Source organism: Shewanella sp. (assembly GCF_048265805.1).
Taxonomy (GTDB): domain Bacteria; phylum Pseudomonadota; class Gammaproteobacteria; order Enterobacterales; family Shewanellaceae; genus Shewanella.
The window spans coordinates 173014-214091 of sequence record NZ_JBLXAT010000006.1; the positions used below are offsets into that span (position 1 = coordinate 173014).

The window sequence follows — 41078 nt, forward strand, 5'->3', positions numbered from 1 at the left end:
CAGTTTCAATGTTTTACAGCTGAAGATGCCGATCGCTTAGGGCGAGAGTTGTCACTAGAGCGGCTAATCTTCGCGCGGCAGATGTTTGTTAGCAGTGACTTGCTCACCGACTTACCCGTAGAAGACCGTATTTCGCCCATTATTGAAGCGTTGGCTGGTGCCCCAAAAGCGGGTGAGCTACGCGTCGAAACGCCAGATACCAATGAAGCGAAAGAGTTACTGACCTTTTGTCGCAAGTTTACGGTGCCGCTACGCCAAGTGCTGAAACAGCAAGGTAAGTTGCTCGCTAAGGAAAACTACAATCGACCCATTATCCATGTGTGCTTTCTAGGTTCGGATAAGGCGTTTGTGGGCTACTCCTATAGCTTCAATAGCTCGCCGTATTTTATGGGCATCCCGCGGTTGAAATTCCCTCCTGCCGCGCCTAGTCGTTCAACGTTGAAATTGGATGAGGCTTTCATTCACTTCATTCCAGAAGATGAAGCGGAACAGCGCTTATCTGGTGGTCTGCAAGCGGTCGATTTGGGCGCGTGCCCCGGCGGTTGGACGTATCAGCTGGTCCGACGTGGCATGTTTGTTTCGGCCATTGATAACGGGCCGATGCAAGACGAATTGATGAAATCTGGTCAAGTGACCCATTTTCGTGAAGATGGCTTTCGCTACGAGCCTAAACGTAAAAACGTGTACTGGCTGGTATGTGACATGGTTGAGAAACCTTCACGTGTGGCGGAGTTGGTGGAACAATGGGCCATTAAAGGTTGGTTCCAAGAGGCGATGTTTAACCTCAAGCTGCCGATGAAAAGCCGCTATAAAGAAGTCAGTACCATTTTAGGCCGCATGGATACCATCCTTAAAGAGAACGGTCTGCATCATTTCACGCTGCGCTGTAAGCATCTGTACCATGACCGCGATGAAGTGACCGTTCACTTAAGCTTGTTAAAGTCGTAACGTCTCGCGCATGAGTTATAGAAAAGGATGGCTGTAGCCATCCTTTTCTATATCGTCTGCCTGACCTAAGATGCCTTGCAGCCATAAAGCGGGCTGCGTGCTGACGAAACTCACGCACATTAAGCATAAACGCAGCTGTCTTGGTGCTGAAATTGCTAGGTTTGCAACGTTTGATGCACAACCCATTCAAGTGACGACTACGATCAACGACCGCCATCCACTCAATCCTAGACGTCAGAAACATTCCATCAGCAACAGACAAGAGATTAGCGGCCGCTGCGGCCAAGGTAGCCCTTAGGTTTGGGCAAGTCGATACGTTCTACCACCTCTGCAGGTAAGCTAAACTCCTGCACAATCCAATCAAGGTTGGCGTGTTGAAAGCCGAGATATTCCCGTGTCATCATCAATGCCAGCGTGGCATCGGTTAACTGTTGAATGTGCTGTGGTTGGCTTAACTGGGTAAATTGCTGTTGTTCATCAGCGTAAAACGCTGCCAGTAATCGCCGCAGTTCACGACCCGCACGGCCGAGGGCGGAGCACTGCTCTTTGGCCACTTCGTACTCAATCAATTTATGTTTGCCAATACGGATATGGCTGACGGGATTATCACTCATGCTGGCGGACATTTGAGGTAACTAGGCGGTTAATGCTGCAACGCTTATCGGTTAATTGCAATGTTGGCGGTAAATAAAAAAGGATGGCAAATGCCATCCTTTATCTCAACTGCAGCGACTGCTTACAGACGATCCAACACCGCTTGGGTGAAGTCGGTAGTACCGTGAGTACCGCCTAAATCGGCAGTTGTACGGTCACCTTCAGCAATCACGTCAGACACCGCTTTACGGATTTGCGCCGCTTTGTCCGCCATACCTAAGTATTCCAGCATCTGAATAGACGCCAAAATTACTGAGGTTGGATTCGCCAAGTTTTTACCGGCGATATCTGGGGCGCTACCGTGTACCGCTTCAAAAATGGCCGCATCTTTACCGATGTTAGCACCCGGTGCCATACCTAAACCGCCAACCAGACCAGCACACAGATCTGACAGAATGTCACCAAACAGGTTGGTGGTGACAATCACGTCAAAGTTTTCAGGGTTCATCACCAGCTTCATGCAGGTTGCGTCAACAATCATCTCTTCAGTGATGATATCTGGATAACGCTGACTCACTTCACGGGCTGTTTTGAGGAACAGGCCAGAAGTCGATTTCATGATGTTAGCTTTATGGACGATAGTGACTTTTTTACGGCCTTCTTTACGTGCCAGTTCATAAGCAAATGTAGTGATCTGCTCAGCGCCTTGCTTAGTGATCACGCTCATTGCTTCTGCGGTGTTGCCATCTTCAGAGATTTTCTGACCAATACCTGAATACATACCTTCCGTGTTTTCACGCACAGTGATGATATCGATATTGTCGTAACGCGCTTTAGTACCTGCAAATGACAGCACTGGACGTACGTTGGCGTACAGGCTGAATTTCTTACGCAGGGAAACGTTGATAGAGGTAAAACCTTCGCCGACAGGGGTAGTCAGTGGACCTTTTAGGGTGATTTTATTCTTTTCAATTAAGTCGAGCGTACGCTGCGGCAACAGTTCGCCATGCTTTTCTAACGCAGCTAAACCTGCATCAGCATATTCGTATTCAAAGTCACAGCCAGCTTTATCAAGAATTTTCAGGGCAGCATCAATAATGCTCGGACCGATCCCATCGCCAGGGATTACGGTTATCGTTCTTTTTGACATGGAGAATCCTTCCACGGTTGAACATTAAGCGAGAATTCGCAAGCAGTTGGGGGACAGCCTGCGAGTTGAATTGTGTGATTTAGATCTCTTTTATTTTAAACACTTTTAAACACTTTTCACAGGAATTCAAAGGCAAAGTGCAGGGTTTTTATGTAGTCTAAAAGTCGTAGAACCCGCGATTTGGAATACTTTTTATTCATTTAGTATGGATTTTAGACATTGAAGCCGAACATAAATCAAACAGGAAGGTCTTTTTTTAAGACATCAATACTGGCAGCGCTACTGACGCTACCCCAGTTTGGGTACGCAGCGACGGCAAAATCTACTCTGACGTTGCAAGACATTATGCACTTTGAGCAGATCACTGAGCAGGCGTTAGACCCTGCTGGCAAAGTATTAGCTTACAGTGCCGCGCCAGACCGTGGTGATAGCCGTGGTGTGGTCAAGCTATTGAGCAGTGGTAAAACTTATAACGTGGCCGGGGGGAGTAAGCCAACACTTTCTGCCGACGGCGCTTACGCCGCTTTTATTGTTAAACCATCTCTATTAGCCAGCGAGCAGGCCAGCGCCTCTGAGCGCAAAAAGCTGACTGATAGCTTAGTGTTGGTGAACACTGCTACTGGTGAACAACAGCAATTCGGTCGTGTTAAATCCTTCGCCTTTAGTGAAGATGGCAAGCAATTGCTGGTATGGCATAAAGCTGAAGATGCCGACAAAGCCAAGGATGATGATAAGTCTAACGCTGATACCGCCAAGGATAGCAAAGCCAAAGTGTCGCCCGCTGATCGTGGCAGCGAACTGACGCTGATAGAGTTAGCCAGTGGCAAGCAGTATAGCTTTAATGATATCAGCGCGTGGAGCAGTGCTTTCGATAACCGCTATGTGGCGCTGGCGCAAAACAATACCGAGCAGCAACTGCACAAGTTGCTGTTAGTGCGTTTGGATGGATTTAACGTCGCCGAATTGGTTAATAGTAAAACGCAGCAGATTGGTACGGTAGCTCTGAGCCGCGATAGCCAATACTTGGCCTATACCTCGGGCGATGCGGCTACCGATATCGACCAAAGGCTGTATCAACTGTCGCTGTATACCCTCGGCGAAGGTAAATTCCAACAGGTGCAAACCGCAGCGGCCGATGCCGATGGTTGGCGTATTAATCGTTATGTAAGTCTCAGTTTTTCTGCGGATGGGCAACGGTTGTTCTTTGGCCGAGTTCCAGAGTTAAGCCAGCAACTCACTGTGCCGAAAGTGACTAAACAGGCAGACCTTTACGATGAAAGCGTTATTCGTGGTCAACGTGGTTTGAATGTATGGCATGGCGATGACTCGCTGATTAAACCCAACGAGATCAAGCATTATGCAGACGAACTGAAACGGACCTATTTGGCCGTATTGCATGTGAAGTCCGGCAGTGTAGTACAACTTGCCGATCGCCAAGTGCCCGACATTGAACTAACGCAGCAACGTCGATTTGCCTTAGCCAGCTCTGATGTGCCATACCGTAAAATGATCACATGGGCAGGATTTTATCAAGACTGGTATCTGGTGGATTTAAACACGGGTAAGCGCGAGCTGGTATTGGCGCAACAACCGTCGGCCAGCGAGCCAATTTTGTCGCCGCAAGGCAAATATATTGCTTACTATCAGCATGGCAACATCTACCTGTATGACATCGCTGAAGCGCATAAAGTGCAGCTCAACTCTGCCATTAAAACGCCATTTTCGGATGAAGACCATGACTATCCTTCAGCCGCGCCTGGTTACGGTTTTGGCCCATGGCTAACTGATGATGAAGGGTTATTGGTCTACGACAAATACGATATTTGGCAGTTTGATACTCGCTCGCATCAAGGTTTTATGCTGACGGGCGGAGTAGGGCGCAAACAGCAAGTCAGCTATCGCGTTGAAGCATTGGCGCAGCCAGACTCAGCGTTTGAGCCAACGGTGGCTGATAAGCAAACGCTGTTGCTGCAGGGCTACAACAACCACACTAAAGCTGACGGCTTTTATAGTGCGTCGGTGGGCACTGCGGGGGTTACGCCGCTACTCAACAAAGATGAAAAGCTGACAGTATTAGCGCGAGCCACTAAAGGAAATACCTTGCTGTTTAGCCAGCAGCGTTATGATCTGTTCCCTGATCTGTATAGCGCCACGGTGACTCAGCCTGCGTCAGCGACCAAGCAAACGGATTTAGACAAGCAACGTCGCGCATTACCATGGGGTAAAGCGGAGCTGTTGCGTTGGCGTGATGGTGATGGCCGCGATATGGATGGCGTAGTTATCAAACCCGCTAACTATCAATCTGGCAAAAAATATCCCGTGATGGTGTATTACTACCGCTTTATGAGCGACCGTTTACATGCGTTCCCGGATATGAAAGTCAATCATCGTCCTAACTTTGCTTGGTATGCGGCTGATGACTATGTGATTTTCCTGCCGGATATTCGCTTTGAAGTCGGTTATCCCGGTATCAGCTCTGTCAAGGCGCTGACCAGCGCAGTGAATAAGCTGATTGATAGTGGCATTGCCGATCCTAAACGTATCGGCTTGCAAGGGCATTCATGGAGTGGCTATCAAACCGCGTTTGCGGTGACTCAAACCAATATGTTTGCTGCAGCGGTTGCGGGTGCACCTGTCAGCAACATGACCAGTGCTTACAGTGGCATTCGTCTGAGTTCAGGCTTGGCACGTCAATTCCAATATGAAACTGGCCAAAGCCGTATTGGGCAAAGTTTGATGGCCGCGCCGCAGAAATACATTGAGAACTCACCCGTGTTTTATGTCGACCGCATTCAGACGCCGTTGCTGATCATGTTTGGTGACCGCGATGACGCGGTGCCATATGAGCAGGGGATTGAGATGTACATGGCGATGCGCCGAGCGGGTAAAAACGTCATCATGCTGCAGTATGAAGATGAGCCGCATCATCTGAAAAAGTATCCTAACAAGTTGGATTACACCATCAGAATGAAGCAGTATTTCGACCATTATTTAAAAGGTCAAGCGGCTGCCCCTTGGATTACCGAAGGCGAAGCGTACCGTGAGCCAAAGGCTGAGTAAGTCTTACCAATAGTAAAAACGCAGCCAGTTGGCTAATGCCACTCGCTTAAGAGCGAGTGGCATTTTTATCTCTAGAGCGTGATGGATATTTCTGTTTAGCAAACGCATTGAGGCGATATTTCTGGCAAAAACTCGGCGTTAATCTTTAACTCTGTAGAGAATTTGTATAAAAAATCGGCCTCAACAATGTTGAGACCGATTATGACGTCTGCTCAGGATCGTTCAATGACTTAAAGCGATCTGCATTAGTCAGTTGGCTGCTTTTTTGTTAGATGATCAATCAATTGGTTGTACTCGTTGGTGTTGGTTGCAGATACTGCTGATAGGTATCTTCACCCCAAGCTATGAGTTGATCATTTACAAATAGCAGCGGTGTGCATTCATCGCGGGTCAGTTGTCCATCAGCCACTTTACGTTGGGTTTGATAGAACAACACGCGTAGCTGCTTATCGCCACTGACTTTCGCCTCAGAGAAATCAGGGTGTCCCATATGGAGCTGAATTTCACTCAGCGGCTCGCCAATCTGTAATTCGCTAATTTTACCGCGGTTAAATGCTTGCCTATCTTCCCAATCCATATCGTCGGGGGATGGTTCATAGACCATCAAAATCACGCCGACAAAGGTTAAGTAGGCGAGAAATATTCCACCAATCAGCACCGGAATTTTGCTTTTCATTACCGTCCCTTAATTCAATCTTCTGCCCGTATCATCTACTGAATTGCCAGTGATATTCAACCGGCAATTGTAAGATAATTTGGCGTGATATGAATAAAAGGTTAATTTCGCAGGCGGTAGTCACTTAACCGGACATGTAGCGATAGGTCGGTTTTTAGCTTGGCTAACTTGTAGCTGAGCCGCGCTATATCTCGGCCTTCCGCCAGTTTTTGTGCTTGCTTCGGCCCCAGTTTATCAATCGCATTGTAGATATTGGCCAGTGAGCGGTAGGTACGTAATAGCTCGGCCGCTGACTTCGGGCCGATCCCGCTAATGCCGGGGATCTTATTGCCACTGTCACCGCTCAAAGCGGCAAAATCTAATAGCTGATGACGTGAGATCCCAAGTTTGTGTTCCAGTGCGGCGATATCCAGCCACTGATTGGCGAAGTAATCCCACTGATTAACTGATTTCAGGTTAAGCTGCGCAAAACCTTTATCGGTAGACACAATAATCGCTTCACCGCCTGATTGGCTGAGTTTATAGGCGAGGGTAGCGATGACATCATCGGCTTCAGAGTCCGCCATCAAGGAGTTAAAGCCTTGACTGGCAAAATGTTCAATAAGCGTGGGTAAACCTTGTGCCAGTGATTCTGGCATTGGCTTACGCCCTTTCTTGTAGTCGGGGTAGAGTTGTTTGCGCCACGACATTTCAGTGCCGTCCCACACCATCACCACGTGGCTTGGTTGGTGATGCTGGCACAGTTTACGGCAAGCCGCGAGTGTGCGCTGCTCAAGGGCTTGCATGTCTTGCTGATCGGGTTGCGCCGCTAAAATACGGCGCACCAGATTCATTCCATCGATAATTAAAAGTCGGTTCATTTGCTAATTTGGTAACAGGGCGTATAAGCGTTGCCCGGTAATTTCATCCGTTGTTGGTCAACAAAGGCGGACAATAACTTGTCCATCAGTGCCATCAGCGCCGCGTCGCCGCGCAACTGAAATGGGCCATGTTCTTCCACTTGCTGCATCGTTTCCGCTTTGACATTACCCGCCACAATTCCCGAAAACGCTTTGCGCAAGTTGGCAGCCAGCTGCGCTTTTTCTTGGCCGAAGTGTAAGTCTAATGATTCCATTGCCTCGTGGGTTGGCTCAAACGGCAACTGGAAGTCTGGAGCAATGGTCAGTCCCCATTGGTACTGATAAGAGTCACCGGTATGTTTGCGGTGCTGTTTGACTTGCTCCATCGCATGGCGCATCTGTCGCGCAACCTCTTCAGGGTTATCAATAATAATCTGATATTTGCTTTGTGCTTCTTGGCCCAATGTAGCCCCGATAAACGCATCTAGCTCTTCAAAATAGGCCGCGCTTTCGTTCGGTCCCGTCAGGATCAATGGAAACGGGATCTCACGGTTTTTCTCATGCAGCAGAATACCAAGCATATACAAGAGTTCTTCCGCAGTACCGGGGCCGCCGGGGAAGATGACAATGCCATGGCCCATACGTACAAAGGCTTCAAGGCGTTTTTCAATATCTGGCATGATCACCAGTTCGTTCACGATCTGGTTAGGTGGCTCTGCGGCAATAATGCTTGGTTCGGTCAGGCCAATGTAGCGTGGATTATGAATACGCTGTTTTGCATGGCCGATAGCGGCGCCCTTCATTGGGCCTTTCATGGCGCCGGGGCCACAGCCGGTACAGATATCGAGTTTTCTTAAGCCAAGTTGATAGCCCACTTCTTTGGTGTATTTGTACTCAACTTGGTTGATGCTATGGCCGCCCCAACACACCACTACATTAGGATCTTGTATCGGCGATATAGCGCGCGCATTACGCAAAATATCAAACACCATGTTAGTGATGTGGGTTGGGTCGGTTAAGTCGATATGTTTGAGGTTATTGAATTTGTGGCGCACGTAGATTATGTCGCGCAGTACCGCAAACAGGTGTTCTTGAATACCTATGATGATCTGTTCGTCTACAAACGCACTGACGGGTGGATTGACCAACTCCAGTTTAATACCGCGTTCTCGACGTAAGATATTGATGGCAAAATTGTTATACATGGCAAACAACGATTTGGCATCATCTGTTTGGGCGCCAGAGGAGAGTACGGCCAGTGAGCAGTTGCGATATAGCTGATATAGCTCGCTGCTGGCGCCTTGTTTGAGGCTGTCTACTTCTAGTTGAGACAGTTGGTCCATACTACCGCGTGGACTGATTTTGACGATCATTCTAACTCCTTTTTATCAGGTACAGGAGTTGTTCCATCAATCAATAATAACCCTGTCCCTGCTTTCGTGTTTGGCTTTATAGAGCGCAGCATCGGCTCGTTCAAAAGTTTCGAGGATATGCTCACCGTCGATAATTTTGGCAGCGCCGACAGATAATGTAACTGTAATACGCTGATTTTTAAATTTAAATGGAATATTTTTAATTTTTTCACGCACGCGGTTGAGCAGGCGTCCTATATCGGTGTGAGAAACGTCAGGCAGCAGCATGACAAACTCTTCGCCGCCGTAGCGGGCGACAAACTCGGTATCGCGCAGTGAGTTCTTGAGCGCCATGGCGATCACTTGCAACGTTTTATCACCCGTGGTGTGGCCAAAGTTGTCGTTGATCGATTTGAAGTGGTCAATATCCGCTACAGCGACCCATAACGGATTGCGGTGACGTTGGTAATGACGATATTCCTGTTCCATCCGTTCATCAAGTGCGGCGCGGTTAGGTAACTGCGTTAGACTATCGAGCAGATTGAGTTTTTGCTGTTCAAATAGTTTCTCTTTGTACGATGAGGTTTCGGCGGTGAGTTCGCCAATCTCTTGCCGCAAAGCATCTACTGATTTTTTCAGCAGTGCCACTTCGCGTAACTCTAACGTTTCTTTACGTGACAAACTGGTGCGCAGCACCGCTAATTGTTCAATCACGTGCTGCTTCATCTGTGCGGTTTCTGAAAAGTTGTCTAGACCAGCCTCAACATTATCGACTTGACCATTAATATCGCGGTTAAGCTGTTGCTTGAGCTGCTGGCTGCGCTGGGTTTGCACAAAAGATTCGTTAATTGAATCGCGTACCGAGACTAGCGCTTCATTCAAGGCAAACAGAAACTCATGCGATGCGCTTTTCTCTGCCGCAATGTTGTTGAGCAACATGCTCATAATGGTTTGATATGCTTCCAGCAAGGCATCGATATCAATCTCGTCTGCCAGCTGCTCTTTGATGACCAATACCTGATCGCGTTGCGCTTTAGAAAAATCGATCTCAGAAATTATCTGCGCTAATTCATGGGCGAGTTGGCGATACTTAGGCAGATAGTTAACCGCGGTATTTTCGTCAAAACACAGGGCTAAAGTCTGTTCGTAAAAGGCTACCAGCCGTTCCACTTTGGGAATATAGTCCCATACTGTGTGGAAGGGTTTAGCGAGATCTTGTTTGAAGTAGCCCAGCTCTTTACGCAGTTTATCGGGCACATCTTCCACGCGTTGCAGCTGCCGACTAAAGCGGGACAAGCCATCACGGCCCTGTTCCAATTTGGTCATTACATGGTGGTAGTGGTGTTTTAATAAACGTTCAATATCGACCAGTTCAGGTAGAACATCATCAATTTTATCAAGGTCGTTAATGGTGACGCGCAGCTTTGCCAGTTTATTGTCGAGTTCTAAATTCTGGCCTTTACAGGCAAGGCTTAGATGACCAATGAAACTCGATAAAGCCCGGAGTTTGGCGTCTCTATCTTCTGTCAATTCAGCTAGTGAGGACTGAGCTGCCGCTAGTCTTTCTTTGTACAGCGCGCTCTGTGACAGGCTTGCACTCGCTTCTTTCATTCTAGTGTCATTCCTTCGGCGTTCGATAGCGTTGGGAGGTGGGCTCTATTTGAGCATCGCCTTCAATGCACTTAGCTTTTCAATAAATGGTATAGCAAATCCCTGCCACTGCAAACGATTCCATCCAATTGCCATTGGCTAGATCAAACAATATTAGCGACTGTTGACCTTAGTCGCGCATTTTTGCTGCAGCCGTCATGTGAGAGGTTCATTAAACCGCCTAGAGTGTGTTGATCTTTGTTGATTTATTAGTCGCAATACATCGGTAGCCACATCATTACACACGCCAGAGTAACCATACTTTGGTAATTCCTTGCTAGTTTGTCATAGCGAGTGGCTACCGCTCGGTACTTCTTCATCTTCATGAAAGCGTTCTCAACCAGGTGTCGGTATCCATATAAGCACCAGTCCATATCGTGGTTTCCTTCAGTGCTATTTTGCTTCCGCGGGATCTGAGATTGGCTACCTCTATCTTCAATAAAGCCTCGAAGTGGATTACTGTCATAGCCCTTGTCGGCAATGACCTGTTGCGCTGTCGGCGCATGACTAACTAAGCTCGTGGCATGGACAATATCGTTAACCTGACCACCTGATAATTCGAAATAAACTGGCAAACCGCCACTATCTACCACTAAATGAATTTTAGTTGAGTTTCCACCTCGGCTTTTACCTATAGCTTCTTCATCTTTGCGTCCACTTCGCGCACTATCCTGATGTGCTTTGACAATACTGCCATCGATGAACAACCATTCTGTATCACTGTCTTGTGCTAAGCAGTGAAGTAGTTTGTCTATAACACCTTTTTTTGACCATAAGTTAAATCGTGTTCCAGAGACCAAACTCTGGCGGTAAATCTCGCCACTGGATACCAGTTCGCATTCGATAGAGAATACCTTCTAGGGTATTTCTGTGTTCGTACTTGTTGTAAACGCGCCCACTTTCGGTGAGTACATGTTTTAACTTTTTCCATGCGTTATCTGTTAACATTGTTCGCGGCATAGCATCATCCTAGGTGTAAAGATTTTTAGCGAAACCATTATACCTTGATGCTATGCCGTTCATTTCTTACACAAAGATCAACACTGCCTAGAGAAAGCAATAGGTTACAATTTACCAACATCTCTGCAATCAACCCCTATCTATTCACGGTATGCTAATCCCGAAAGCACAATATTGGATTACTACCGTTTGGGGTAATCAACATAACGATAAATAGGGAAAGCATAATGAAAACACCTTTATTGCTGGTCGCCATGTTCGCGGCACCAGTATTGGCAGACCCGTTCTCACCACTTGATGTATTCGATCTGGAGTATGCCACCAGCCCACAAATCTCCCCAAACGGTAAACAGATTGTCTATGTGCGTACCGCAATGGATATCAAAACCGACCATAGCTACGGCAATCTGTGGTTGGTAAATAGCAACGGCAGCCAACATCGTCCGATAACATCCGGCCCCAATAATGCGTCATCGCCAGTGTGGTCACCCGATGGCAAACAACTGCTCTATGTCAGCGATAAAGATGGCAGCAACCAGTTATATCTGCGTTGGTTAGACAGTGGTGACACCGCTCGCCTGACTAATGTAACCGGCTATCCCACCAATATAAGCTTCTCACCCGACGGCAAATGGATTGCCTTCACCCTACCCGTTGCCGCTCCGAGTAACAGCTTTGCCACTATGCCAACCAAGCCTAAAGGTGCGCAGTGGGAAGCCGATGCGACCGTTATTGATGACATGTTCTATCGCGCCGATGGCGCGGGATACCTCAATGATGATATTCGTCAGCTATTTATCATGTCAGCCAGTGGTGGTACACCACACCAGTTAACCCACAGTGCTTATAATCATGGTGGCGCCTACAGCTGGGACGCCGACAGTAAATCAATTGTCTACAGCGCCAACGAACATGACGACTGGGAATACCAAGCATCAAACAGCGAACTGTATCGCGTCACCATTAACGGTAAAACCACGCAATTAACTGATCGCAACGGCCCAGATAATTCCCCTAACGTGTCGCCCAACGGCAAATATATCGCCTATCTCGGGTTTGATGACCAAAAGCTGGGCTATCAAAACGTCAGCTTGTACCTGATGAATAAAGATGGCTCAGGGGCCAAGTTAATCAGTAGCAAGCTCGATCGCTCCATCAATGACATTGCCTGGGATGAACACAGTGACGGCTTATATCTGAGCTACGACGATCAAGGCCATACCAAACTGGCCTATACCACGCTAAGTGGCAAATTGAACGATATTACCGACGATGTTGGTGGCGAAGATATCGGCCGACCATACGCCAGTGGCAGCTTTTCTGTGGCGGATGGCCAACTGGCCTATACCCAAACCAGCACCAACCATCCAGCCGATATCGCCATTGTCAGAAAGGGCGATAAACCAAAGCGCCTTACGCGTCTAAATGATGATCTGTTTACCTTTAAAAGCCTTGGCAAAGTACAAGAGTTTTGGGTGAAATCCAGCGCTGACGGGCTGCCAATTCAGGGCTGGCGCGTATTACCGCCAAATTTTGATCCTAAAAAACGTTATCCGTTATTGCTAGAAATCCACGGTGGCCCATTTGCCAACTATGGTGAGCGCTTTGCTGCTGAAATGCAGCTGTACGCTAATGCGGGCTACGTGGTGGTGTACATCAACCCTCGCGGTTCAACCAGCTACGGCGCCGACTTTGCCAATAAAATCCACCATAACTACCCAAGCCAAGATTATGATGACCTCATGAGCGCGGTGGATGACACTATCGCCCAAGGTTATATCGATCAAGATAACTTGTTCGTCACGGGGGGCTCTGGTGGCGGCGTGTTAACTGCATGGATTGTTGGCACAACTGACCGCTTCCGCGCTGCGGTAGTCGCAAAACCCGTGATTAACTGGGCGAGCTTTGTGCTCACTGCCGATTTTAGCCCTTACTTTACTGAATACTGGTTCGATAAAATGCCATGGGAAGACCCAATGGGTTATTGGCAGCGCTCACCATTATCTCGCGTTGGCAACGTCACTACGCCGACCATGCTGATGACTGGCGAACAAGACTATCGCACGCCGATTTCCGAAACTGAGCAATTCTATCAAGCGCTTAAGCTGCGCAAGGTCGATACTGCTATGGTGCGAATCGCGGGCTCTGGCCACCACATTACCGCCAGACCATCCAACCTGATGCGTAAAGTGGTATATGTATTGGCCTGGTTTGATAAACATAAAACAGCGGATTAACCTCGGGAGCTGTTAGCCTTGCATGTTGGATGTTTGGTTCAATTCAAACCCGTTGTGTCCCTGTGACGCTTAATAAGCCGGACGCTACCAAGGTCAGCACCCACAAGCCAGATGCAAAAAGCAGAGCCTAGGCTCTGCTTTTTTTGACCGCAATTAACCGATTATCCATTCAGTGCTTGCTGATGCTGCGTAATTAAGCGCTTTAACCGCTCGGCACCTTTCACCTCAGCAACAGCATAGGTGTCGTCAGCCATCGGCTGCACCACCTGATAATAGCACTTAAGTTTAGGTTCCGTCCCCGACGGCCGCACGACCACACGTGACTGATCTTGCAGATGATAAATCAGTACATCACTGCTTGGTAAGGTAAGTGGGTGTTCACCTGCACTATCTATACGCACACCACGTTTAATATCTTCCACCGCAACCACCGAAATCCCAGCAATCTGCTGCGGCGGCTCGGCACGTAAACGGCTACCGATATCTGCACTATCTGCGTTCAACGCAATGCTAACTTGACGGTTTAAGTACATACCATGGGCACGATAGATCTCATCCAAATATTGCCAGAGAGTCTTATCTAGCTGCTGTAATTCTGCCATCAATTGCGCAAACGCCAGCAATGCCGTCAGTCCATCTTTATCTCGTACTAAACTACCAATGGTGTAACCCAGCGCCTCTTCATAGGCGAACAGGAACTGATGCTGTTCATCTTCCTGCTGCATGGCCACATTGGTTAGCCACTTAAAGCCGGTTAAGGTTGTATAGCTTTGACCGCCAGCGGCAGCGGCAATCGCCGCTAAGATAGAGGATGACACTATGGTCGTGCCCACAAGGCGCTGCTCTGCGGGTGCCTTACTCAACAGATAATGCCCCAACAACAAGCCGACTTGGTCGCCACTTAGCAGTTGGTAATCACTACCACGCTTTACCGCAACGGCTAAACGGTCTGCGTCAGGATCATTAGCACAAGCGATTAACGCATCGTGTTTACGCGCTTCATCAATCACCAAATCCATGGCGCCCGGTTCTTCCGGATTAGGGAATTTTACCGTGGGGAATGTACCATCCGGCTCTTGCTGCGCCGCCACTGAGTACACTTGATTGAAGCCTGCTTGCTTGAGCAGTCGCTTCGCCATTTTGGCACCCACACCGTGCATGGCGGTGTAGGCAATAGCAAAGTCGGTTGGAGCCTGCGATTGCAGTAATGCTGAGGCCGCCACCGCTTTAGCATAATCACTAAAAAAGGCTTCACTCAACCAGTGCAATAACTGTTGTTTTTCCGCTTGAGCCAACGGCAAGGTACGCACTTCCGTCGTGGCGGCCTGTTCAATGCGTGCAGCAATTCCTGCATCGTGCGGTGGAATAATCTGCGCACCATTTTCCCAATAAACTTTAAAGCCGTTGTATTCTGGTGGATTATGGCTGGCCGTGACAACCACTCCTGCGGCCGCGTTGAGGTGCTTCACGCCATAGGCGACTAGCGGCGTTGGACACACTTGATTGGTAAGATGTACTTCGATGCCGAGTGAGGTAAGCACCTCAGCGGTGTTATGTGCAAAACGTTGCGAATCTGGGCGGCCATCGTAACCAATAACCACTCCGCGCTTAGCAGCATCTGCCACTTGATCTAACAAGTAATGCCCCAAACCCGCCGCCGTTTGGCGGATCACCAGTAGATTCATGCGCGTTGGTCCTGCGCCTACAACACCACGTAATCCCGCGGTGCCAAAGGCTAAGCGGCCGTGAAAACGCTGTTGTAGCTCAGCCTCATCGCCTGCGTTGATTAATTTAGCCAGCTCATGTTGGGTGGCTGGATCTGGGTCAAGCGCTAGCCAGTTCTTTAACACTAACGCCAATTGGCTATCCATAGAATTACCTTCCAAAAACTTACTAGGGAATAAGGGTATGCAACTTATTGTTATGCCTCAAGGAAAACCTGACATTTCAGAAAACAGGTATAAAAAAAGCTGCCGCAGCAGCTTTTTTCAACAAATTACATATTATTGTTCAGCTTTCACATCACTCAGCGATTCTGCAGCAGAGTTAGTATGTGAATGGTGAGTGTTGGTCAAGCGACGCATCAGTGGCAATACCGCCAACGCAATGATGGTACAAATGACCGCCGCATAACCCAACTTATTAAACAGGCTGGTGTAGATGTCCAGCGTTTCCAGCGGGTCAGTCAGACCTTTGGGTACGCTAGCAAAGTTAGCTACCACGCCACCAAGGTATTGTGAAATACCTGAAGCAACGAAGTAAGCGCCCATCATAAAGCCACCCATACGTTCTGGTACGTAGCGAGCAATCATCGCCAGACCCAGACCCGATACCAGCAACTCACCTAATGAGTAAGCACCGTAGCCCCAGATCATCACCCATGAAGAAGTTTTACCGTCTACTGCGAACTGCCCTGCAAAGCCGTAGATGAAGAAGCCGATGGCCACAACGGCAAAACCAAGGGCAAACTTAGCGGCAATCGAAATATCTTTATTGTTACGGCCAGCCGTAGCGTACAGATAGGCTAACAGTGGACTCAACAGCATGATCCAGATGGGGTTCAATGCTTGGAACTGCGCTGGAGACCAAGTCCACAGGTGCATACCAAATACAGTGAAATCCCAATCGACGTTACGCAACGCAAACAGCGCCAGCGACGTGGACATCTGTTGATAGAAGACGAAGAAGAATACGGTTTGTACGGTCAATACTAATGCCGCAATCAAACCCGCACGTTCACTTGGCTCACTGGTACGAATCAAGTGAATAAAGATAGCCAATACCGCGATACCAGCAATGTACACGAAGATACGTGCCAGTGTTTGGTATTCAAGAATGATGGCAGACAGCGCTACTGACGCTAAAGCAAGGATCAATACTGCACCCAATTTCTTCTTATTCGCTGGATGATTGTCTGGCTCTGAACCGTACATTTTCAGAGTCTTGGCCATCAGTGCATAGTTACCTAAGCCAACTAACAGACCCACACAACACACGGCAAACGCGGCATGCCAACCATAGTGAGTGCCTTCATAGGTTGCATTCACATAGTCTTTAATCCACGGAGTCAACAACATGGAGATGGTAGAGCCAACGTTTACCGCCATGTAGTAGATGGTGAAAGCACTATCGATTTTAGAATCGTCGCCTTCATAGATTTTGCGAACTAAGTTACCAGCGTTGGGTTTAAACAAACCGTTACCGACAACAATTACGCCTAACGCAGAGAACAGGAACCAAGTGTTTTCGGTTGGAACCGTCATCAGGGCATAACCCAATGACAGGATTGCTGCACCAAGCAGCATGGTACGTTTTGTGCCGAGGACTTTATCGCCTACCCAACCACCAATAGCGGGTGACACATAAATCAAGGCGGCGCACGCACTCCACACCAAGTTAGCACGGTCATCGTCGAAGCCTAAACGTTGCACCATAAAGTACACGATCAGAGCTTGCATGCCGTAATAGCCGAAACGTTCCCACAATTCGATGAGTGACACCGTCATAAACGAATGTGTCTTACTCACCTTAGCCGAGCCAAGAGTCATATCGCTTGCTTCCATCATTGTTGTAATATAAACGCACAAAGTATATTTGCTGGATATGCTCTAGCCAATGGCGGAGTTCAACAAATATAGACTTTGTTACAAATAATCTGTCTACTTTTTGCTCAGCCATCAACAAAGTTTGATGTGAAGTGGCTTCGTGCCAAGAAAAAATGAAGAAGATTTATTAATTATTTATTTTTTATCAGATCGTTATATTGGTATTTGTTATTTTTTAGCCAACATATCTTTTAAACCCGCGAAAGGGCTATAAGTCGCAGTCGACTGTGCCGATTCGCGGGTATCGCCGTATTGTACCAGTTCTTCGAACCGAGCGTGCTCATTATCATGGCAATACAAGCAAAGTAATTCCCAGTTCGAGCCATCTGACGGATTATTATCATGATTGTGATCACGATGGTGTACCGTCAACTCCCGCAAATTTTTATGAGTAAATTCCCGAGCACAACGTCCACAAACCCATGGGTAGAGTTTTAGTGCCCGTTCCCGATAGCCCTGCTCACGTGTAGCTTGATACTCTTTTGCTTGTGCTAAAACTTGGTCTAACTTACTCGCTGTCGCCATGACAATGATATTCCTAATACAAAGCGTTTACAGTGTGTTGTATTCCGCACCGGATAAGTGCAGATAATGACGGTATTTCTCATATTGAGTGACTACGTCAGCCTGCAACTGCTCAGCCGTATAGCCCATAACGTCATAGTACTGACCGCCATGCTCCAGAAATACTTCCACACGATAATAGTTTTTATCACTATCATCCGACAAGGTCGGCATGGTGTAACTGCGCACCCGTAGAGCGTAAACAAAAGTTTGCTGCTCATCGCCATCAATGATCAAACGAATACGATCATTGTCGTTATCGTAGTGCAGATCAGCGGTGATACCACGGCGTTTAAACTCTTTCTGTACCACGGTTAACGCATCTTCAGCGATTTGGTCGAGATAACTGCGCGCTTCTTTGTAGGATGGATGCGAAATCAATACATCCAAATGCTCCTGCCAAGGTACACTCGTCTTAGTGTACTGTACGGTAGAGTTGTGCAACCTGACACTCATCAGCTTCAAGCGGTCATCTTTCAGCGCTTTAAACAAGCCTATACACATCAAGATCATCACAATCAAGAACGGCATGGCACTGGCAATAGATGCCGTTTGTAACGCTTTCAAACCACCCGCCAACAACAACGCTGATGCAACCACACCTTCTGCCAACGCCCAAAATACACGCTGCCATACTGGCGCGTTTTCATCGCCGCCTGACGTTAAGTTATCAACCACCAATGAACCAGAGTCTGACGACGTGACAAAGAAGGTCACCACCAGGCACACAGCCAATACCGACAGTAAACTGGTAAATGGCACGTGCTCAAAGAAGGTAAACAGCGCCACGGACACATCTGACGATACCGCGTCAGCCAAATACTGCGCACCATGATTCATGATGGCATCAATCGCTGAGTTACCAAAAATGGTCATCCACAGGAAGGTGAAGCCAGATGGTACGAACATCACACCGACCAAGAACTGACGGATAGTCCGGCCACGAGACACGCGCGCGATGAAGGTACCTACGAATGGTGACCAAGAGATCCACCAACCCCAGTAGAACAGGGTCCAACCACCCAACCAGTCATTCTTCTGCTGGTAGGCGTACAAGTTAAAGGTTTTATTGACTATATCGCTTAAATACGCGCCAGTGTTCTGTACGAAATGTTGCAGCAAATCGACAGTCGGCCCGACTAACAGCACAAACACCATCAGGATGAAGGCTAAGCCCATGTTTAATTCACTGAGGATTTTAATGCCTTTATCCACCCCTGTAACTACTGAGATGGTGGCTAAACCAGTGATAATCGCGATCAAAATAACCTGAACCATTGGTGAAATTGGCAGACTATCACCAATCAAGTAATGCAAACCTGAGTTCACCTGCGCTACACCAAAGCCGAGTGACGTTGCCACACCAAGCACAGTACCAATAACAGCCAAGGTATCGACGATATGGCCGATAGGGCCATAAATACGCTCACCAATCAGCGGGTACAACGCACTACGCGGCAACAATGGCAACTTATGGCGGTAGCTAAAGTAGGCCAAACTCAACGCGACTACCGCATAAATAGCCCAAGCGTGTAAGCCCCAGTGGAAGAAGGTAATTTTTAGCGCTTCTTTTGCCGCTTCCATGCTGCCAGGTTCGGCATCCGGTGGGGTCAAAAAGTGCATCACAGGTTCGCCGATACCGAAGAACATCAAACCGATGCCCATACCGGCAGAGAACAGCATGGCAATCCAAGTACCATAATTGTAATCCGGCTCCGAATGGTCGGGGCCTAACTTAATGTCGCCGTAGCGACTGAGCATGATAAAGACAATAAAGATAAGAAAGCCTGCAACCCCAAGGATATACAGCCAACCTGCTTTGATTTGAAGCCAGTTTTGCACACTATCGAATAATGTTTGCGCGGATTGTGGCCAAAGTACGCCGAAAAGTACCAGCGCAAAAAGACAAATGACGGACGGATAAAATACCGGACCGTTAATACTGGATTTAAAAGACATGAACACTCCCATTAGTTGAAAGGTTGCCCAAACACGCTGTTCTCAAGCAAAACGTGCTTAAGTATATGTCAAGACAACCAACTTTCTGCCTTTTGGGTTAATCGTTGTTATATCCAATCTCAGCGACCATACTTTTCCCGCGGCAGAGTAATTCTCCTTTTCTGGGAAAGCAGCCAATCTAGGCAAAGATTGCCGGTCACGAATCGCGGGAAACAGCAACTGAGTTCAAAACGTGCTCTGCGTTGATGTACGGCCTACAGCAACGAGTCGCGGCGTATAGCAAATAATTAATCCTTTGCCAAAACAGCGACCCAATCGATGAGACGGTATATCGTGCCCTGCGGGGATTTGTAAGCCATCGTATTACTGCGCTTAAAGCGGGACATGCTTCAGCATACTTCCCCCTTAACTGCCCAGAACGTCTATCGCTTACAAATCCAGAGTGCCGCAAAAACTAAGTAGCAACTTCCCGAAGCAAATAGGTCGATTCGTTACGAGATTGAGCGTATTTTTAAAATAATACGCGACGATTATACACAAATTTGCACTAATTAGGGCATTCTCTGGTGCAATGGTCGGATTAATCCTTTTTCGTTGCTGATTCTTCAGCAGAAGTAGAGATCCCCGCAGTTAAATTGAACCGCATCGCCTCTTCAAACGACCAATCGACAAAAATCAGGTCCGAACGTTTTACCAGACTGGTAATCCCCGCCATCTGATACGACAACTGAAATAGCACAGGAACCCAGTCGCCCTCAGGCAGCGCATCCATCAACGGTTGTGGGGCAGTTTCGGTCATAATAAAGCCCACCACAAAACCACCGTTTGCCTGTTTTACCAGCACCGTTTGCTGATGTTTCGGTTTCGATGGGTCGCGGTTCATCAACGAGGCGATATCACGAATACTGCCGTAAACGGACTTAAACAGCGGAAAACGCATCAACTGCCGCTCAATCCAACTCCATAGCCAGGCAATAGGGCTGACGGAGAACAGTAAACCGGCAATAAACACCAGCAACACCACCAACACAAAGCCCGCACCAGTAAACCATTTGTGCAGTCCCACCAGCGACAAGATCAGGTTGCCTAGCTCATCCAAGGATGCAAACAACGACCAAAACAGCCATAGGCTAAGTGCCATAGGTAACACATTGAGCAAACCACGGATAAGGGTACGCTTCATAACAACCTCAAAAGAAAATGAGCGATATCGCCAGGCCGCTATGTTAACACTGCCGCCGCGAACTGAAATCAGCTTTTACCGTGGCAATGCATGTATTTAGCGTCGACAGAGCCTACAAAAACGCCGCCAATGATGGCGGCGTACGGGCGAAACTGGAAATTTAGTCTTTTTCCATCTCTTCGTAAGATACGTGGCGCACATCGCGACCTTTGACGTAGTAAATCACGTACTCACAGATATTTTTACAGCGATCCCCTACCCGCTCCACCGCGCGTGCCGCCCACAACACATCGAGAATACCGGGAATAGAACGCGGATCTTCCATCATGTAAGTCATCAGTTGACGGATGATGCCTTCATACTCTTTGTCGAGCAAGGCATCCTCTTTGTGCAGTTCAATGGCCGATTCAACGTCCATACGGGCAAGCGCGTCCAAGGTTGAGTGCAGCAAGCGAGTAGCGTGGCGCCCCATACTCTCAATACTCACCAACAACGGTTGTTGATGGTTACTGCGTTTTTCCAACGCCGCTTTCGCAATGCGTACGCAGGCGTCGCCGATACGCTCTAAGTCAGCAATGGTTTTAGAAATTGCAATCACTAAGCGTAAGTCACTGGCGGCAGGTTGGCGTTTGGCAATAATGCGGGTGCACTCTTCATCGATATCCACCTCCATGCCATTCACACGGTGATCGCCTTCAATCACCTTTTGCGCTAACTCCATATCTAAGGTGCCTAACGCATCTAAGGCTTGCTCCAGTTGCTGCTCGACTAAACCGCCCATCGCTAGCACTTTGTTGCGGATATCTTCTAGCTCGGCATTAAACTGACCAGAGATATGGCGGGTAAGCTGTTTATTGTCCATCGTTAGTTATCCTTCTGTGCCGCGCTTAGCCGTAACGACCTGTGATGTAGTCTTCGGTCTTCGATTTCTTAGGCGTGGTGAAAATGGTATTAGTGTCGGCATACTCAATCAGTTCACCGAGATACATAAACGCCGTTTGATCGGACACCCGCGCCGCTTGTTGCATGTTGTGGGTCACAATCACTACCGTAAAACGGGATTTAAGGTCGGTGATCAGCTCTTCAATCGTCAAGGTCGAGATAGGGTCAAGCGCCGACGTGGGTTCGTCGAGCAACAACACTTCAGGCTCAATCGCGATGGCACGCGCAATCACCAAACGTTGTTGCTGACCGCCAGACAAACCAAACGCGTTATCGTGCAAACGGTCTTTTACTTCATCCCAAATGGCCGCACCACGCAATGATCGCTCACAGGCTTCATCAAGCTCGCGGCGGTTGTTCATGCCTTGCAAGCGCAAGCCGTATACCACGTTTTCATAGATAGATTTAGGAAATGGATTCGGCCGCTGAAACACCATCCCCACGTTACGACGTAGCTTGGCGACATCCACCGCTTTATCGTAGATGTTATGCCCATTGAGCAACACTTCACCACTGATGCGGCAATCATCCACCAAATCATTCATGCGGTTGATACAACGCAACAGCGTTGATTTACCACAACCGCTGGGGCCGATAAATGCGGTAACTTGTTTGCGTGGAATTTTCATCGACACATCAAACAGTGCTTGCTTGTCACCGTAATGCAGATCCAGCCCGCTAATTTCCAGCGCCGTTTGTTCTGGTGTGAGTTGGCGCAGATCCACTTTGCCCGAAGGGCCATGAGCGGCATCAAGTGAAATCATAGTATTCAGTTATCCTATCTCGTTGGTCTACAGCCATCAGTTTTCGAGTGAGCGATATTTTTCACGTAAATAGTTACGCACACTGATCGCTGTTAAGTTGAGCGTCACAATCACCGTCACCAGCAAAAATGAGGTGGCATACACCAGCGGTCTCGCCGCTTCAACGTTGGGGCTTTGAAAACCAACATCGTATATATGAAAGCCAAGATGCATAAATTTGCGCTCAAGGTGAACGTAAGGGAAATTCATATCCAGTGGCAAGTTAGGCGCCAATTTCACCACACCAACCAGCATCAACGGGGCAACCTCACCAGCGGCGCGCGCCACCGCCAAAATCAATCCGGTCATAATCGCTGGGCTAGCCATTGGCAACACGATACGGAACAAGGTTTCCGCCTTAGTCGCGCCCAACGCTAAGCTGCCTTGGCGTATCGCACTCGGAATACGGCTTAAGCCTTCTTCGGTCGACACAATCACCACGGGTAGCGTCAAAATTGCCAAAGTGAGTGCTGACCACAACATCCCCGGCGAGCCAAACGTTGGCGACGGCAAAGCTTCAGGGAAAAACAGTTGGTCGATAGAGCCACCGATCATGTACACAAAAAAGCCTAGACCAAATACCCCGTACACAATCGACGGCACCCCAGCTAAGTTAATCACCGCAATGCGGATGATGCGAGTTAACCAGCCATTTTTGGCATACTCGTGTAAGTAAACGGCGGCAATCACACCAAATGGTGTCACAATCACCGCCATCAACAACACCATAAATACCGTGCCAAATATCGCAGGGAATACCCCACCTTCCGTGTTAGCTTCTCGCGGCTCATCACTCACAAAGTGACCAACGCGTTGCCCCCAGGTGAGCAGCTTTTGCCACGTGCTCAGGCGGTTGGAGTAAGTCACGTTCAGCACGTTATCGAGCGGTAAAGTCACCAGCTCACCGCGCATATCCTTTACCACGACAGCATCGCGGCCCGCCTGTTTGCGTAGCGCGAATAATTGCTGTTCTAACTGCTGATATTGTTGTTGATACTGTTGCTGTTCCGCGGCAATTTCCGCTTGATGCGCCTCGGTATAGTCGTCATTAAGCTGATATTTACGAGCCTGCAAACGCAACCGATCCAGCTGGTAGTTAATTGCACCGATATCCCGCTTCTGTAGCGCATCCGCTTGCGCATTTAACGCCACAGCGTGATCAATGCGCTGTTGTAATAACTGTTCAAGCGAATTGGTGTCCAACTTGGTGCCCGCTTGTAATACTGCTACGGGTTCACCATAAAAATTACCATTTTTACTGCGCTCAAATACCGCCAACGTTGGCGGGGCACTGCGGCTGACAATGTCGCTCGCGAGGATCCAGCGAAAATCGAGACTGACCAGCTCGCGGTTACCGATTTTTACCAAGAAACGCTCAACAAATTCGCCGGTGTCGTCAGCAAGATGATGCCCTGCCGCCACTAAGCGTTCGGTAGGTACTTGCTCTCGATCGTGGATCTCACCAATCAGACGATACTGCTGGCCGTTATTATCCTGCAGTTGCCATTGGTAGATAGTCGCTGGCCAAAAATAGCTCAGGCCACGCCAAGCGATCAGCAATAGCAAGCCAAGCACCGCAATCAAACTAATGCTTACGGCAGAGCCAGTAAGCCAAATCCAAGGCGCGCCAGATTTAAACCATCTGCCCATTATGCCAACTCGCGGCGAGTGAAAAAGATCATCATCATATGTCCTGCTTACAAGCTGCTGTAGCGCTCACGCAACCGCTGACGCACGACTTCAGCGATGGTGTTAAATACAAAGGTAAATAAAAACAGTACGAACGCGGCGAGGAACAGCACGCGATAGTGCGAGCTGCCGATGGCCGATTCCGGCATTTCTACGGCGATGTTGGCCGCTAACGTACGCATGCCTTCAAACATGCTCCAATTCATAATCGCCGTGTTGCCCGTTGCCATTAGCACAATCATGGTTTCACCCACGGCGCGGCCAAGCCCCATCATTACCGCCGAGAAAATGCCTGGGCTAGCAGTTAACAAGACCACGCGAGTTAAGGTTTGCCATGGCGTAGCACCCAACGCCAAGCTGCCGTTCGACAGGTGACGTGGTACCGAGAAAATGGCATCTTCTGCAATGGAGAATATGGTGGGGATCACCGCAAAGCCCATGGCAATACCGACCACCAGCGCATTACGCTGATCAAAACCTAAGCCTAAGGTTTGGGTAATGAACAAACGGCTATCACCATCGAACAGCCACAGCTCCACCGCAGGACTCAAGTGGAAACATAACCAACCAACGAAACATACCACTGGGATCAGCAGCAACTCTTGATAGTTTTCGGGTAGCCATTGCTTCACCACTGCGGGCGATTTTGACCACGCATAAGCCACCAACAACACACCAATTGGCTCAAAAATCAATAACATCAATAGGCCGGGCAAGTGGGATTCCACTAACGGCGCTAACCATAGTCCCGCCAAAAAGCCCAAAATAACTGTCGGTAGTGCTTCCATGATCTCAATCGTAGGTTTCACCACCGCACGCACTTTGCCAGACATGAAGTAAGCGGTGTAAATCGCTCCTGCCAGCGCAATCGGCGTGGCAAACAGCATGGCGTAAAGAGCAGCTTTTAAGGTGCCAAACGCCAACGGTGTTAGGCTGAATTTAGCTTCAAAATCATCAGTGCCAGAGGTTGACTGCCACACATAATCGGGTTGTGGGTAACCTTCGTACCACACCTTCTGCCACAGTGCGCTCCACGATACTTCAGGGTGAGCATTGGTAACGTCAAACAGTTGTAGGCTATCGGCGGTTGCCACCACTAAGCCATCGGCGCGAGGACTAAATGCCGCAGCTTGTACATTATTCAGTGGGAGTTGTTGTGACAGTAGCTCACGCTCACTGGTGGTATAAAGCAAGGTTAATTGCCCGCCATCACTCACGGTGGCAAAACTGCGGCGATAAAACTCACTCGCCAGATCATCAATATGCCCCAACTTGGCGAATTGGCGGATATATTGATAACGACGGCCATTGTCACCGTTCACCTGAAAATACTGCGCCACCACGCCATCGCTATACACCACCAACACGGAACTTGCCCCAGCAAGTAACTCCACTTCGGTAACGTTGGCATTGGCTCGCTCCAGCGCGACCACTTGCTGTAATGACACGTTGTTGGCGTCTTGAATATCGTAAACAAACAGCTTATTGCCGGACAGTAACAGCGCTTGCTGCTGATCGGGTGTTAGCAACTGCTGACTGACTTTATTGGGCGTATCTGGCAACGACTGTCGGCTAGTTTGCCATTCAACTTCTTCCGTCAGCAGATTTTGCTCACCCGCCATGCGCACTAAATGCCAATGCTGCGCATCATCCATATAGATAAAACTCATTTGCTGTTGGCGATAGGCAAATGCTAACTGATTAACCGCCTGCCCCGCTGGCGCCAGTTGCATCGTGGGTTCGCTTAAAGGATAGCGAATGGCTGGCGTAATCAGGCGTTGGTTGTTGGGATAGGTCACCACAAAATCGATATTGGCCAATAGCACTTGGCCGTTGTTAAAGCCAAAGGCAAACGCTTGCTGGCTCGGCATTGAACGCGCGGCACTGGTAATTTTTGTGCCCGCAGGCATTGGCAAGGATTGATGCCGCACTTGCTGGTTAACGGCGCTAACAAAATCGACCGTGCCATTGTGCAACACCCGATACAGTTGTTGGCGTTGTTCATCGCTGCCCAGCAGCAAAACAGGGCTTGGGCTGGCAGGCATGGCAATACGTGCCTTAGGAGTGACCGAGGCTGAGGCAAAAATCGGATTTATGACATACAGTAGATAAAAGAAGATCAGCAGCAAGGCGACAAACACCATGATGCCACCAAAAGAAACACCTAATTGCGTGAGTTTATCTTTGACTGCCCGACGATTCCCCCGTCGCGCCTGTAAAATGTCATGCTTTAAGAGTGCAGGCTTAGCAACCTGACGTTCCATTCAAAACCTCAATATTAAAACTCGTGAACAATGCCGCTGTGATTCATTATCGGCCTGTGCTAACAATAAATGACACCACACCCTGCCCAATCGCTAATAGGGCAAGCTGCATTATATGACGCCTAGATGACAATAATGTTACAGCGTATAACGCGTTGAGCATACAGGAGTTCGCAAAACATGGGTCGATATCTCATTACGTTACAAGTGCCAGACCGTACCGGACTGGTAGAACAAATTGCCAATGCCGTCAGTCACCACGGCGGCAACTGGTTAGACTCCGAATTACGTCACATCGATGGTATTTTTGCCGCTATTTTACTGCTTGAGATTGATGCCCAACATTGGGATGACCTGATTGAAGCATTAGAGTCGATCGACGGCATGTCGCTCACCCACTCCGCCGCTGGTACTTACACTAAACCCTATAAACGTTTGACCTTAAGTTTAGTGGCTTACGACCGTCCAGGATTGGTGAAAGAGATCTCCAATAAAGCCAGTAGCTTAGGCATCAATATTGAACAGTTTAGCAGCAAATTTGAAAGTGCCAGCCACACGGGGATTGCCTTATTCCGTGCCACCATAGGCCTAACATTGACCGATAGCCAACAAGAAGCGCTACTGACAGAAGCCCTATATGCGATTGGCGATGATGTGGTGATTGATAAATTACGCAGTCGCCAAGCATAGCGACGAGCAATTAATCGCTTTTTTCTATCACAATGAACTTTTAAGCCTGATAAACTGCCGCCAATAAAATAATAGCTCAGAGCAATAACATGATTGGAACGCTGGAAAAAATGGCGGTCGCCCTCGGGGATGACGGTATCGCCCAATATCAATTACGCGTTGGTGAACAAACCTTGGATCTTAATCCGCTGATTGGCCAAGCATTAACGCTCACCCACACTGGCAATATCTATTGCTGTAACTGCGGCAAACGCACCAAGAAAAGCTACTCACAAGGTCACTGCTTTGTGTGCATGAAAAAACTGGCTAGCTGTGACATGTGTGTGATGAAGCCCGAAACCTGCCACTTTGACCAAGGGACGTGCCGTGAACCAGAATGGGGACTCAGCCACTGCTTTGTGCCGCATTACGTTTATCTTGCCAATACCTCGGGCGTCAAAGTGGGCATTACGCGCCACACCCAACTGCCAACCCGCTGGTTAGATCAAGGTGCAACACAAGGCATGCCTTTATTTAAGGTCAATTCACGTTATCTATCAGGGTTGATTGAGGTGACATTAGCCGAGCTAATTGCCGACAAAACCAATTGGCAAGCCATGCTAAAAGGCGATAACGATCCGCTGGATTTAGCGCAACTCGCCACCGAACTGCTACCGCAAATTCAAACCCGCATTAACGAATTAGATAGCAACGCTAACTTTGCGATTGAACCACTGACACCCGAAATTACCGCCATTAGTTATCCAGTGAGTCAATATCCGCAAAAAATTAAGTCCCATAACTTTGATAAGGAAGTGGTCGTGAGCGGCACCTTACTCGGGTTAAAAGGTCAGTATCTGATATTTGATACAGGGGTGATTAATATTCGTAAGTTTACTAGCTACGAAGTGGAAGTTAGCCATTAATCATGCGATTTGCCGCTATTCTACGACCGTAGTAGCGGCAAACTTTTCTCAAAAGTTGGTAATTAATCACCATTAGTCCTTACAACTAACAAGCCTACTGGAATACAATTTCGCAACTTTTTCGTTAACATTAAGCAAAAGCTAATTAATTTAGACTCTATCTTGGAGATCAATATGTTAGCTAAATAGCCATTGTTCGACCTTGGTCGGATTCTAGCCAACTACATCTATTCGTTAACATCATGAAAATAACCACGCTTGGACGCTATGAGGTAATTACCGATGAATGCGATTTTGCTGATGTTAATGGGGTTAGGCGCTATGGCCTTAGGCTATTTCGTTTACTCGAAGTTTATCTGCCAAAAAATCTTTAAAGTCGACCCCAACTTTGTAACGCCCTCGCACGCGATGAGCGACGGCGTGGACTATGTACCGACTAACAAATATGTGCTCTGGGGGCATCACTTCACGTCAGTCGCGGGTGCCGCGCCGATTATCGGCCCTGCAATTGCGGTTATCTGGGGCTGGGTGCCCGCATTTCTGTGGGTCACGTTGGGTACTATCTTTTTCGCCGGGGTGCATGACGCGGGCGCCATTTGGGCCAGTAACCGCAACAAAGCTAAATCGATTGGTGCCGTCACAGGCGACGTTATTGGTAGTCGTGCCCGCTCAATCTTTATGATTGTGATTTTCTTAGTACTGCTAATGGTTAACGCGGTGTTTGCCGTCGTCATTGCCAAGCAACTCATAAATTTCCCCAGTGCCACCATTCCCGTATGGGGCGCTATCGCCGTAGCATTGGTTGTCGGCCAATTGATCTACCGCAAGCTCATCAATCTATTGGTGGTGACCATAGTTGGAGTAATTGCGCTGTATGGCATGATCTACCTCGGCCCGATGATGCCAATTTCGCTGCCTGAAACCGTGGGGCCGCTATCCAACAACGAGACTTGGATTATTCTGCTATTCGTCTATGCTGCCATTGCGTCCTTACTCCCTGTATGGATGCTGCTGCAACCACGTGACTATATCAACGGTATTCAGCTGTTTATCGGCTTGGGTTTGCTTTATGGTGCGGTCATCGTGTCAGGGCCAGAAATTGTTGCACCAGCCTTTAATACCAATGTGCCAGAGGGAACGCCGTCCATTGTGCCGTTGCTGTTTGTCACTATTGCCTGTGGCGCAATCTCCGGTTTCCACGGTCTAGTCGCCTCAGGCACCACCTCCAAACAGTTGGATAAAGAACCCGATTTACGCTTTGTCGGTTACTTTGGTGCCATTGGTGAAGGCTCGCTGGCATTAGCGGCCATTATCGCCACCACAGCGGGGTTTGCCACGCTGGCCGATTGGCAAAGTGTGTATCACGCCTTTGGCCAAGGAGGAGTGGGCGCCTTTATTCGCGGCGGTGCCAATATTCTTGAGTCCGGCCTTGGGTTGGATGAAACCATGGCGCAAACGCTACTGACCGTAATGGTGGTGCTATTTGCAGGTACCACGATGGACACCGGCCTGCGCTTACAACGCTACATCTTCCAAGAATGGGGCAGCATCTATAACCTCAATTGGATGAGCAAAGGCCCGATAGCGACATTGCTGGCCGTAGGCACCTGTTTGCTATTAGCCTTTGGCGCCGGTGGTGATGGTTCAGGCGGTTTGCTGATTTGGCCGCTGTTTGGCACCACCAACCAATTACTTGGCGGTTTGACCTTGCTGGTGATCACTGTGATGTTGGTAAAACTTGGCCGCCCGATGATCTACACCCTCGCGCCATTAGTGTTCCTGTTGATCATGACCATTGCAGGTTTGATTATTCAGCTCAAAGGCTTCTACGCCAAAGAAGACTGGTTCCTGTTCACGCTTGATTTAGTGGTGTTGATTGCCGCGATTGTGATTACACTGGAATGTGTCGCCACACTCACACGCACCATCAAAGAGCGTAAAGCGCTCACCGAAGGCAGTAACTAGTAGTAGGAGTAGCACGCATGATGAGATTGGAAAAGATCAAACGCCTGTTCCGTGATGCCAGCCAGTTTGCTGAAGAAGCTTACAATGCGCCGTTTCGAGCGGCGGTAGCGCGGGCAAGACGGGAGCAGGACGATCTATTCATGCTGCTAATTTTCTCAGAGATGATGGGCGTGCCTAATCCCGCCAGTTACTACACGCTGGAGTTGCAGCCCATCATGCTAGAGAAATTTCACGACTGGCATAAGCGCATGGGCATGCCCCATTCGCCACTCGATCAATTTAAATGTTGTTGAGGTCTAGATGTTACTGACCGAAAAACGGGTCATTTGGGTGGGCGGCAAAGGCGGTGTTGGTAAAACAACGGTCTCGAGTTCACTCGCCTTACTGGCCGCCAATCGTGGCCGTAAAGTGCTACTAGTATCGACCGATCCGGCCCACAGTTTGAGTGATGCTTTTGCGCGCCATATTGGCAACCATATCACCCGTATGGCGCCTAACTTAGACGCACTTGAAATCGACCCAGACGATGAGGTCGAACAACACTTAGCCCAAGTCACCAGCCAACTGAAACGTTTCACTCGCCCAGAGATGTTTGGCGAAATCGAGCGACAGATGCGGTTAACCCGCCAATCGCCCGGAGCCCAAGAAGCGGCATTACTGGAACGTATTGCCAAAACCATTGAACTCGCACAACAGCAATATGACCTAGTGATTTTTGATACCGCGCCCACCGGCCACACATTACGCTTACTCAGCTTGCCGGAAGCCATGGCCGCGTGGACGCAAGGGTTATTAAAAGCCAATGAAAAATCTGAAAAACTCGGCGCCGTGTTGGACCATCTGACCCCCAAAAGCGGGCGCGATGTTACCAATCCATTTGATGACCCCAGCGAGCATGCCACCGCGGGGATGGACCCACGCAATAAAGCCATTGCCGAAACCTTACTGACAAGGCAACGCCTGCTGCAGCACACACGGGAGATTTTGCTCGACAAACAACAAACCGCACTACTGTTTGTGCTCACGCCAGAGAAACTACCAATTCTTGAAACTAGCCGCGCGGTGGCAGCACTTCAACAAGAGAAACTGCCATTGGCGGGCTTAGTGGTTAACCGGATTTTGCCGGACACCGCCGATGGTGAGTTTCTGGCGCAACGCCGCGCGCAGGAACAGAAACACCTCGCTGATATCGACCAGCGGTTTCATCAATTGGCCTTGTTTAAATTGGCGTTACAAGCCACCGATATTGAAGGGATTGATGGCCTCAACGCCATGGCAGAACGCTTGGCCAGCAGCGGAATTTAACCTCACTCGCCGCGCGATAATGGCGTTACTAATTGTCTTACTCGACATAGTTTAGTTCTAGACAAAAAAGTGGTGGGTCACGGCACTATCGCGTGGATGTCGAATAAAGATTGCTCGCCCGCTTAAGTGGTGAGCAACGCTACCACAGCATTCAACCATTACACCGTAAACACAAAAGTCAAATTAAACCAAAACCGCCAAGCGTTGCGAATCCGTCTTGAAACGTTTGTTAAGTTACTTTATGTAGTCTTCAATGTCATTGATATACAACCTTAACAACTGCCCTCGTTTGAAATTTGGGTGATTGTGACCTAGGTCTTTTCGAATAGCCAAAAGCAAATCTTCAACAGAAGCCAAAACCACCTTCGGATCTGTACTCTCTGTGATTTTCATAATTTGGAACCTGAAATCACCAAAGGCATCGACGATTTCTTTTGACCCCCAGATGATTAGTTCAGTTGTTGTATTTGCAAAGAATTGGATATTTTCATCTTCCGTGGGAGGTTGTTTTCCCAGCTTGTCAGCAAATGTAATCAAGAAAATGTGATTTACTATTTTTTCGTAAACAGGAACTTTCTTCTCTCGAAGTTGAGAAGCAATAAGAGCTTTGCTTTCCGATCTTTTTGACAAAAGTACCGACAAAACCGAAACCAATACAGTTGCTGATGCTGCGACTAACGCAGCACCTAGAGCTGGCTCAACTGTTGAAAACAACTTCCACATAAATCTTAATAATTCAACAAAGCCCCACCCTAAAGCAGCAATCGAAACTAACCCAAACACGATTTGGAAAAACTTCTTCAATGAGATGCTCCTCTTGTAACTTAACATTTTATTCGTGCGTATGCGCGTTTACCTCGTTGGACCACTAAAAACACGCACAATTAACTATCTGTATGTAATGAACTTATCAGCATTCTGCTAAATACACCATCTGAAAAACACGCAACCTTTAGGTCGATTTTTATAGTCACGATTTCCTTTGATACAAAAGGATTTTAAGCAATGCGGTATTAAATACGGCGAGTTAACTCATGGCGTTAGCACAAATCCAACCAGCCTCTTGCTGAGCGCGTTCACTACCAACGGTATATACAAAATGGACGTATTGGCACGGCAAAACTATCTGTAATAGATCAGCGAGCTGACCGAGTAGCAATAACACCTCACTCAGCAAGCTTCAAACGCCACTCCAACCAATCTTTACACATCATTAATGACAATAACTATCATTTGATATTGATTCTCATTTGCAAATATACGACACTTTTGGCGATTTTTTCATAGGGATATCAACAACTATGCATACAAGATTTCGCCTAACTTTGATTGCTGTTGCAGTACTCAGTGCAACGGCCCACGCTGACGAAGCCCCCAGCAACAGCGTAAACACGACAAATATTAGCGAGCGCATCCAAGTGGACGGCGACCGCCTCAAGACCGAAAAACCCGACAGTGTCACTATCAACATCAGCGCTGATAAGATTGCCAACAGCATGAGCACCGACATCGCCGATGTATTACGCCACGAACCGGGCGTAACCATTACGCGCGATGAACGGTTTGGCATTGGCAGTATCAATATTCGTGGCTTAGATGGTAACCGCGTCAAGCTACAGGTAGATGGGGTTGAGTTGGCCGACAGCTATGGCCCCACCACCACTTATCTGCAATCGGGCCGTAACAGCCTCGACACCGATGCATTGCAAGCCATGGAAATCGTCAAAGGTGGTGATGTGAGCGCTGGCTCTGGCGCCTTTGGTGGCGTGGTACGCTTTAATACTAAGCAACCGCAGGATTTCCTCAACGCTACTGGCGATGACAGCTATTTTTCACTCGCGGCCAACTACCGCAGTGACAGCGAACGCTTCAGCGAAACCGCTACCGTGGCAAACCGCAGCGGCGCGGTGGAATCGTTACTGCTTTATACCCGTCGTGATGGCCAAGAGCGTGAGAACCACGGTGGTGGCGTTGACATCATGGGGTTGGCGCGTGGCAAGGTAAACCCAGGCGATAACAGCAGCAACAACTTGCTAGGTAAAGTAATTTGGCAGTTAGCTGGCAGTCGCCTTGGCGTGACTGGCGAGTATTTCCAAGGTGAATCGCAAATTGATCTATTTTCGCAAAGCACAGAGTCCACCACTGACCGCAGCGACGATGAACTAACTCGCTACCGTTTAGGCATGTTCCAAGACATCACCCAAGCCACCGCCCTGTATGATTCGCTGCACTGGCAATTGGATTATCAAAAGACCAAAACCACTAACGGCACTCGCCTTGATAGCGCCATGTCACAACGTTTTGTTGACCGCTTTTATGATCAAAAAGGCTGGCAAGGTAGTCTGAAATTGGTCAAGCAATGGGGTGACCACCAGCTCAGCTACGGCGGTAACTATCAATACCAAGAGTTTGAAAACCTCAACCAAGACACGGTCAATGACGTGACCGAAACCGACCGTTTCTCGCCGCCTGCTGACGGCAATAAATGGGGGGTGTATGTTAGTGATCACTGGCAGTTAACTGACAACTTTGCGCTGCTGCCAGCTGTGCGTTACGACCGTTACCACTACAGCACCTCATCAGATCAATATATTGATGATTGGGGCGATAGCCGCGATGACAAACTCACGGGGCAGTTAGGCTTTGACTGGCACATTACCGAGCAACTCTCCATGTTCGGCCGTTACGGCAGCGGCTTTAGAGCCCCCGCGATGACTGAGCTGTATTACTACTACGAGCACAGTGTGAGTTTTGGTGGCATGAACATGAGTTATATCATTCGGCCCAACCCCGACCTTGAACCAGAGAGTAGCACCTTTGCAGAAGCCGGTTTACGTTGGGCGAGCGATCTGCTCAGCGCCGAACTGACGGTCTACGACAACCATTACCGTCAGTTTATTGAAAGCCAAGTATCGCTCGGCAGTTCGCCAGAATATGCTTTGGGACAATTTACCGCGCTCAATCTCGATAAAGTCGACATCAAAGGCGTTGAACTACGTGGCTCTTTGGATTTAGCCAAATGGTTAGGTTACCGCGATGGTCTGCGCTTGGATGCTGCCTTTGCCTATGCCGACGGTGAAAACGTGGGGGATGATCAACCACTTGATAGCGTCTCGCCAATGGAACTGTTTACCGCGCTGAACTATGACTCAGCCAGCAACAACTGGGGCGGCAGTTTAAGTGCCAGTTGGACAGCGAAGAAGAAAACCTCGGACATCACCGCCAACAACCAGTGGTTAGCTACTGATAGTTTTACGGTGGTAGACCTTACCGCATACGTTGAACCCGTTAGCAACCTGCGCTTAACCGCTGGGGTGTTTAACTTATTCGATAAAGAGTACCTACTGTGGAACGACATTCGCAGCCTAAGTAACAGTGGTGAAAACCTTTACCGTTATACCCAACCCGGTCGCAACTTTGGCGTGGGTATCAAGTATAGTTTTTAAGCGACAACCGCTAACTGCTGCATAAACACAACGGGCGATAAGTATGTGACTTACCGCCCGTTGTTATGTGTAAGGTGCCAGCTATCGCAACTAGCGCCGAGGCCAACAGCTGATATCAGCGTTACTCCACCACTTTCCCGCGACTAAAATAGTGGTGCTTATCTTTGGCATGTGATCGAGTTTTAGCATCGTAATCAATCACCTCAAAGGTCGCTACATCGGCATTTTCGACGACAACAAGGCTATCGTATTGGTAGTAGTAGATTGCATGTTTGCCCTTGATGTAGTGGTAATCCAACAGTTCAATATCGTTGATATGTTCGTTATCAAGCGACACTAAGCCACTGCGAATTAGACAGTAAAAATGCGCTTTATCAGCAAAATAGCAATCATCTTGCAGCAGCTTGAAGCTGGCTAAATCGACACAGAGTTGCAACCGCTTACCACGATAAAACAGCGCGTTATTATCCTTGCCCAGCTCATGGGTCAAGGGCGTAAAGCTCGCGTAATCAATATCGGCAACGGGCTGGCAGTGATAATACACCGTCGAGTTGTCGCCCTCGGTGGAGTAACTCCACGTGCTATAAGGCTCATAAGTTCGATAGGTTTGCGGGCTAGCGTTCATGATCAATTGGCCGCCATCCGCAATTTGAGTGTCATTGACTAAATACAGCCGCTCATCAATCAACGTTAGCTTAGCGTGTTGCGGCTTAAAGCCTTCAATGACCTGACCTAAATAATAAACATGGCGTTGGTCTACCGCGTAGCGTGGTTCAGCGTTGGCATCATCTACGTGTTGCGCCAATAACCGGAAACTATGCGGATCGGCGTTGCTGATGTTGCTACCGCTGAAATACACTTTGTCTCTTACCACCGCATAGCCACTGATAGGGATGCCATTGATAAGATTCCATAGCATTTTGGTGTAGCCAAATAAGGTAAAACCACCCAGCACGATAACCATCGACGCGGTCAGTAATGTGGTTGGTGCAAAATCATAATAGCGAATATCAAATGCAAACAATGCCAAGGCAATAAAGATCGGATACATCATTACTAAGCAGATGATAGCTATGGCCTTGGTGTTTTTCTCTGACCCCGGCGCATCAAACATCATCGGCGAAAACATCATCATCATTGGCCAAAAGCAAAACACCAATGTCATAAAAATATCGAATACCAGCTTCATAAACCCAAACCGATTTAACTTGGTTAAAAATCCCTGTATAGCTCGTTAGTGCTCCCCACTGCGCCTTGCTGCTGCCAACAATGCCTACACCACGCGCACCGTGATATACACCGCTAGTTAACACACATCCGTTATTGAGCTAACCGCTTCATCATTTTGAATAACGCAGCGGATTATAAAATCATAACTTGCTAAACAACATAGATCTAAGCTGACGGGCTAAAGGGGATAAATGCGGGCATCGTGCTGTGCGTTGATGAAAGCCCACAAAAACGGGCGCTAAAGTGCAAACTTAGCGCCCGATGGTTCAAGGTAAATAGGCAACCACGCTGTTAATTGGCAAATGCCAGTTCGGGATGAATAACAATGGCGCGATACGAGGCTTGTTGCTTAGCCGTAGCGGTCATATGCAGCTCAACTTCTACCTGCTGAGTGCCATATTTCACTTCCACCAGCCGCGGGGTGGTTAGGGCTTTTTCCAGCAATTTAGGCGTGGCAAAAAACATCATCATAGTATCGGTATCTGGCTGATATTTGGTGATTGACGTCACTGGGCTATACCAATCGTAGCCGTGATGCTTACCAAACTGCCAAGTTTGCTGCACAGTTAGCTTGTTTTCATCAATCTTGTATTCCACGCCTCGGCTGTATTTTTCGGTGACAAACATCGGCTGCATTAAGCCGCGGCCATCGCCGTTATCAAACACCGACAACGTCCCTTTTTGCGGAATAAGATAGGCGCTGTGCTGCGCGTAACTATAGTCAAAGTCGCTATTACTGCAAACGCCGTTTTCATTGCAATCCAGTTTATTGCCCGCCGCATCAACCGGCGTCAGCACTTTGGCCGCCAACGGTTCATGCCAGCCTTTGCTCGGTGCCAAAATCCATTTTACTTGTTTATCACGGCCAATTTTCACCACCCCTTGGTGACGTAACGACACAATAATGGTGTCGTCATCCGAGTTATATTCAATTGAGTTTACATGCGCCCAGTTACGGCCAACACCTACGCCCATGATGTCACCAAACGCGGCATTATTCGGCTCTAACGCAGCGCGTTTCGCTTTTAAATCAACGTTAAGGCACACTGAACGCGGGTCGAGTGCTTGCATCAAAGCATCGCGCAATGGGTCGAGAATTTTCGTTAAATCCCATACATCCACTAACCGACCAAACTCGTCTACTTCCAAAATCTGGTCACGCACAGTATTGACCACTTGACCATCATCGCGGACGTAGTCTTTTTTCGCGGCTCGCAGTAGGTAGTGACCATTTTTAAGCGCTTTCATGTCGTGCGACATGTCGATATAGCCTTTAGGTAACCAGCGTTCGAACACCATCCGCCCTAACAAATCCATGCGGTAATAACGCTGGCCTTGCAGAAAGATGACATCACCGTTATCCATTTGGTGCACACCCATTAAAATGCCGCGTTTCGCAATATCGTTTTGATCGTGGATCTTGTACGGGTCGAGATACCAACGCACTTCACCCTGCGTATCCGTGACAAAGTTGAGCGGCCAGCGATCCCACTCCAATGCACCGCCGTTACGCCAGTGCACCGATGCTGAGTTTTGGTCGCCAATCAGATGATTAATCCAGTACAAACGCTGCTCAAAGCCTTTGGCGACTTTGACGGGCTTAATGCTAGGAAATGCACTCACCGCGCCATCAACACTAATCCCTTGCAGCGGTTGTGTGAAAATCTGATAGGTTTCTTTGACCGACTTGCCCGCTAAGGTGTAACTCAGCGCCACCTGATTTTGATAGTTAGCATACAAGCCAAACACGGGGACACCATTGTAAGTGAGCAGTTGGCTATGCCCGACAGGATAGCTGATATCCACCCCATCTTTGCCCTTACCTTTCACAGTAACTTTAACATCACTAATGGTTTTGCCTGCCAAATCAATGATCGCTGTCAGCGGCGCATAGCCATAAGGATTTACTTGAACTTGACCGAGTTGGCCTTGAGTGGGCCGCTGCACATTAATTACCGATGCCTGTGCAGTGGCAGTAACTAATGGCATCGCGCCAACTAATGTTAACGACAACAGCAAGGTGCTGATAATGGGCTTGTGCATTCTGCTCTCCCGTCTTAATAAACTACAAAAAATCTTGCAAACTAATCTGATGATAAGACTGCAATTTTCTATGTAATTTGCATAGCCGAGGCGATCACAAACAGGCACGACGGGATTAGAACAAAGCGACATAACTCATAAGTGCGACTGCAGCCATGCCGCAGATATTCGCCAACGGTGAGAGCGCCTGTTACGTAATAATCTCAACAGGCACTGCCAGCGAGGTCATGATGCCTGCTCCTTTGCATGCCGACGTTCACGGGATAACGCCGAGTGAGATTAACAATCGCTAATGCATTGCTGTTAGGTTTTGCCGTTAACAGGCGTTATATTGATTGTTCGTTTTTGTAGGAGTTGAACATGTTAGAACTTTCTTTTCACGACTTAGTCCGCCAGCGTCGTTCCGTCAGAAAATACCTTCCCATTCCGCTGAGCAAACGGCTATTAACCGAAGTTCTAGAAGATGCCCAATGGGCACCGTCTAACTGCAACATTCAGCCTTGGCAGGTGCAAATCGTCTCCGGTGCCACTAAAGACAAACTTAGTGCGGCGTTGAAAGCCGAACATTTAGCGGGCAGAACATCAGAAGACTTTTGGTTTGATCACAACGGCTATAGCGGTGAACATCTCGCCCGCATGATGCACATGGGTCAAGCGCGTAATGAAGCGTTGAACATTGCCAGAGAAGACCAACAACGTCGCGATGCCGAAATGTTGCGCCAGTTTGAGTTCTTTGATGCACCGCATGTGGCATTGCTGTTTATGCCAGAATTTGGCGATTGTGTGCGTACCGCCGGCGATCTTGGCATGTATGGTCAAAACTTTCTGTTGTCATTGACGGCGCACGGCTTGGCAGGCATTCCGCAAACCTTACTCGGCATGCATGCTGGGGTTATCCGCGATGTGTTGGGGATCTCGCCTGAATTGAAAATGCTGTATGGCATTTCCTTTGGCCATCCTGATCCTGCTGCTAGCGGTTACAGCGTCAATCTCGGCCGAGAACCCATCAGCAAAAGCGTCACCTTTTACGATTAAGTTCACGCCATTCAACTGCGCCACGTCTCAGCAGGCTCCCCGCTGACCTGGCGCTTATCCTCATCGCAGTAACACCTGTTTACTATGCTTAAAGCTAAGCACAATTGAGCTTTGATATTCGGGTGACAGCCGCCAACGCAAGAGTTAAATAAGACAGTAATGCCCGTGTCCGATTAGGTGAATTTTTTTTGGAAAAAAGTGAGTCAGTGATTTCGCTGAATTAGCTAAATACAAATTAATTCAAGTATGGGAAACTCCGACAGCAAAAAGTCAAGAGCTGACCATACAGCTCATCATTAAGTCTGAACTATTTATCAATAATTGACCGATAACTCATTTCCCTATAATCTCTTTAATCAATCAGTTACCTATAAAAAGTTTAATAATTCTTCTGAGAATTCGATCCTATGAAGACTTCCAAAATCGATCTGAACGATCTACACGATAAGAACATAAACTATTTGATTGGTGCTGGTGCATCTGCAGGTCTATTTCCAACCCTTGCATTGAATATGCAGACAGAAGGAAAATGGGAAACGATTGAAACTTTGGCTACCGAATTCGATGCTATTGATGCTAAATATCTAAAAACCTTGCTGTTCATGTATTATTACGAGGAATGTATAAAGCCTGTTAGTTCCGTTGATTTCACTAAGTTAGAAGGTGAAAAGAAAGTAGTCATTGATAATTACAAAAAATTCATAAAATTGAACCTTGAAATACTTCGTAGAAAGCAAGGTTACGACAGAAAGGTTAATTTCTTTACTACGAATTATGATTCTTGCCTTTCCTATGCAGCTGATGAAATTTACGAAGAAAAATCTATTAGATTCAACATCAATGATGGTTCGCGTGGTTTCCATAAGAAAATTGTTGAGGCCCGCAACTTCAATTGCATGACTACTGAATCCGGAATATTCGATAGAAGCAAAGACGTCCAACGACAAATCAATCTCATTCATCTTCATGGTTCTGCTTTCTGGCGAAAGCACAACGATTCAATTCTTGTTGATTATTCTTCTGCAGATAAAATTGTTTCTGAATCTTCAATCGACAGCATGTACTGCGAAGATTTTAAAGAGATGCTAGAAAGCGGTTATCACACCGTGGATCAATTGTGTTCAATGATAATAGATGAGGAAAACGAAGCGGAATTTCAACGTAAACAAGATGACTTCTATCGGGAATATAAAAAGTTACCTATCGTCAACCCTACAAAATGGAAGTTTCACGAAACAGTATTTGAAGAACACTATTACCAAATGCTGCGCCACCTCAGTTACGAGTTAGAAAAACCAAATAGCATATTGATTGCTTTCGGATTCTCTTTTGCGGATGAGCACATTAGGAACTTGATTAAGCGTTCCCTAACGAACCCTACTCTACAAGTATATATCTGTTGCTACAGAGAAACCATGATCCCTGAATTTCAGAAGTATTTCTCTGACTTGAATAACATCAAATATGTTGTCCATGAAGAAGGCGAAAAATTAGATTTCTCTTACTTCAATTCTCACGTCCTAACGCTTGGTGAGGATGACGTATGAGTATCTTCATTGGTGAAGTAACAGCGGTAAATGGCATTCAAATTACCTTGACCGTTGATGAGACATCGAACAAAGACACCATTTTCTATGAAGGTCAACGTTACAAAGGTATCTCTATCAGAGAGTACGTTACTATTCAACGTGGTTTCCGTGACATTGTATGTATCGTTGAGGGTGAATACTTAGATGAAAGACGTTTCCAAGAGAACATCGATAAAGTCGAGTACGTCCGAAAGGTGCATGTTCGCCCGATTGGCTACATTGAAAATGGAAAGTTCTTTGAAGGTATAAAGTTCTTACCGTTAATCCGTGACCAGGGCCGGAGCATACTTTGATTAATTGCTAACCAAAGAACACCTTTTCACGGTAATCATCGCTCCACCCAGCCTGTTTTAGTTTGTTTCGCTGGCTCGGTGAGCCGCAATCACACTGCCGCA

The 41078-nt window shown here is 47.9% G+C and carries 30 protein-coding genes and 1 pseudogene (1 of these 31 running past the window's edge); 12 read left to right on the plus strand and 19 right to left on the minus strand.

The window, feature by feature from the left end; translation table 11 throughout:
• Positions 1-948 carry the 3' portion of a 23S rRNA (cytidine(2498)-2'-O)-methyltransferase RlmM gene (gene rlmM, locus ACN0TT_RS06465; RefSeq protein WP_417761316.1) on the plus strand. It extends 123 nt beyond the left edge of the window, so only the last 948 of its 1071 coding nucleotides appear in the window; the start codon falls outside the window, past its left edge; its stop codon occupies positions 946-948.
• A gap of 266 nt (positions 949-1214) precedes the next feature.
• Here rlmM and ACN0TT_RS06470 read toward each other — a convergent pair whose 3' ends face one another.
• Both ACN0TT_RS06470 and ACN0TT_RS06475 read right to left on the minus strand, forming a co-directional pair.
• Positions 1215-1562, minus strand: coding sequence for a hypothetical protein (locus ACN0TT_RS06470; RefSeq protein WP_417761317.1), 348 nt, complete (start codon positions 1560-1562; stop codon positions 1215-1217).
• A gap of 122 nt (positions 1563-1684) precedes the next feature.
• Positions 1685-2692: an isocitrate dehydrogenase gene (locus ACN0TT_RS06475; RefSeq protein WP_417761318.1), complete on the minus strand. Its 1008-nt coding sequence runs from the start codon at positions 2690-2692 to the stop codon at positions 1685-1687.
• 345 nt (positions 2693-3037) lie between these two features.
• On the opposite strand from ACN0TT_RS06475, the gene ACN0TT_RS06480 reads away from it, so the two are divergent.
• Entirely contained in the window at positions 3038-5752 is a 2715-nt protein-coding gene (locus tag ACN0TT_RS06480; protein ID WP_417761319.1) for a prolyl oligopeptidase family serine peptidase, read from the plus strand.
• Positions 5753-6032: 280 nt separating this feature from the next.
• Here the strand turns inward: ACN0TT_RS06480 and ACN0TT_RS06485 are convergent, their stop codons facing one another.
• From ACN0TT_RS06485 to ACN0TT_RS06505, 5 genes and pseudogenes are all read right to left on the minus strand, one after another.
• Positions 6033-6428, minus strand: coding sequence for a DUF3192 domain-containing protein (locus ACN0TT_RS06485; RefSeq protein ID WP_417761320.1), 396 nt, complete (start codon positions 6426-6428; stop codon positions 6033-6035).
• A 101-nt stretch (positions 6429-6529) separates the two neighbouring features.
• Positions 6530-7288, minus strand: a complete 759-nt coding sequence (gene xni / locus ACN0TT_RS06490) for a flap endonuclease Xni (protein ID WP_417761321.1) — start codon at positions 7286-7288, stop codon at positions 6530-6532.
• Positions 7285-8640, minus strand: coding sequence for a nucleotide 5'-monophosphate nucleosidase PpnN (gene ppnN, locus ACN0TT_RS06495; protein ID WP_417761322.1), 1356 nt, complete (start codon positions 8638-8640; stop codon positions 7285-7287). The genes xni and ppnN overlap by 4 nt, the downstream gene beginning before the upstream one ends.
• A gap of 36 nt (positions 8641-8676) precedes the next feature.
• Positions 8677-10230: a diguanylate cyclase domain-containing protein gene (locus tag ACN0TT_RS06500; protein WP_417761323.1), complete on the minus strand. Its 1554-nt coding sequence runs from the start codon at positions 10228-10230 to the stop codon at positions 8677-8679.
• A gap of 248 nt (positions 10231-10478) precedes the next feature.
• Positions 10479-11229 (minus strand): annotated as a pseudogene (locus tag ACN0TT_RS06505) (IS5 family transposase).
• Positions 11230-11456: 227 nt separating this feature from the next.
• Between ACN0TT_RS06505 and ACN0TT_RS06510 the strand changes: the two are divergent.
• Complete coding sequence (locus ACN0TT_RS06510) at positions 11457-13466, plus strand: S9 family peptidase (protein WP_417761324.1); 2010 nt, start codon at positions 11457-11459, stop codon at positions 13464-13466.
• Positions 13467-13627: 161 nt separating this feature from the next.
• On the opposite strand, the gene ACN0TT_RS06515 is transcribed toward ACN0TT_RS06510, so the two are convergent.
• The 9 genes from ACN0TT_RS06515 to ACN0TT_RS06555 all read right to left on the minus strand — a co-directional run bounded on the left by ACN0TT_RS06515 (position 13628) and on the right by ACN0TT_RS06555 (position 26475).
• Positions 13628-15337 (minus strand): phospho-sugar mutase, encoded by a 1710-nt coding sequence (locus tag ACN0TT_RS06515; RefSeq protein ID WP_417761325.1) that lies wholly within the window; start codon positions 15335-15337, stop codon positions 13628-13630.
• Positions 15338-15469: 132 nt separating this feature from the next.
• The gene (locus ACN0TT_RS06520) at positions 15470-17014 is read right to left on the minus strand and encodes a peptide MFS transporter (protein WP_417761326.1); all 1545 of its coding nucleotides are present in this window, start codon (positions 17012-17014) and stop codon (positions 15470-15472) included.
• Between the two features lie 225 nt (positions 17015-17239).
• Positions 17240-17596 (minus strand): YajD family HNH nuclease, encoded by a 357-nt coding sequence (locus ACN0TT_RS06525; protein WP_417761327.1) that lies wholly within the window; start codon positions 17594-17596, stop codon positions 17240-17242.
• A 27-nt stretch (positions 17597-17623) separates the two neighbouring features.
• Entirely contained in the window at positions 17624-19594 is a 1971-nt protein-coding gene (locus ACN0TT_RS06530) for a BCCT family transporter (RefSeq protein WP_417761328.1), read from the minus strand.
• A 580-nt stretch (positions 19595-20174) separates the two neighbouring features.
• Positions 20175-20777 (minus strand): DUF502 domain-containing protein, encoded by a 603-nt coding sequence (locus ACN0TT_RS06535; RefSeq protein WP_417761329.1) that lies wholly within the window; start codon positions 20775-20777, stop codon positions 20175-20177.
• Between the two features lie 160 nt (positions 20778-20937).
• Positions 20938-21639 (minus strand): phosphate signaling complex protein PhoU, encoded by a 702-nt coding sequence (phoU, locus tag ACN0TT_RS06540; RefSeq protein ID WP_417761330.1) that lies wholly within the window; start codon positions 21637-21639, stop codon positions 20938-20940.
• A gap of 25 nt (positions 21640-21664) precedes the next feature.
• Complete coding sequence (pstB, locus tag ACN0TT_RS06545; RefSeq protein ID WP_417761331.1) at positions 21665-22483, minus strand: phosphate ABC transporter ATP-binding protein PstB; 819 nt, start codon at positions 22481-22483, stop codon at positions 21665-21667.
• 36 nt (positions 22484-22519) lie between these two features.
• A complete protein-coding gene (gene pstA, locus ACN0TT_RS06550; RefSeq protein ID WP_417761332.1) occupies positions 22520-24172 on the minus strand; it encodes a phosphate ABC transporter permease PstA in 1653 nt (550 codons plus the stop codon).
• A gap of 47 nt (positions 24173-24219) precedes the next feature.
• Entirely contained in the window at positions 24220-26475 is a 2256-nt protein-coding gene (locus ACN0TT_RS06555; protein ID WP_417761333.1) for an ABC transporter permease subunit, read from the minus strand.
• A gap of 180 nt (positions 26476-26655) precedes the next feature.
• Here ACN0TT_RS06555 and ACN0TT_RS06560 point away from each other — a divergent pair, with 180 nt between their 5' ends.
• From ACN0TT_RS06560 to ACN0TT_RS06580, 5 genes are all read left to right on the plus strand, one after another.
• The gene (locus ACN0TT_RS06560) at positions 26656-27165 is read left to right on the plus strand and encodes a glycine cleavage system protein R (protein WP_417761334.1); all 510 of its coding nucleotides are present in this window, start codon (positions 26656-26658) and stop codon (positions 27163-27165) included.
• Positions 27166-27254: 89 nt separating this feature from the next.
• Positions 27255-28070: a DUF2797 domain-containing protein gene (locus tag ACN0TT_RS06565; protein WP_417761335.1), complete on the plus strand. Its 816-nt coding sequence runs from the start codon at positions 27255-27257 to the stop codon at positions 28068-28070.
• 282 nt (positions 28071-28352) lie between these two features.
• Positions 28353-30035: a carbon starvation protein A gene (locus tag ACN0TT_RS06570; protein ID WP_417761336.1), complete on the plus strand. Its 1683-nt coding sequence runs from the start codon at positions 28353-28355 to the stop codon at positions 30033-30035.
• A gap of 20 nt (positions 30036-30055) precedes the next feature.
• Positions 30056-30328 (plus strand): cory-CC-star protein, encoded by a 273-nt coding sequence (locus tag ACN0TT_RS06575; RefSeq protein ID WP_417761352.1) that lies wholly within the window; start codon positions 30056-30058, stop codon positions 30326-30328.
• A 7-nt stretch (positions 30329-30335) separates the two neighbouring features.
• Positions 30336-31340 (plus strand): ArsA family ATPase, encoded by a 1005-nt coding sequence (locus ACN0TT_RS06580; RefSeq protein ID WP_417761337.1) that lies wholly within the window; start codon positions 30336-30338, stop codon positions 31338-31340.
• 234 nt (positions 31341-31574) lie between these two features.
• On the opposite strand, the gene ACN0TT_RS06585 is transcribed toward ACN0TT_RS06580, so the two are convergent.
• Complete coding sequence (locus ACN0TT_RS06585; protein ID WP_417761338.1) at positions 31575-32144, minus strand: hypothetical protein; 570 nt, start codon at positions 32142-32144, stop codon at positions 31575-31577.
• Between the two features lie 497 nt (positions 32145-32641).
• Between ACN0TT_RS06585 and ACN0TT_RS06590 the strand changes: the two genes are divergently transcribed.
• On the plus strand, positions 32642-34786 hold the full coding sequence (locus ACN0TT_RS06590; RefSeq protein ID WP_417761339.1) for a TonB-dependent hemoglobin/transferrin/lactoferrin family receptor: 2145 nt from the start codon (positions 32642-32644) through the stop codon (positions 34784-34786).
• A 121-nt stretch (positions 34787-34907) separates the two neighbouring features.
• On the opposite strand, the gene ACN0TT_RS06595 is transcribed toward ACN0TT_RS06590, so the two are convergent.
• Together ACN0TT_RS06595 and ACN0TT_RS06600 are read right to left on the minus strand one after the other, a co-directional pair.
• Complete coding sequence (locus tag ACN0TT_RS06595) at positions 34908-35975, minus strand: DKNYY domain-containing protein (RefSeq protein ID WP_417761340.1); 1068 nt, start codon at positions 35973-35975, stop codon at positions 34908-34910.
• Positions 35976-36307: 332 nt separating this feature from the next.
• Positions 36308-38059: an aryl-sulfate sulfotransferase gene (locus ACN0TT_RS06600; RefSeq protein WP_417761341.1), complete on the minus strand. Its 1752-nt coding sequence runs from the start codon at positions 38057-38059 to the stop codon at positions 36308-36310.
• 360 nt (positions 38060-38419) lie between these two features.
• Between ACN0TT_RS06600 and ACN0TT_RS06605 the strand changes: the two genes are divergently transcribed.
• The 3 genes from ACN0TT_RS06605 to ACN0TT_RS06615 all read left to right on the plus strand — a co-directional run bounded on the left by ACN0TT_RS06605 (position 38420) and on the right by ACN0TT_RS06615 (position 40976).
• Positions 38420-39094, plus strand: coding sequence for a nitroreductase (locus ACN0TT_RS06605; protein WP_417761342.1), 675 nt, complete (start codon positions 38420-38422; stop codon positions 39092-39094).
• Between the two features lie 407 nt (positions 39095-39501).
• Positions 39502-40641: an SIR2 family protein gene (locus ACN0TT_RS06610; protein ID WP_417761343.1), complete on the plus strand. Its 1140-nt coding sequence runs from the start codon at positions 39502-39504 to the stop codon at positions 40639-40641.
• Positions 40638-40976: a hypothetical protein gene (locus ACN0TT_RS06615; RefSeq protein ID WP_417761344.1), complete on the plus strand. Its 339-nt coding sequence runs from the start codon at positions 40638-40640 to the stop codon at positions 40974-40976. Before ACN0TT_RS06610 ends, ACN0TT_RS06615 begins: the two co-directional genes overlap by 4 nt.
• Positions 40977-41078 lie beyond the last annotated feature (102 nt).

Excerpts from the sequence above, each read along its gene's own strand:
- ACN0TT_RS06470 (WP_417761317.1), bottom strand. The coding sequence starts at position 1,562 with ATGAGTGATAATCCCGTCAGCCATATCCGTATTGGCAAACATAAATTG.
- ACN0TT_RS06475 (WP_417761318.1), bottom strand. The coding sequence starts at position 2,692 with ATGTCAAAAAGAACGATAACCGTAATCCCTGGCGATGGGATCGGTCCG.
- ACN0TT_RS06480 (WP_417761319.1), top strand. The coding sequence starts at position 3,038 with ATGCACTTTGAGCAGATCACTGAGCAGGCGTTAGACCCTGCTGGCAAA.
- ACN0TT_RS06485 (WP_417761320.1), bottom strand. The coding sequence starts at position 6,428 with ATGAAAAGCAAAATTCCGGTGCTGATTGGTGGAATATTTCTCGCCTAC.
- xni (WP_417761321.1), bottom strand. The coding sequence starts at position 7,288 with ATGAACCGACTTTTAATTATCGATGGAATGAATCTGGTGCGCCGTATT.
- ppnN (WP_417761322.1), bottom strand. The coding sequence starts at position 8,640 with ATGATCGTCAAAATCAGTCCACGCGGTAGTATGGACCAACTGTCTCAA.
- ACN0TT_RS06500 (WP_417761323.1), bottom strand. The coding sequence starts at position 10,230 with ATGAAAGAAGCGAGTGCAAGCCTGTCACAGAGCGCGCTGTACAAAGAA.
- ACN0TT_RS06510 (WP_417761324.1), top strand. The coding sequence starts at position 11,457 with ATGAAAACACCTTTATTGCTGGTCGCCATGTTCGCGGCACCAGTATTG.
- ACN0TT_RS06515 (WP_417761325.1), bottom strand. The coding sequence starts at position 15,337 with ATGGATAGCCAATTGGCGTTAGTGTTAAAGAACTGGCTAGCGCTTGAC.
- ACN0TT_RS06520 (WP_417761326.1), bottom strand. The coding sequence starts at position 17,014 with ATGACTCTTGGCTCGGCTAAGGTGAGTAAGACACATTCGTTTATGACG.
- ACN0TT_RS06525 (WP_417761327.1), bottom strand. The coding sequence starts at position 17,596 with ATGGCGACAGCGAGTAAGTTAGACCAAGTTTTAGCACAAGCAAAAGAG.
- ACN0TT_RS06530 (WP_417761328.1), bottom strand. The coding sequence starts at position 19,594 with ATGTCTTTTAAATCCAGTATTAACGGTCCGGTATTTTATCCGTCCGTC.
- ACN0TT_RS06535 (WP_417761329.1), bottom strand. The coding sequence starts at position 20,777 with ATGAAGCGTACCCTTATCCGTGGTTTGCTCAATGTGTTACCTATGGCA.
- phoU (WP_417761330.1), bottom strand. The coding sequence starts at position 21,639 with ATGGACAATAAACAGCTTACCCGCCATATCTCTGGTCAGTTTAATGCC.
- pstB (WP_417761331.1), bottom strand. The coding sequence starts at position 22,483 with ATGATTTCACTTGATGCCGCTCATGGCCCTTCGGGCAAAGTGGATCTG.
- pstA (WP_417761332.1), bottom strand. The coding sequence starts at position 24,172 with ATGGGCAGATGGTTTAAATCTGGCGCGCCTTGGATTTGGCTTACTGGC.
- ACN0TT_RS06555 (WP_417761333.1), bottom strand. The coding sequence starts at position 26,475 with ATGGAACGTCAGGTTGCTAAGCCTGCACTCTTAAAGCATGACATTTTA.
- ACN0TT_RS06560 (WP_417761334.1), top strand. The coding sequence starts at position 26,656 with ATGGGTCGATATCTCATTACGTTACAAGTGCCAGACCGTACCGGACTG.
- ACN0TT_RS06565 (WP_417761335.1), top strand. The coding sequence starts at position 27,255 with ATGATTGGAACGCTGGAAAAAATGGCGGTCGCCCTCGGGGATGACGGT.
- ACN0TT_RS06570 (WP_417761336.1), top strand. The coding sequence starts at position 28,353 with ATGAATGCGATTTTGCTGATGTTAATGGGGTTAGGCGCTATGGCCTTA.
- ACN0TT_RS06575 (WP_417761352.1), top strand. The coding sequence starts at position 30,056 with ATGAGATTGGAAAAGATCAAACGCCTGTTCCGTGATGCCAGCCAGTTT.
- ACN0TT_RS06580 (WP_417761337.1), top strand. The coding sequence starts at position 30,336 with ATGTTACTGACCGAAAAACGGGTCATTTGGGTGGGCGGCAAAGGCGGT.
- ACN0TT_RS06590 (WP_417761339.1), top strand. The coding sequence starts at position 32,642 with ATGCATACAAGATTTCGCCTAACTTTGATTGCTGTTGCAGTACTCAGT.
- ACN0TT_RS06595 (WP_417761340.1), bottom strand. The coding sequence starts at position 35,975 with ATGAAGCTGGTATTCGATATTTTTATGACATTGGTGTTTTGCTTTTGG.
- ACN0TT_RS06600 (WP_417761341.1), bottom strand. The coding sequence starts at position 38,059 with ATGCACAAGCCCATTATCAGCACCTTGCTGTTGTCGTTAACATTAGTT.
- ACN0TT_RS06605 (WP_417761342.1), top strand. The coding sequence starts at position 38,420 with ATGTTAGAACTTTCTTTTCACGACTTAGTCCGCCAGCGTCGTTCCGTC.
- ACN0TT_RS06610 (WP_417761343.1), top strand. The coding sequence starts at position 39,502 with ATGAAGACTTCCAAAATCGATCTGAACGATCTACACGATAAGAACATA.
- ACN0TT_RS06615 (WP_417761344.1), top strand. The coding sequence starts at position 40,638 with ATGAGTATCTTCATTGGTGAAGTAACAGCGGTAAATGGCATTCAAATT.